This window comes from Marinitenerispora sediminis (assembly GCF_003336425.1).
Classification (GTDB): Bacteria; Actinomycetota; Actinomycetes; order Streptosporangiales; family Streptosporangiaceae; genus Marinitenerispora; species Marinitenerispora sediminis.
The window spans coordinates 1-54,327 of the sequence record NZ_QEIO01000015.1 but is presented as its reverse complement, the minus strand read 5'-3'; the positions used below and the strand labels follow the sequence as shown (position 1 = coordinate 54,327).

General features: G+C 74.6%; 41 protein-coding genes, 1 tRNA gene and 1 pseudogene. 25 read left to right on the top strand and 18 right to left on the bottom strand.

What is annotated here, in order from left to right:
- The first annotated feature begins 187 nt into the window (after nt 1-187).
- The 9 genes and pseudogenes from glmU (at nt 188) to DEF28_RS04560 (ending at nt 10,173) form a co-directional block, all read left to right on the top strand.
- Entirely contained in the window at nt 188-1,645 is a 1,458-nt protein-coding gene (gene glmU / locus DEF28_RS04600; RefSeq protein ID WP_114396631.1) for a bifunctional UDP-N-acetylglucosamine diphosphorylase/glucosamine-1-phosphate N-acetyltransferase GlmU, read from the top strand.
- Nucleotides 1,646-1,664: 19 nt separating this feature from the next.
- Complete coding sequence (locus DEF28_RS04595; protein WP_114396632.1) at nt 1,665-2,642, top strand: ribose-phosphate diphosphokinase; 978 nt, start codon at nt 1,665-1,667, stop codon at nt 2,640-2,642.
- A gap of 253 nt (nt 2,643-2,895) precedes the next feature.
- Nucleotides 2,896-3,513, top strand: a complete 618-nt coding sequence (locus tag DEF28_RS04590; protein WP_114396633.1) for a 50S ribosomal protein L25/general stress protein Ctc — start codon at nt 2,896-2,898, stop codon at nt 3,511-3,513.
- A gap of 40 nt (nt 3,514-3,553) precedes the next feature.
- Nucleotides 3,554-4,134, top strand: a pseudogene (gene pth / locus DEF28_RS04585) (aminoacyl-tRNA hydrolase).
- 330 nt (nt 4,135-4,464) lie between these two features.
- Nucleotides 4,465-5,943, top strand: a complete 1,479-nt coding sequence (locus tag DEF28_RS04580; RefSeq protein WP_114396635.1) for a sugar transferase — start codon at nt 4,465-4,467, stop codon at nt 5,941-5,943.
- Nucleotides 5,944-5,948: 5 nt separating this feature from the next.
- Nucleotides 5,949-6,740: a 3'(2'),5'-bisphosphate nucleotidase CysQ gene (locus tag DEF28_RS04575; RefSeq protein WP_114396636.1), complete on the top strand. Its 792-nt coding sequence runs from the start codon at nt 5,949-5,951 to the stop codon at nt 6,738-6,740.
- Nucleotides 6,741-6,882: 142 nt separating this feature from the next.
- Nucleotides 6,883-7,815 (top strand): sulfate adenylyltransferase subunit CysD, encoded by a 933-nt coding sequence (cysD, locus tag DEF28_RS04570; RefSeq protein WP_114396637.1) that lies wholly within the window; start codon nt 6,883-6,885, stop codon nt 7,813-7,815.
- A 61-nt stretch (nt 7,816-7,876) separates the two neighbouring features.
- Nucleotides 7,877-9,145, top strand: coding sequence for a sulfate adenylyltransferase subunit 1 (locus tag DEF28_RS04565; RefSeq protein WP_114396638.1), 1,269 nt, complete (start codon nt 7,877-7,879; stop codon nt 9,143-9,145).
- A gap of 104 nt (nt 9,146-9,249) precedes the next feature.
- Nucleotides 9,250-10,173, top strand: a complete 924-nt coding sequence (locus DEF28_RS04560; protein ID WP_233515085.1) for a sulfotransferase — start codon at nt 9,250-9,252, stop codon at nt 10,171-10,173.
- Between the two features lie 125 nt (nt 10,174-10,298).
- On the opposite strand, the gene DEF28_RS04555 is transcribed toward DEF28_RS04560, so the two are convergent.
- From DEF28_RS04555 to DEF28_RS04545, 3 genes are all read right to left on the bottom strand, one after another.
- On the bottom strand, nt 10,299-10,598 hold the full coding sequence (locus DEF28_RS04555; RefSeq protein ID WP_114396639.1) for a hypothetical protein: 300 nt from the start codon (nt 10,596-10,598) through the stop codon (nt 10,299-10,301).
- A gap of 58 nt (nt 10,599-10,656) precedes the next feature.
- A complete protein-coding gene (locus DEF28_RS04550) occupies nt 10,657-11,490 on the bottom strand; it encodes an SDR family oxidoreductase (protein WP_114396640.1) in 834 nt (277 codons plus the stop codon).
- Nucleotides 11,491-11,642: 152 nt separating this feature from the next.
- Complete coding sequence (locus tag DEF28_RS04545) at nt 11,643-12,371, bottom strand: hypothetical protein (RefSeq protein WP_114396641.1); 729 nt, start codon at nt 12,369-12,371, stop codon at nt 11,643-11,645.
- A gap of 827 nt (nt 12,372-13,198) precedes the next feature.
- Here DEF28_RS04545 and DEF28_RS04540 point away from each other — a divergent pair.
- Nucleotides 13,199-14,239 (top strand): glycoside hydrolase family 26 protein, encoded by a 1,041-nt coding sequence (locus DEF28_RS04540; RefSeq protein ID WP_309485801.1) that lies wholly within the window; start codon nt 13,199-13,201, stop codon nt 14,237-14,239.
- 151 nt (nt 14,240-14,390) lie between these two features.
- Here DEF28_RS04540 and DEF28_RS04535 read toward each other — a convergent pair whose 3' ends face one another.
- Entirely contained in the window at nt 14,391-15,884 is a 1,494-nt protein-coding gene (locus tag DEF28_RS04535) for a glycosyltransferase (protein WP_114396642.1), read from the bottom strand.
- Nucleotides 15,881-16,339 carry a glycosyltransferase family protein gene (locus DEF28_RS04530; RefSeq protein ID WP_114396643.1) on the bottom strand — a complete coding sequence of 153 codons (459 nt, stop codon included), beginning with the start codon at nt 16,337-16,339 and terminating at the stop codon, nt 15,881-15,883. The genes DEF28_RS04535 and DEF28_RS04530 overlap by 4 nt, the downstream gene beginning before the upstream one ends.
- Nucleotides 16,340-16,551: 212 nt before the next feature.
- Between DEF28_RS04530 and DEF28_RS04525 the strand changes: the two genes are divergently transcribed.
- The 3 genes from DEF28_RS04525 to DEF28_RS04515 all read left to right on the top strand — a co-directional run bounded on the left by DEF28_RS04525 (nt 16,552) and on the right by DEF28_RS04515 (nt 19,193).
- Nucleotides 16,552-17,190: a TetR/AcrR family transcriptional regulator gene (locus DEF28_RS04525; protein ID WP_114396644.1), complete on the top strand. Its 639-nt coding sequence runs from the start codon at nt 16,552-16,554 to the stop codon at nt 17,188-17,190.
- 93 nt (nt 17,191-17,283) lie between these two features.
- Complete coding sequence (locus tag DEF28_RS04520) at nt 17,284-18,045, top strand: DUF4097 family beta strand repeat-containing protein (protein ID WP_233515087.1); 762 nt, start codon at nt 17,284-17,286, stop codon at nt 18,043-18,045.
- A gap of 62 nt (nt 18,046-18,107) precedes the next feature.
- Nucleotides 18,108-19,193, top strand: a complete 1,086-nt coding sequence (locus tag DEF28_RS04515) for an acyltransferase family protein (protein ID WP_147280070.1) — start codon at nt 18,108-18,110, stop codon at nt 19,191-19,193.
- Between the two features lie 24 nt (nt 19,194-19,217).
- Here DEF28_RS04515 and DEF28_RS04510 read toward each other — a convergent pair whose 3' ends face one another.
- The 10 genes from DEF28_RS04510 to mfd form a co-directional block, all read right to left on the bottom strand.
- Entirely contained in the window at nt 19,218-19,871 is a 654-nt protein-coding gene (locus DEF28_RS04510; RefSeq protein ID WP_114396647.1) for a pentapeptide repeat-containing protein, read from the bottom strand.
- Between the two features lie 349 nt (nt 19,872-20,220).
- Entirely contained in the window at nt 20,221-21,795 is a 1,575-nt protein-coding gene (locus DEF28_RS04505) for a polysaccharide biosynthesis C-terminal domain-containing protein (RefSeq protein WP_233515084.1), read from the bottom strand.
- Entirely contained in the window at nt 21,783-22,661 is an 879-nt protein-coding gene (locus DEF28_RS04500; RefSeq protein WP_114396648.1) for a sulfotransferase domain-containing protein, read from the bottom strand. The genes DEF28_RS04505 and DEF28_RS04500 overlap by 13 nt, the downstream gene beginning before the upstream one ends.
- Nucleotides 22,662-22,746: 85 nt before the next feature.
- On the bottom strand, nt 22,747-23,985 hold the full coding sequence (locus DEF28_RS04495; RefSeq protein WP_114396649.1) for an aminoglycoside phosphotransferase: 1,239 nt from the start codon (nt 23,983-23,985) through the stop codon (nt 22,747-22,749).
- 4 nt (nt 23,986-23,989) lie between these two features.
- A complete protein-coding gene (locus DEF28_RS04490) occupies nt 23,990-25,351 on the bottom strand; it encodes an O-antigen ligase family protein (protein ID WP_114396650.1) in 1,362 nt (453 codons plus the stop codon).
- A gap of 601 nt (nt 25,352-25,952) precedes the next feature.
- Complete coding sequence (locus DEF28_RS04485; protein WP_114396651.1) at nt 25,953-27,890, bottom strand: Wzz/FepE/Etk N-terminal domain-containing protein; 1,938 nt, start codon at nt 27,888-27,890, stop codon at nt 25,953-25,955.
- Nucleotides 27,891-29,462: 1,572 nt separating this feature from the next.
- Complete coding sequence (locus DEF28_RS04480; RefSeq protein WP_114396663.1) at nt 29,463-30,206, bottom strand: SDR family NAD(P)-dependent oxidoreductase; 744 nt, start codon at nt 30,204-30,206, stop codon at nt 29,463-29,465.
- A gap of 260 nt (nt 30,207-30,466) precedes the next feature.
- Entirely contained in the window at nt 30,467-31,093 is a 627-nt protein-coding gene (locus tag DEF28_RS04475) for a hypothetical protein (RefSeq protein WP_114396652.1), read from the bottom strand.
- Between the two features lie 163 nt (nt 31,094-31,256).
- Nucleotides 31,257-31,697, bottom strand: coding sequence for an NUDIX domain-containing protein (locus tag DEF28_RS04470; RefSeq protein ID WP_114396653.1), 441 nt, complete (start codon nt 31,695-31,697; stop codon nt 31,257-31,259).
- Nucleotides 31,698-32,126: 429 nt separating this feature from the next.
- The gene (gene mfd, locus DEF28_RS04465; protein ID WP_114396654.1) at nt 32,127-35,711 is read right to left on the bottom strand and encodes a transcription-repair coupling factor; all 3,585 of its coding nucleotides are present in this window, start codon (nt 35,709-35,711) and stop codon (nt 32,127-32,129) included.
- A 293-nt stretch (nt 35,712-36,004) separates the two neighbouring features.
- Between mfd and cysC the strand changes: the two genes are divergently transcribed.
- The 3 genes from cysC to DEF28_RS04450 all read left to right on the top strand — a co-directional run bounded on the left by cysC (nt 36,005) and on the right by DEF28_RS04450 (nt 39,795).
- Nucleotides 36,005-37,525: an adenylyl-sulfate kinase gene (cysC, locus tag DEF28_RS04460; protein ID WP_114396655.1), complete on the top strand. Its 1,521-nt coding sequence runs from the start codon at nt 36,005-36,007 to the stop codon at nt 37,523-37,525.
- Nucleotides 37,526-37,529: 4 nt separating this feature from the next.
- Entirely contained in the window at nt 37,530-38,249 is a 720-nt protein-coding gene (gene mazG / locus DEF28_RS04455) for a nucleoside triphosphate pyrophosphohydrolase (RefSeq protein ID WP_114396656.1), read from the top strand.
- 487 nt (nt 38,250-38,736) lie between these two features.
- Nucleotides 38,737-39,795, top strand: coding sequence for an ABC transporter substrate-binding protein (locus DEF28_RS04450; protein ID WP_147280071.1), 1,059 nt, complete (start codon nt 38,737-38,739; stop codon nt 39,793-39,795).
- A gap of 53 nt (nt 39,796-39,848) precedes the next feature.
- Here the strand turns inward: DEF28_RS04450 and DEF28_RS04445 are convergent, their stop codons facing one another.
- Nucleotides 39,849-40,376 carry a DinB family protein gene (locus DEF28_RS04445; protein WP_114396658.1) on the bottom strand — a complete coding sequence of 176 codons (528 nt, stop codon included), beginning with the start codon at nt 40,374-40,376 and terminating at the stop codon, nt 39,849-39,851.
- Between the two features lie 155 nt (nt 40,377-40,531).
- On the opposite strand from DEF28_RS04445, the gene DEF28_RS04440 reads away from it, so the two are divergent.
- Nucleotides 40,532-41,173 (top strand): NUDIX domain-containing protein, encoded by a 642-nt coding sequence (locus DEF28_RS04440; RefSeq protein WP_114396659.1) that lies wholly within the window; start codon nt 40,532-40,534, stop codon nt 41,171-41,173.
- A 663-nt stretch (nt 41,174-41,836) separates the two neighbouring features.
- On the opposite strand, the gene DEF28_RS04430 is transcribed toward DEF28_RS04440, so the two are convergent.
- Nucleotides 41,837-42,784 carry a sulfite exporter TauE/SafE family protein gene (locus DEF28_RS04430; RefSeq protein ID WP_114396660.1) on the bottom strand — a complete coding sequence of 316 codons (948 nt, stop codon included), beginning with the start codon at nt 42,782-42,784 and terminating at the stop codon, nt 41,837-41,839.
- A 1,709-nt stretch (nt 42,785-44,493) separates the two neighbouring features.
- On the opposite strand from DEF28_RS04430, the gene eno reads away from it, so the two are divergent.
- The 7 genes from eno to DEF28_RS04395 all read left to right on the top strand — a co-directional run bounded on the left by eno (nt 44,494) and on the right by DEF28_RS04395 (nt 52,110).
- A complete protein-coding gene (gene eno, locus DEF28_RS04425; protein WP_114400022.1) occupies nt 44,494-45,777 on the top strand; it encodes a phosphopyruvate hydratase in 1,284 nt (427 codons plus the stop codon).
- Nucleotides 45,778-45,783: 6 nt separating this feature from the next.
- On the top strand, nt 45,784-46,527 hold the full coding sequence (locus tag DEF28_RS28290; protein WP_233515083.1) for an FtsB family cell division protein: 744 nt from the start codon (nt 45,784-45,786) through the stop codon (nt 46,525-46,527).
- Nucleotides 46,528-46,631: 104 nt separating this feature from the next.
- Entirely contained in the window at nt 46,632-47,213 is a 582-nt protein-coding gene (locus DEF28_RS04415) for a DUF501 domain-containing protein (RefSeq protein ID WP_114400021.1), read from the top strand.
- A complete protein-coding gene (locus DEF28_RS04410; protein ID WP_114400020.1) occupies nt 47,214-48,239 on the top strand; it encodes a Ppx/GppA phosphatase family protein in 1,026 nt (341 codons plus the stop codon). It abuts the gene before it with no gap.
- Nucleotides 48,240-48,651: 412 nt separating this feature from the next.
- Complete coding sequence (locus DEF28_RS04405; RefSeq protein ID WP_114400019.1) at nt 48,652-50,037, top strand: NAD(P)/FAD-dependent oxidoreductase; 1,386 nt, start codon at nt 48,652-48,654, stop codon at nt 50,035-50,037.
- 144 nt (nt 50,038-50,181) lie between these two features.
- Nucleotides 50,182-50,255 (top strand) — tRNA-Leu (locus tag DEF28_RS04400).
- Nucleotides 50,256-50,646: 391 nt separating this feature from the next.
- Nucleotides 50,647-52,110 (top strand): amino acid permease, encoded by a 1,464-nt coding sequence (locus tag DEF28_RS04395; RefSeq protein ID WP_114400018.1) that lies wholly within the window; start codon nt 50,647-50,649, stop codon nt 52,108-52,110.
- 93 nt (nt 52,111-52,203) lie between these two features.
- Here DEF28_RS04395 and DEF28_RS04390 read toward each other — a convergent pair whose 3' ends face one another.
- The gene (locus DEF28_RS04390; protein WP_181874415.1) at nt 52,204-53,880 is read right to left on the bottom strand and encodes a PucR family transcriptional regulator; all 1,677 of its coding nucleotides are present in this window, start codon (nt 53,878-53,880) and stop codon (nt 52,204-52,206) included.
- 125 nt (nt 53,881-54,005) lie between these two features.
- Here DEF28_RS04390 and DEF28_RS04385 point away from each other — a divergent pair.
- Nucleotides 54,006-54,327, top strand: a 322-nt coding sequence (locus DEF28_RS04385) for an aldehyde dehydrogenase family protein (RefSeq protein ID WP_114400016.1), incomplete at its 3' end; no start/stop codon positions are given.

Sequence of the window (54,327 nt, the reverse complement as noted above, 5' to 3'; positions counted from 1 at the left end):
CTCCGCGGGGACCCCTCACCGCCCCCGCCCGGCTCACAGGCCACATGTATGCTGCCCATGTCGGCCTCGGAAGTCGCGTCTGTTCGCGTGCCCGCGGGCAGCTCACGGCGGTGCCGGCACCCACGTCGGCGTCCGATCCCCGCGCGCCGATCCAGTCATCCGCCAGCGATTCGAGGAGTCTCCGCCAGTGAGCGTGAGCCGCCCGGCTGCCGTCATCGTCCTCGCGGCGGGCGAGGGCACCCGTATGAAGTCCAGGCTTCCCAAGGTCCTCCATGAGATCTGCGGACGCAGCATGCTCGGCCACGTCCTGGCCGCCGCGGCCGAACTCGGTCCGGAGCGCACGGTCGTGGTCGTCGGCCACGGCAGGGACCAGGTGACCGGGCACCTCAAGCGGGTGGCACCGGAGGTCGGTACCGCCGTGCAGGACCGGCAGAACGGGACCGGCCACGCCGTGCGCATGGCCGTCGAGGCGCTCCGCGAGGAGGGCGTCGCGCTCTCCGGCACCGTGGTGCTGGCCTACGGCGACACCCCGCTGCTGCGCGGCCGGACCCTGGCCGACCTGGTCGCCGCACACGAGGCGGCTGGCAACGCCGTCACCGTGCTGTCCGCCCGGGTGCCCGACCCCGCCGGCTACGGCCGGGTGGTGCGCGGCCCGTCGGGCGACTTCACCGGCATCGTCGAGCACGCCGACGCCACCGAGGAGGAGCGCGCGGTCGACGAGATCAACTCCGGGATGTACGCCTTCGACGGCGCCCTGCTCGCCGAGGTGGTCGGCCGCCTGTCCACGGACAACGCCAAGGGCGAGGAGTACATCACCGAGGCGGTCGCGATCCTGCGCGGCGACGGCCACCGGGTCGACGCCACCCCCGCCGCCGACTGGGTCGAGATCCAGGGCGTCAACGACCGCGTGCAGCTCGCCGAGGCGCGGCGGCTCCTCAACGACCGGCTGCTCACCGACCTCATGCGCGACGGCGTCACCATCGTCGACCCCGCCACCACGTGGGTCGACGCCGAGGTGGCGGTCGGCCGCGACTCCGTCATCGAACCGCAGACGCAGCTCCAGGGGCGCACCCGGATCGGGGAGGACGCGCACGTCGGCCCGGGGGTGCTGCTCCGCGACACCGAGGTCGGGGCGGGTGCCCGGATCTCGCACGCGGTCGCCCACGAGGCGGTCGTCGGCCCCGAGTGCTCCGTGGGCCCCTACGCCTACCTGCGGCCGGGGGCCGCGCTGGAGCGCGGCGCCAAGATCGGCACCTACGTCGAGGTGAAGAACTCCACGGTGGGCGAGGGGTCGAAGGTCCCGCACCTCACCTACGTCGGCGACGCCGACATCGGCCGCGGCGTCAACATCGGCGCGTCGTCGGTCTTCGTGAACTACGACGGTGTCAACAAGCACCGCAGCTCGATCGGCGACCACGCCCGCACCGGCAGCGACAACATGTTCGTCGCGCCGGTCCGGGTCGGCGACGGGGCCTACACCGGCGCCGGCACCGTGGTCCGTGAAGACGTCCCACCCGGCGCCCTGGCGGTCTCGGCCGGCGGGCAGCGCAACATCGAGGGGTGGGTGCTGCGCAAGCGGCCCGGAACGCCCGCGGCCGAGGCCGCGGAGCGTGCGAAGGGAGCCGAGGAAGCCAGTGACCGGTAGTTCTGGGGGAGATCGACAAGTGACCGGCAAGAAGGCCGCGGGTCAGAAGAAGCTCATGCTGTTCTCGGGGCGCAACCACCCCGAGTTGGCGGAGCAGGTGGCCGAGCACCTGGGTGTGGACGTGGCCCCGACGAGATTCCAGGATTTCGCCAACGGCGAGATCTTCGTGCGGTACCTGGAGTCGGTGCGCGGCTGCGACGCCTTCGTCCTCCAGTGCCACTCCGACCCGATCAACGAGTCCATCATGGAGCAGCTCATCATGGTGGACGCGCTCAAGCGGGCGTCCGCCAAGCGCATCACCGTGGTGACGCCGTTCCTCGGCTACGCGCGCCAGGACAAGAAGCACCGCGGGCGGGAGCCGATCTCGGCCCGCCTCATGACCGACCTGTTCCGCACCGCCGGCGCGCACCGGCTCATGGCGGTCGACCTGCACACCGACCAGATCCAGGGCTTCTTCGACGGGCCGGTCGACCACCTCTTCGCGCTGCCGATCCTGGCCGACTACGTCGGCTCGCAGGTGAACACGGCGGAGATCACGGTGGTCTCGCCCGACGCCGGCCGGGTCCGCACCGCCGACCGCTGGGCGGACCGCCTCGGCGCGCCGCTGGCCATCATCCACAAGCGCCGCGACCCCGACGTCGCCAACGAGGTCAAGGTGCACGAGGTCGTCGGTGAGGTCGAGGGCCGCACCTGCGTGCTGGTCGACGACATGATCGACACCGCCGGCACCATCGTGAAGGCCGCTGACGCGTTGTTCGACAACGGTGCCGACAAGGTCATCGCGGCGGCGACGCACGGCGTGCTCTCCGGCCCGGCGGCGGAGCGCCTGCAGAACTCGCGGATCTCCGAGGTCGTCATCACGAACTCGCTGCCCGTGCCCAAGGAGCGCCAGTTCGACAAGCTCACGCAGCTGACCATCGCCCCGCTGCTGGCGCGCGCCATCAGCGAGGTGTTCAGCGACGGCTCGGTGACCAGCCTGTTCGAGGGCGCCAGCTAGCGGCCCCGGCCCGGCCCGGCGGAGCGCGGCGCCGTCGGGCCTGTCGGCCGTGTTCGGACCTGTCCGAAGACCCACTAGACTGGAACGAGTGTCCCGCGTCTGTGTGGGGCTCGTCCCTCTTGGTCGCGTGCACTTTCAATGTGGCCCGGCGCGGTTGCGTTCCCCGTGAACTCGGGGTTCCCCGCCCATGCGGGAGTGGTTCCAGAGAAGTCGTGTTCCCCGTCGAGCGGGGATGATCCCGAGGAGTTTTGTCGTGTCCGAGGTACGCATCGCTGCCGAGCCGCGCACGGAGTTCGGTAAGGGCGCCGCACGTCGCGCTCGCCGCGCGGGTAAGGTGCCGGCCGTCCTCTACGGCCACGGCACCCAGCCGCGCCACATCAACCTTCCGGGTCACGACCTGATGCTCGCCCTGAAGACCCCGAACGTGCTGCTGCGCGTGGACGGCATCGAGGGTGGCGACAACCTCGCGCTTCCCAAGAGCGTGCAGCGGGACCCGATCAAGGGCTTCCTGGAGCACGTCGACCTGCTCGTCGTGAAGAAGGGCGAGAAGGTCGCGGTCGAGATCCCGGTGACCACGACCGGCGAGGTCGCCCCCGGCGGCGTGCTGAACCAGGAGCTCGTGCAGGTCGAGGTCCAGGCCGAGGCCACCCACATCCCCGAGGGCGTCGAGGTCGACGTCGAGGGCCTGGAGGCGGGCGCGCACGTGACCGCCGGCGACCTGAAGCTGCCCACCGGCACGGAGCTGGTGACCGACGCCGAGACGATCATCCTCACCGTCGCCGCCGAGCGCGTCTCGGAGGAGGCCCCGGCCGAGGCGGAGGCCGCCGAGCCGGCCGCCGAGACCGAGGCTCCGGCCGAGTCCGCGGAGTAGGCCGTTCCGCACCCGCGAACACGGAGAGCGAACCGAACCGATGCGTGGTCTCCTCAGCCGCCTGCTGGGAGGCCACGCGTCCGCGTCTCCGGAGGGGCGGCCCGACCGGGAGGGCGATGTGAGCGTCGAGTGGTGGCTCGTGGTGGGTCTGGGCAACCCGGGTCCGAAGTACGCCGGTAACCGGCACAACGCCGGATTCATGGTGGTCGACGCCCCCGCGCGGTCCTCGCGAAACAGCGCACCTTCATGAACCTCTCGGGCGGACCGGTCGCCGGTCTGCGGCAGTACTACCAGGTCCCCCCGGAGCGCATCGTGGTCATCCACGACGAGCTGGACATCCCCTACGGCGCGCTGAAGCTGAAGCGCGGCGGCGGATCGGGCGGGCACAACGGGCTGCGCTCGATCACCACCTCGCTGTCGGGCCCGGACTACATCAGGGTGAGGTTCGGAATCGGCCGCCCGCCCGGTCGGATGGACCCGGCCGCCTACGTGCTGAAGGACTTCGGCACCGCGGAGCGCAAGGAGCTGGACCTCAACATCGAGCGCGCCGCCGACGCCGTCGAGACGGTGCTCACCGAGGGCCTGGAGAAGGCGCAGCTCATCTACCACACCGCCGGCTGACGCGCGCCGGCGCGCGGTGCCGTGGCCCCGGAGCCGTCGGGCTGGCGGCTGGGGAGGTCCACCGTCGGGTGCCCGTTGCGGCCGAGCGGTCGCAGAAATCCGCTTTTCACCGTCCTTACGGGTTTTACTGATCACTCTGCGTCACGTTACGCGACTTGCGCGCTACCTTTAGTTACTATTCACGGCGTCAGGTCGCGTTGCGCCTTTTTCGTCATCAGTTCACCGCCGCGGAGGCTGGGTGCCTTCGGTGTGGCATGTCCGTTGTGGGCATGCCGGTGCGCCCCGCGCGCGAGGCGGGGAGAGGGCGTCGGGAGTCGAGGGTGGGAGAGTATGGCCGTCATCAGCGGCGTGCAGACCGGTGCCCGGGAAGCACGGTCCAGACCGATGGCCCCGCTCGCGTGGACCAGGGCCTACGTGCGCGGGATGGCGGCCGTCGACCTCGGTTCCGCCGCGGCCGCCGGACTGCTCGCGGTGCGGGTCCGGTTCGCCGAGGCGATCGGGACCCCCGCGGTGGCGCCGTACCTGCTGGCCACCTTCCTGCTGCCCCTGCTGTGGGTGGTCGCCGTGGCGGTGGCCGGGGGGTACGAGCGGCGGTTCATCGGCGTGGGCACCGAGGAGTTCCGCCGGGTCCTGAGCGCCGGTGTCGCGCTGACCGCCCTCGTGGCGATCGCGGCCTACGCGACCAAGATCGACGTCGCCCGGGGCTACGTCATCGTGGCGCTCCCGCTGCTGACGCTGCTCAGCCTGGCGCTGCGCTACGCGCTGCGCAAGCGGCTGCACCGCCGCCGGCGGTCCGGGGCGTGCATGCGGCAGGTCATCGTGGTGGGGTACCGCGACGGCGCCCGCGACCTCATCCGGCAGTTCCGGCGCGAGCCCTACCACGGGATGAACGTCGTCGGCGTCTGCCTGCCGGTCGACCAGTGCGACGAGGCGGACGGTGGTCTGGACGAGGTCGACGGCCGGCCCGTCTACGGCGACTTCGCGGCGGTGCCGGACGTGGTCGAGGTGACCGGCGCGGACACCGTGGCGATCCTGAGCTGCCCCGAGCTGGACGGGGTCGAGCTGCGCCGGCTGGCCTGGCAGCTGGAGAAGAGCGGAACGGACCTCACGGTGGCTCCGGCGCTGATGGAGGTCGCCGGTCCGCGCACGTCGATCCGCCCGGTGGCGGGGCTGCCGCTGCTGCACGTGGAGCACCCGGAGCTCGCCGGTGTGCGGCGGGTGGTGAAGGAGTTGTTCGACCGCGTCACGGCGGCGGCCGCCCTGGTGCTGCTCGCCCCGCTGTTCGCGGTGCTGGCGCTGCTGGTCCGCGCCAGTGGACCCGGGCCGGTGCTGTTCCGCCAGACCCGTGTGGGGCGGGACGGAGCCGAGTTCACCCTCTACAAGTTTCGTACCATGGTCGTCGGTGCGGAGGCGCTCAGAGCGGTGCTGCGCCCCCGGAACGAGCACGACGGTGTGCTGTTCAAGATGCGGCGGGACCCCCGGGTGACACCCGTGGGTGCGTGGCTGCGACGGTATTCACTGGACGAGCTTCCCCAGCTCGCCAACGTGCTGCTGGGGGACATGTCCCTCGTGGGCCCGCGGCCGCCGCTGCCCGAGGAGGTGGCCGAGTACGGGTACGACGTGCGGCGCCGGCTGGTGGTGAAACCCGGGATGACGGGGCTGTGGCAGGTGAGCGGGCGTGCGGATCTCTCGTGGGAGGAATCCGTCCGCCTGGATCTGCGGTACGTGGAAAACTGGTCGCTGACCCTCGACGTCCAGATCCTCTGGAAGACGTGGTCAGCGGTGGTCCGTGGGGCGGGAGCATACTGAGTCTGGTGAGCAGCATCCGAAACGATCATGAGGTGGCGCGGGATCTCGCGACGGAGGCGGGGCAGCAGCTGCTGCGGCTCCGCGACCGGCACGGCTTCGAGGAACCCGAGGTGCTGCGCACCCTGGGCGACCGGCTCTCGCACGAGTTCCTGTTCTCCGCGCTGGAGCGGCTGCGGCCCAGCGACGCCGTGCTCTCCGAAGAGGGCGTCGACGACCGCCGCCGGCTGAGCGCACGGCGCGTGTGGATCATCGACCCCCTCGACGGCACCCGCGAGTTCGCCGAGGCGGGCCGCGGGGACTGGGCCGTGCACGTGGCGCTGTGGGAGAACGGTGAACTCGTGGCCGGGGCGGTGTCGCTGCCCGCCCAGGGCAGCACCCTCTCCACGGTCGACCCGCCGTGGCTTCCCGAGGAGCGGCCCTCCGACCAGCGGCTGCGCATCACCACCAGCCGCACCCGGCCGCCGGAGTTCGTGCAGCGGCTCGCGACCCAGCTCGGCGCGGAGGTGCTGCCGATGGGGTCGGCCGGCGCGAAGATCTGCGCGGTGCTGCTCGGGATCGCCGACATCTACCTGCACGCCGGGGGCCAGTACGAGTGGGACAGCGCGGCGCCGGTGGCCGTCGCGCATGCCGCCGGCCTGCACGCCTCACGCATCGACGGCTCGAAGCTGACCTACAACGAGGTCGATCCGTCACTGCCAGATATCCTTGTCTGTCGACCGGAATTGTCGAGTATGTTGCTGGCCAGCGTCCGCGAGGTCGCGGACCTGAACAGCGCCGATCCACACGCGGGAGCCTGACCGGGTTCCCGCGAAAGCCTCCCGTGGCGTGAACGGGGAGTAGTGCTCCCGTGGCGTGAACGGGGAGCAGCGCTCCCGTGGCGAACGGGAGGGACAGCCTCCCGGTGGACCGGGAGGGCGTCGCGAGTGTGAGGCGGGATACATGAGTCAGGCGAGTCAGGCGGCCCCGGGGCGGTACCAGCTCTCGCAGCTGGACGTCCTGGAGGCCGAGGCGATCTTCATCATGCGCGAGGTGGCCGCGGAGTTCGAGCGGCCGGTGCTGCTCTTCTCGGGCGGCAAGGACTCCATCGTCATGCTCCGGCTCGCCGAGAAGGCGTTCTGGCCGGCGCGGATCCCGTTCCCGGTGATGCACGTCGACACCGGCCACAACTTCCCCGAGGTCATGGAGTTCCGGGACCGCCGGGTGGCCGAGGCCGGGGTGGAGCTGGTCGTGGCCTCCGTCCAGGAGCAGATCGACGCCGGCAAGGTCACCGAGCCGACCGGCCGCTGGGCCAGCCGCAACCGCCTGCAGACCGCCGCGCTGCTGGAGGCGCTGGAGGACCGCCGCCATGACGCCGCCTTCGGCGGTGCCCGCCGCGACGAGGAGAAGGCGCGCGCGAAGGAGCGCGTCTTCTCCTTCCGGGACGAGTTCGGCCAGTGGGACCCCAAGAGCCAGCGCCCGGAGCTGTGGAACGTCTTCAACACCCGCATCAACCAGGGCGAGCACATCCGGGTCTTCCCGCTGTCCAACTGGACCGAGCTGGACATCTGGGGCTACATCGCGCGCGAGCGGCTGGAGCTGCCCTCGATCTACTTCGCGCACCGCCGCCGGGTCTTCGAACGCGACGGCATCCTGCTCGCCGACACCCCCTTCGTCACGCGCGACGACGACGAGGAGGTCTTCGAGGCCAGCGTGCGCTACCGCACGGTGGGCGACATGACCTGCACGGGCGCGGTCCGCTCCACGGCCGTGGAGCTGGACGAGGTCATCGCGGAGATCGCGGCGACCCGGATCACCGAGCGCGGCCAGACCCGCGCCGACGACCGCACCAGCGAGGCCGCCATGGAGGACCGCAAGCGCGAGGGATACTTCTAGCCCGCTCCGACCAGCCGCCCGCCTCCGCGCCCGTTCCTCTCGACGTATGGGATACCCGCACATGAGCACTGACATCCTGCGCTTCGCCACGGCCGGTTCCGTCGACGACGGCAAGAGCACCCTGATCGGCCGGCTGCTCTACGACTCCAAGTCCATCCTCGAAGACCAGCTCGACGCGGTCGAGCGCACCAGCCGCTCGCGCGGTGAGGAGCAGACCAACCTGGCACTGCTCACCGACGGGCTGCGCGCCGAACGCGAGCAGGGCATCACCATCGACGTCGCCTACCGCTACTTCGCGACGCCGCGCCGGACCTTCATCATCGCCGACACCCCGGGCCACATCCAGTACACCCGCAACATGGTCACCGGAGCCTCCACGGCCGACCTCGCGATCATCCTGGTGGACGCCCGCAAGGGCCTGCAGGAGCAGAGCCGGCGGCACGCGTTCCTGGCCACCCTGCTGCAGGTGCCGCACCTGGTGCTGGCGGTGAACAAGATGGACCTCGTCGACTACGCCGAGGAGCGCTTCGAGGAGATCAAGCGGGAGTTCTCGGCGTTCGCCACCCGGCTGGACGTCGCCGACCTCGCGTTCATCCCGATCTCGGCGCTGCACGGCGACAACGTCGTGGAGCGGTCGCTGAACACCCCGTGGTACGACGGCCCCTCGCTGCTGCACCACCTGGAGAACGTGCACATCGCCTCCGACCGCAACCTGATCGACGTGCGTTTCCCGGTGCAGTACGTGGTCCGGCCGCAGCGCGCCGACGATTTGGAGCTGCACGACTACCGCGGCTACGCGGGCCAGGTGGCCGGCGGCGTGCTCAAGCCGGGTGACGAGGTGGTGCACCTTCCCTCGGGACTGAACACCCGGATCGCCGGCATCCGCACCGCCGATGGAGAGGTCGCCGAGGCCTACGCGCCGATGTCGGTGACGCTGCTGCTGGAGGACGACATCGACATCTCCCGCGGCGACATGATCTGCCGGCCGAACAACCGGCCGACCGTCACCCAGGACGTCGAGGCGATGGTCTGCTGGATGTCGGAGGCGCGCGACCTCACGCCGCGCTCCAAGCTCGTCATCAAGCACACCACCCGCACCGCGAAGGCGCTGGTGCGCGAGCTGCACTACCGGCTGGACGTCAACACCCTGCACCGCGACGAGGCGGCCGGACGGCTGGCCCTCAACGAGATCGGACGGGTCAACCTGCGGGTCACCCAGCCGCTGTTCGTGGACGAGTACAAGCGCAACCGGCTCACCGGCGGCTTCATCCTGATCGACGAGGGCACCAACGCCACCGTCGGCGCCGGCATGGTCGTCCGCGCGAGCTGAGCCGGTCCGCCAGCGCGCGGCGGTGCCCGGGCAGCACCACGGAGGCCGCCGCGCGCTCGCGTCATGTCACAGATCGATCACCGTGCGTACTAGTGTGGTGGTCCGTGGACGGATTTCAGCTGGTCTTCGTCGGTGGAATCGGCCGTTCCGGCTCCACGCTGATCGAGCGACTGCTCGGCGAACTCCCGGGGGTCTGCTCGGTCGGCGAGGTCGTGCACATGTGGCGGCGCAGCCTGGTCGACGACGAGCTCTGCGGCTGCGGCGCGCCGTTCGGCGACTGCGAGTTCTGGCGGCGGGTGGGCGCGGCGGCGTTCGGCGGCTGGGACCGGCTGGACCCGGGCGACGCGCTGGGCCTGCGGGCCTCGGTGGACCGCACCCGGTACGTCCCGGCCCTGCTCCGGCACGACCCCCCGCAGGCCCTCGCGGCCGCGCTGCGGCGCTACACCGCGCTGTACGACCAGCTGTACACCGCCATCGCGCAGGTCAGCGGCTGCCGGACCGTGGTGGATGCCAGCAAGCACGCCTCCCTCGCCGCCTGCCTCTGGCACCGCTACGGCCGGCGGATGCGGGTGCTGCACGTTGTCCGCGACCCGCGCGCGGTCGCGCACTCCTGGACCAAGCGGATGCGCCGGCCGGACGCCACCGCGACCAGCCCCGAGCAGGAGATGGCCCGCTACTCTCCCGGCCGCACCGCCGTGCAGTGGATGGCGCAGAACGCGGTGCTGGCGTCGCTCGCGCGGCGCGGGGTGCCGACCCGGCGGGTGCGCTACGAGGACTTCGCGGCGGCCCCCGCGCGGGAGTTCGCGGGGATCGCCGAGTTCGTCGGCCATGACGGCGTGCTGCCGATCGGGGCCGACGGCACCGCGTCGCTGTCGCGCACCCACACGGTCTCCGGCAACCCCATGCGCTTCACCACCGGTCCCGTGACGGTGCGCGAGGACGCCTCGTGGCGGGGTGGTCTGGCTCTCCGGCACCGGATGGTGGTGTCCGCGCTGACAGCTCCGGCCCGCCGGCGCTACGGCTACTGACGGCGCGCCTCCGGCGCTCCGACCCAGCAGCGGCGGACGCCGCCGCGCGCGCCGCACCGCGCCGTACCGGGGGCCGGGGGCGGTGACCGCTGCCGGAGGGCGGGCGCCGCGGAGCCCCGCGGCCCTCACCGCGGGCGTGCGCTCCGGCGGCCCGCGCGCTGGTGTGCGGCGCGCAGCGTGGGCGCGGCCCGCCCTCGGAGCCGGGTCGCGGGATGGCGTCCGGGTACGCGGTCGAAGTCCTCGGTCCGGTCCGATGCCAGTGCGGCGCTCCGGCGAATCTCCGTGAGCTCCGCGCTGTTGCGCTTCAGCAGTTCCCCGACCCTGGCGATGCGCCGGTCGCGGTCCGCTCCGGCGGTCATGGTGGAGGCGAACAGCGCCCACGAGGTCAGGTTCGCGGCCACGGCGAACGCGGTGGGAGTGTCCATGGTGGAGAACTCTAGGCGGGATCTGGGACGCGGTGTACAGGCATTCCCTCGCCTGCTGTCACCGGAAGGCCTCCGCGTTCTGCGCCGCCCACTCCCGGAAGGACCGCCCCGGGGTACCCGTCACCGAGGGCACCGTGTCGTGGACGGCCAGCAGGCCGTCGTTGACGTCCCCGCCCATCAGGTCGAGCACGGCGTCCGCGGTCTCCGGCCCGAGGAAGGCGGCCATGCTCCGCTGCGCCTCCTCCCGGCTGATACCGACGAAGGACACCGCCTCGCCGAGCGCCGCCGCGATGGCCGCCACCTGCTCCCGCGGCGTGACGCGCTCCGGGCCGGTCAGCGGGTAGGTGCGCCCCTCGTGTCCCGGCTCGGTGAGGGCCACCCGCGCCACGGCGGCGATGTCCGCCGGGTGGATGGCGGGCAGGCCGACGTCGCCGAAAGGCGCGTGCACCGTCCGGTACGCGCGGATCGACTCCGCCCACCACAGGGCGTTGGACGCGAACTGGGTCGGCCGCAGGACCGTCCAGCCCAGGCCGCTGTCCCGCAGTGCCCGCTCGGCGGCCAGGTTCGTCCGGGTGGCGGGCAGGTGCGGATGGGTCTGGACCGTGATGGACGACACCAGGACGACGTGCCGCACCTCCGCGTGCCGGGCGGCCTCGATGATCTCGGCTTCGGCTCCGGCACCCGGGATCAGGAACAGCGACCGCACCCCCTCCAGGGCGGGCTTCAGCGACGCGGCCGACGCGAGGTCGCCCTCGACCGCCTCGACCCCGTCGGGGAACGCGGCCCGCGCCGGGTCGCGGGTGAGGGCGCGCAGCGGCACGGCCGCCTCGGCGTGCAGCTGCCGTACAAGCTCGCGGCCGATGTTCCCGGTCGCGCCGGTCACCAGGATCACGTCGTTTCTCCCGTCGTCGGTGGAGGGTCACCGCAACGTTAGGACCTCAAGCGAACTGGAGGTCAATCGCGACGGTGGTGCCCCGGTGGGTGGTCTGGCGCACGGCCTGGCCGGGCGGCCGACCCCGGGGGCGGCGGCGCGGCGGAGGTCCGCTAGTCGCGGGGTGCGCGTGGCGGTGCCGCCGGGCCGGCGGCACCGCACAGCGCCACCACGTCGTCATGGGCGTCCGAGAGCTCCCGCGCGACCGCCGGGGAACCGGCGCGGAAGAACCCGGCCTCGACGTCCTCGCGGGTCCGCGGGTGGGTGATCCAGGCGAGGATCCGTCCGTCCAGGTGGGCGGGCGGGGTGCGCGCGACCGACCGGATCACGGCGGCGAGCTGGCGCAGAGCCGGTTCCGAGGCGTCCTGCCGCCAGGCGGCGAGGAAGGGGGTGACGTCATCGAACAGGTTGTGCAGCGCGCGGAGCAGCTCCTCCGCCGGCCGCTCGTCGGGGCTGACGGTGAGCACGTGGTGCCACAGGGCGTGGCAGTAGGCCGTCACCGCGCGCTGCTCGTCGGCCGGCCAGGTGTGCCAGCGCGCCCGGCGGAGTTTGCCGGTGGCCACGGCCAGGTCCCATCGGAACCACGCGTCGTCCAGAGCGCCGAGTTCCAGCATGCGCGGCAGGAAGTGCCGGAAGTCGTCGGCGTCGCCCCAGGTGGACAGTGCCTTGGTGGTGAAGGGGCGCAGCGCAGCCGCGGCGAGCCGCCGCGGGGGCGCCGCCCGCAGCGCCGCCTGCGCGGCCGGGCTGATGCAGTGCGGGCAGGCCGCGATGGTCGGGCGAGCCGGGTACCGGGCGAAGACCGCGTACAGATCGTCGACCGCCCGCGTCAGTGCCTCGTCCATGGGCTCAGTATGGCCCTGGGCGGCGGCTGCACGCGGCGGCCGCCGGTCCCCGGTGGCCGAGATCGGGAGGAAAGCGGGGTTGTTCCTGATCGGGGGCTTCCGTGCTGGTTGCGGCAACTGCCGTGGCTGCGGGCTTGTGGGGGCAACTCGCCTCTCTGCATACTTACCGTTACTGGTGCGACGCGTATGGTAATCACTTTGCTATGTGCGGACAGCCAGGTTCCGCGAATGCGGGAGGACGGGGCGGGGCGCGCCGCTCGCGGGAGCGCGGCAGCCGGAGCCCGGCCGAGCGGCTCGGCGTGCTGCTGGTGGCGGTGACCACGGCCGCGACCGCGTGCGCACCGGCCGGAGAGTGGCCGATCAGCCTGTACGACGCCTCCTCGGATTCGCCGTCGCAGCAGCCGAGCGCCCCGCCGTCCCCCGAGGGGAAGACCGCGGTTCCCGCGGCGCAGGCGCCCGCGCCGGCTGCGAGCGCCCCCGCCGCGCCGGCGCCGCCGGACGCGGCGCCGCCACCGGCGGAGGCTCCACCGTCCGCGCCGGCCGCGTCGCCAGAGGCCATCGCGGCACCGGAGGCGCAGCCGTCGCCGTCCCCCGACGCGGCACCGTCTCCGGAGGCGTCCGTGTCCCCGGAGGCGGTGCCGTCACCGGCTCCCGCGGCGGCGCCGTCCGCGGACGCGTCCCCGGCCCAGCAGGAGCCGGCGGGGCCGCAGCCGCCGCCCGTCCCGGTCCCGCCGCGCCCGGACGAGGCTCCGCAGCCGAGTGTGCAGCCCGAGCCGCCGGCCGAGCCCGCCCCGCCGACCGCCGTGTCGGAGGAGGAGCGGTGCCGGGTGAGCGAGATCCTGGAGCCGTCCTGCGGTGTCTGGTGGGGGGCCAGCCCGTGGCAGGGCGACGTCTACCCGCTGGAGCGCGCCGCCGGCCGCCGCATGGACATCGTCTACACGTGGCACGGGGTGGACCAGCACGACATCCCCGACGAGGAGGAGCGGGTCCTGCTCGACGAGGGCCGGTTCCTGCACGCCAACGTCGAGGCCCGGCGGTTCACGGAACCGGGGCACCCCGAGGTGTCCTACCGCCAGATCATCGACGGCGAGTTCGACGCGTCGCTGGCCGCCCAGGCGCGCGGCGTGGCCGCGACCGGCCGCCCCTACTTCATCACCTTCGACCACGAGGCGGACGCCGGCCGCCGGTACGAGAAGCGCGGCACGCCGGAGGAGTTCACGCAGGCGTGGCGGCACATCGTGGAGCTGTACCGCCGCAACGGCGCCGGCAACGCCATCTTCGTGTGGAACGTGACCGGGTGGCCGGCCAACCTGGACCGGCTGCCCGGGCTGTGGCCGGGCAACGACTACGTCGACTGGCTCAGCTGGGAGGCGTACAACATGACCGGCTGCGAGCTCCAGCCGGACTGGGAGGAGGTGCTGAGCTTCGAGGAGGCGCTCGCCCCGACCTACGAGTGGGTGCAGACGGAGGGGCCGAAGCACGGCATCGACCCCGACAAGCCGGTGATGATCGGCGAGATGGGGACCGTCCCGATCCCGGGGGACCCGCAGGCCACGGCCGCGTGGTACGCCGAGATCCCCGAGGTGCTGCGCGGGTACGAGCGGGTCCGGGCCGTCAAGGTCTGGGACGGGGTGACCGCGCCCACCTGCGACTTCCGCGTCCTTGAGGACCCCCACGCCATCCGCGGGTTCGCGCAGGCGGGACGGGATCCCTACGTCAACCTGCCGCCGCGGGCACGGGAGGCCGTCGAGGACGCGCTGTCACTGGTCGAGGAGGCGCAGGAGGAGGCCCGGCAGGAAGCGCGGGAGGAGGCCCGCCGGCGACGGGAGGACAGTGCGGAGGAGGACGGGGAGCGGTCCGGCGGGTGAGGACCGCTCCGGAGCCGGTGCCTCCGGTCCGGCGCAGGCCCGCGGCCCAGACCGGCCATGGCCCGATCCCGCCGCTCCCGCGGTGCGCGCGCCGTCCGCCCATGGCGCGCGAGGGCGGGTCCCCGGCCCCCCGCTCGTCCGGCGACGGCCGCTAGATGCCCTTGCCCCGCCGGTGCAGGGTGCGCAGCAGCGCGTCGGCCGGCAGGCCGCAGGCCACCGCGACGGCCAGCGGCGCCCGAGGCTCCAGTAGGCGGGCGCGCAGAGTGGTCAGGGCCCATTCCAGCGCGGCGCCCCGGCGGCCGGCCGCGGCCTCCGCGAAGGCGATCTGGCCGGCCACCCGGGCGTAGCCGCGCGGCACCAGCCGGAACTCCGGGTACTCGGCGAGCAGCCAGCGCAGCGCGGCGGAGACGGTCTGCCACCGGCCGGTGAAGTGCGAACGCGGATGCCACAGCACCCGCACCGCCGGATCCGGCAGGTTGCGGATCGGCGCGCGGCGGGCGAGGCGGAGCAGCAGCTCGTAGTCCTCGCCGTAGCTGCCGGGGATCTCCTCGCTGACCATGCCGCAGCCGTGCACGAGCGCGTCGCGGCGCAGCAGGAACGTCGAGGGGTGGAGTTCGGTGAGCCGGGACCGCAGCAGGTCGGCGAAGGTCACCGCGGTGCGCTCCAGGACCCGGGTGCGCTCGGTGGTGTCGTAGGCGACGCGGATGCCGCAGCACACGATCTCCGTTTCGGGCTCGGCGCGCATCACCTCGACCTGGGCGCGCAGCTTGTGCGGCAGCCAGGTGTCGTCGTCGTCGCAGAAGGCGACGAGGTCGGTCTCGGCGGCGAGCAGGCCCGTGTTGCGGGCGCCGGCCAGGCCGGGGCTCATGGTGTTGCCGAGCACCAGGACCGGGCGGTCGCCGCAGTCGTCGGACAGCGCGTGGTCCGGGTCGTCGTGGTCGTAGACGACCAGGGTGGTGACCACGCCCGGGTAGTCCTGCATGGTGATCGAGCGCAGGGTGCGGCGCAGCAGCTCGGGCCGGTCCCGGGTGGGAACGACCACGGTCACGTCCGGCCAGGGGCCGGCCGCCGCGGCCGGCCGGGGCCGGGGGAGCGGGCGCGGCGCCGGTTCCTCGCCCGCCGAGCAGAGCAGGTCGATCAGCTCGCCGGCGCGGTGGGCCGCCGCGGCCGGCCCGGTGCCGGCGTCGGGGTCCAGCCGGAAGTCGGTGGGCTGGCGGAGCGCCTTGTCGAGGGTCGCGGCCAGCTGCTGGGAACTGGCGCAGGACCGCACCATGCCGGCGATGTCCAGGCGCGAGACGAACCGCAGCTGGTGGTCGTCGACGTGCTCCCCGAGTTCCGGGTCGCGGGCGACGGTGATGGGAAGGTGGCCGCTGCGCCGCGCCTCGGTGACGGTCGCGGGACCGCCGTGCGTGACGACGGCGGCGGCCTCGGCCATCAGCGCGCCGAGGCGGTCGTGGTCGAGGAAGGCGACCCCCTCGGCGACCGACGGCGGGCGGGTGCCGCCGTGCTGGACGAGGCAGCGGACCGCGGGATGGTCGGCCGCGTAGGCGTCGACCCAGTCGACCAGCCGGTCGAAGGGGTGGTGGTCGGTACCGATGCTGACCAGCACGAGCGGCCGGTCGTCGCGGGCGTGGCTCTCGGTCATAGCAGCGGTCCTACGGTAATCGCGGTCGGCATGAAGTCGCGCTGCTCCTCCCACTGGGCGAGGAACAGCCGGGTGAAGGGCCGGCAGAGCCGGGCGGTGAGCGTCGGGGCGTCGATGCGGTCGTAGACCTCGATGTAGACGGTGGGCACCCGCAGCAGCCAGGCGACGGCGAAGAACGGCAGCGCCACCCCGGCCCCCGTGGAGACCACCACGGCCGGCCGGCGGCCGGCGAGTACACGGACGGCGAGGACCGTGTTGCGCAGCAGGTTGCCGAGGTGCCGCGTGGTCGGGTGGTGGGCCCACCGGACCCGCTCGCCGGCGAGCGTGGAGACGGCGTCGGGGGTGCGGAAGGTGACCCAGAGCCGGTCCCGCCCCTCCCACCAGGGACGCAGGGACCACAGCTGCGCGAGGTGACCCCCGCTCGAAGCGACGAACAGGACAGGGGCAGCAGGCATGCCGCCATGATGTCATGGCACTACGTGATTATTCGGTAACTCCATGTGAGGAGTGCTGCTCCTCGTGTCGCCCACCCCGGTCGCGGCGGTCGCGGTGCGGAGGTTCTGGCGGGCGGGCGTCCGGAGAGGGCCGGTCCGTGCGCGGCGGATCCGAAGGGATATTTCGATACCAATGAGTATTCGATACCCGTGGGTATGCTAACGTCCTCTCCATGAGCCAGTCCGACGAACCTCTCCCCGAGCCGACCCCGCGCACGCCCCGCGCGGAGGTGCGCCGGCGGTTGCTGGCCGCGGCGGCGAAGGTCTTCGCCGAGCGCGGCTACGCCGACAGCCGGCTTGAGGACATCGCCCGTGCCGCCGGCTTCACCAAGGGCGCCGTCTACTCCAACTTCGGCAGCAAACAGGAGCTGTTCGGCGCGCTGCTGCGCGAGCGCTCCGACACCGAGTCGACCGCCGTGCTGGCCGAGGTCCGCGGCGGCGGCGATCTCGGGGACGCCCTCCGCGGGGCCGCCCGGCTCGTCGCTCGGCGCATCGTCGACGACACCGAGCGCGGCCGGCTCGGACTGGAGTTCGCGGCCCGCGCGGCCCGGGAGGAACCGACCCGCGAGGTCGTCGCCGCGCTGCGCCGCGCGCAGCGCGAGGCGGCGTCCCGGGCCATCGCGGAGGCCGCGCGGCGCGGTGGCCGCGGTCCGGCCGTCGATCCCGAACTCGCGGCGCTGATCCTGCACTGCCTGACGAACGGCCTGTCCATGGAGCATCTCGCCGATCCGGCGGCCGTGAGCGCCGAGACCGCCGAACAGGCCCTCACCACCGTGCTGACCGCGCTGCTGGCCCCGCCCCCGCGCTCCTGACGAACCACCGCGCCGCCCGCGGCCGCCGACCGCGCCCGGGCGGGGCGGAGCCGACCACCCGCTGCTCCCGTCTCCTGGAGGCACCCCGTGACCATGCCCGCCCGCGCCCCGCGCGTCCGTCCCGCGGCCGGCGCGCTCCTCACGGTCGCCGTCCTGGCGTCCTGCGCGCCCGGCGGCGGATCCGAACGCGAGGAGCGCGGCTTCGGGCCGGTGGGAGACCGGCTCACCATCGCCGTCGACCGCGGTGACCTGGACGTCCGCCCCTCCGACGTCGCCGAGGTCGAGGTGACCCGGTGGCTCGGTGGATGGCCGTCCTTCGGCGCGGAGACCGAAGCGGCCTGGGAACTCGTCGGCGACAGGCTGGAAATGGGGACCGGGTGCGGTCCGCTCAGCCTGGGCCGCTGCGACGTCCGGTACGAGGTGCTCGTGCCCCGAGACGTGGCGCTGACGGTCGAGGGAGGCGGAGCCCAGGTCACGGCGGCCGGGTTCGACGCGGCGCTGGAGATCGACTCGGAGAACGGCGCGGTCCGGGTCGAGGACGTCTCCGGCCCCCTCACGCTGCGCAGCGACAACGGGGAGCTGCGCGGCTCCGGCGTCCGCTCGGCCCGCGTCGCGGTCGAATCCAGGAGCGGGGAGATCCACCTCTCCTTCGCCGCCGCCCCCGCGCGGGTGGTGGCGGCGGCGGAGAACGGGGCGGTGACGATCGAACTCCCCGACACCGCCTACGACGTCACGACCGCGACGGACAACGGCGCCGTGCGCTCCGACGTGGCGCAGGACCCGGGCAGCCCGCACGCCGTCACGGTGCGGACCGACAACGGTGCCATCGACGTGCGCACGGCGGCCGGCGCGTGAGCGCCCGCCGCGCCCACGCGCACCGCGTCCGGCGCGCCACCGACACAGGAACGGCGACCACCATGCGGAGCGACTACGTCGACTGGCTCCGCAGCCTCGGGATCCTCTACCTGTTCCCGTACCACACGGCCCGGGTGTTCAACGAGGGCACGCCCTTCTACGTCAAGGGCGAGGTGAACGCGTTCTCCTCGGTGCTGGTGGAGCTGTCGTACTGGTTCATGCCGCTGCTCTTCCTGCTCGCCGGCGCCGCCAGCCACCACGCGCTGCGGCGCAGATCGGCCGGGCGCTACCTCAGGGAGCGGGTCTTTCGGCTGCTCGTCCCGTTCCTCTTCGGTGCGCTGGTCATCGTTCCGCCGCAGTCCTATTACGCGATGCGGTTCCACCGCGACTACCAGGGCGGATACGGGGAGTTCCTGCGGAGCTACTTCACCGACTTCTCCGACTGGTCGGAGTACGCGGGCGGCATCTCGCCGGCCCACCTGTGGTTCATCCTGTTCCTCTTCGTCATCTCGGCCGCCCTGGTGCTCCCGATGCGCGCCGCCGTCCGGACCGGATACGCGCCGGGATGGCCGCGGCACCCGGTTCTGCTGGTCCTGCCGGCCGCGGTCCTGGCGGTGCTGTCCCTTCTCCCGGACCTGGCCGGAAAGAACATCCTCGTCTTCGCGGGGTACTTCCTGCTCGGCTTCCTCGTGGCGGCGGACGACGCCGTCGTCGGAGCGGTCGAGAGGCACCGCCGGTGGTACCTCGCGGCGGCGCTGCTGGGAGCGGCCGGCGTCCTCGCCGACATCCGCGTCCCCGGCGACCGGCCGGACGCCCTCTCCGCCGGCCTGGAGCAGCTCGCCTGCTGGGTGGCCCTGCTCGCCATGCTCGGCTACGGCAAACGGTACCTGAACAGGCGTTCCGCGGCGATGACCTACTTCGGTCCGGCGTCCTTCCCGGTGTACGTCCTGCACCAGACCTTCCTGGTCGCGGTCGGCTACTACGTCCTGCTCGTCGCCGACAGCGGGGTCGTCCCCTTCCTGGCCGTCATGGTGCTGTCGTTCGTACTGAGCCTGGCGTCCTATGAGGCGATCCGCCGCGTGGGGGCGGCCCGGGCCGTCTTCGGCCTGGGAGCGTCGCGGCACGGCGTCGGGCACGGGCGGACGTGACGGCCCCGGCCGGCGCGGCGCGGGTCAGGTGTCCCGGACCGTGATCCCCAGCGCCCGCGCCAGCGCGGGCGCGAGGTCCACCAGCTGCCGGGAGTCGATGGTGGCGCCGCGCAGTGCGTCGTGACCCGAGGCGAGGTCGACCGCGGTCGCACCGCGCAGGTCGACCTCGCTCAGGGCGGCCCCGGCGAGCAGGACGGACTCCAGCCGCGAGCCGGGGAAGCGCACGTCGGTCAGCCGCGCCTCCCCGAAGTCGACGTCCACGAGCACGCAGTCCTCGAAGACGACGTCGTGGAGTTCGGCGCCCCGGAAGTTGACGGCGTTGAGCCGGCATCCGGAGAAGACCACCCGCCGCAGCTCGGAGCCGAACGCCGCGACCCCGGCCAGGGAGGCGGAGACGACGCTGGCGTCCAGCCATTCGGTCTCGCCGAGGTCGGTCCCCGTCATCCGCGATCCGTGGATCCAGACGTCGTTGAACCGCGCCCGCCGGTACCGGCCGCGCTCGAAGGCGACGGACGTGAACGCGCACTCGATGAACCGCGCGCCGGACGCCCGGGCCTCCGCGAAGACGGCGTCCGCGGCGTGCAGCCCGTCGTAGTCGCCGCCCTCGGCGGGAGCACCCTCGAACGGCAGCAGCGCGTCGGCGTAGGGCAGGTCGGCGAGCTCTCGTGGCGGCCGCATTGGTCTCCTGTCCGGTGGGAACACTCCACCTCCGGACGGTAGCCGACACCGCGGACGGTTTCCGCGCATGGCCGGCGTGGGACGGTGGTTCCGGGGCAGCGGAGTCGGACGGTACCCCGGCCCAGATCCTGGCAGGCGAGGTGGCGTCCGGTCGGACTCGGTCAGCCGAGTGCGGGTGGCCCGGGCGGAAGGTGACCGCGGTCGCCGGCGCTGTCCCGCACCTGGGGATCCGCGGTGTCGGGCCACCCGCCGCGAGACCCGGGCCGAGGGCGCGCGGTGTGCGTGGTGCCGGCGGGGGGATTCGCATGGGCAGCGGCGTGCCGTCCGCCATGGCCATCGCGGTGCACCGCTACGCCGCGACCGCCGGACGGGGTCCGCGGCGGCGCGGCCGGCGGGGCAGCAGGCCGTCCAGCCGGAGCACCGCACGCAGCCGCCACAGCGTGAGCGCGTAGCCGGAGCAGCCCGCGGCCAGGGCGACCAGCAGGGACGCCCAGCCGCCGCCCAGCGCCCAGTGGCAGAGGGCCGGCACGGCGCCGAACCACGCCGTGCAGGCGGCCGCCGCCACCAGCCACACGCGGCTGAACGGAGACAGCCCGAGCGAGCGCGCGAGCTGGACGAGCGGCAGCACGTTGCGCACGCACACCGCCGCCGCCCACGCCAACGCGCCGCCGACCGCGCCGAGCAGCGGGATGAGCGCCGCGCACAGCAGGACGTTCGCGGCCAGCGCGGCCAGGTTGTTCACCAGGTTCCACCGGGTGCGGCCGGCCATCGTGAGCACCAGGTCGCCCATACCGCACGCCGACGACAGCAGCATCCCGGCCGCGACCACCACCAGCACGGCCGCGCCGGTGCTGTAGCCGGGCCCGAACACCTGCAGCAGCAGCGGCGCGTACAGCGCGACCGGCAGGTAGAGCGGCCAGGTGAGGCAGACCAACCAGGCGGTGCTGGTCCGGAACAGCGCGTTGGCGGCGGCGCGGTCGTCGACCGCGAGCAGTTCGCTCAGCCGGGGCTGCGCGGCGAACTGGATCGCCTGCGTCCCGAACTGGCCGACCACCATGAAGCGGGTGGCCGCGGTGAACAGCGCGGCGTCCGCCGCACCGCGCAGCACGGCCACCAGCACGATGCCGCCGCGCTGGATGCCGATCTGCGCGACGCTGGCCACCGACCGCGGCAGCGCGAACGCCCAGAACGTCCGGGCGTCCGCGCGCGGTGCGGCCGGAGCGCCGGCCCCCTCCGGCCCGGCCGCACCCGGCCCGGGCGGCGGGTCCGGTGCGGCCCCCATGACGCGGCGCAGCCAGAACCACGCGAGGACGGCCGCGGGCAGGTAGGGGCCGGCCCAGGCCACGGCGAGCAGCCCGGCCGCCCCGCTCGCCGCGACGCCGGCGAGCAGCCCCAGCTGGGCGAGCGGCCGGGCCACCTTGTCCAGCAGGACGGTGCCCCGCATGTCGTGGAAGCCCCGCGCCGCCGCCAGCACGGCGTCGGTGGCCACCGCGAACGGCAGGAACACCGCCAGCAGCCGCAGGTAGCGGCCCGCCTCCGGCCCGCCCAGCAGCTCCGCCAGCGGTTCGGCGAGGACGAGCAGCAGGCCCCCGAGCAGCACCGCGACCACCGCCACCGGCCCCAGCGCGAGCCGCAGCACGTGCGGCACCAGCCGCGCGGCACCGAGCGCCCGCAGCCGCGCCACGAAGTACACGAGGCCGTTGGACGTGCCGAGGTTGGCCACCGTCGCGCTGATGAGGAAGACCGACGTCGCGGAGAAGAACGCTCCCGCGGTCTGCTGGGAGAACGCCCGGGCGACCGCCACCGTCAGCGCCACGTTCAGGCCGGCGCCCAGCACGGCGCCCGCGAGGTTCACGGCGCCGCCGCGCGCCACCCGGCCCAGGCCGTCGGGGTCGGCGCGCGGCCCGCCGGTCACCTCCGCCACGACGGGGTCCGGCCCCACCACGCCGCGAGCCGTTCGTCATGGGGTGCGAAGTACTCCTCCAGCCGAGCCCGCAGCGCCGGGTCCATGTCGGCGCGGGGGCGCGCGTTGTGCCGCTCGAACCGGACGCCCGACCGGTGCGGCAGGCCGAGGAACGCCTCGATCTCGGCGAACACCGGCTCGGGGTCGGCGAAGAACTCGGCGCTGTCCACGACGAGCATCCGGTCCCGCCCGAGGTGCTTCTCCAGGCGCTCCAGCTGCTCGGCGTAGCGGCCGCGCGCCAGGTAGCCGTGGTGCCGGTGGCTGTGCGACAGCGCGGCCGGGTCGGTGCGCAGCCGCTCCTCCGTCCCGGCGAGCCGTTCCTCCTCCAGCCGCAGGGCGTGTTCGAACGGCTCGGTCTCGAAGCCGCGGGCGCGCTCGTGCTCGTGGGCGGAGTAGGCGCGCTGCACGGGATCGCGCAGCGCCACGATGATCCGCACCCCGGGCAGCTCGCGGGCGATGCGCTCGGCCGCGAGCGGGTGGAACAGGTAGTAGGGGCTGGACTCGCCGACCTGGACCCGCGGCCGGCCGCGCCGCGGCCGCGTCCGCGCCCGCAGCGGGAAGTGCCCGCGGTACCAGTCGAGCCCCCGGTGGTGGGCGACGTCGAAGTAGTGCACGCCCTTGCGCAGCACCGGGCCGAGCACCGCGGGGTGCTGCGTCAGGGCCTTGAAGAGCGAGGTCGTCCCGCACCGCTGCGCGCCCGCGATGAGGAAGGTGGGCAGGGCGCGCAGGCCCCGGGTGCGCTGGCTGAACGCGTCGGCCCCGCGGCGGGCCGCCTCCTGCGCGGCGGCGCGGACGCGTGCGGACGGGCGGGCGGAACGGTCGGACATGGTGGCTGGCCCCAATCATCGGTGCGGACGGGTGCACCGCGGTCCGCGGTGCGGCGGCGCGGCGCCGGAGGCGGGCGGCGCGGGCTCACGTGGCGTGCCTCGCCTCGTGGGCGGCGCGTTCCCGGAGCCCGGCAAGGGCGGGGAGCAGCCACTCGTGCACCGCGGCGAGCCGGGCGCCGGCCTCGGCCTGGCGGTCCTGGAGGTAGCGGGTGGCCAGGTCGACGAGGTAGAGCGCCATGACGGTGGAGACGGAGTCGGGCCGCAGGCCGGCGCCGAGCAGGAGGGGGTCGCGCAGCAGCCGCGAGCCGCTGTCCAGCCAGCGGTGCACACCCGGGTGCACGCCGGCCTGCACGCACTCGGTCAACTCGTAGTGCAGGGCGTCCAGCCCCACCGGGACGCCCGAGGCCAGCCGCTCCCAGTCCCACACGAACGCGCGGCGCGGCGTGCTCGCGATGTTCCAGCGCGTGAGGTCGCCGTGCCACGCCCCGAACGGCAGCAGGAGGTCGGGCAGCCCCTCCACGGCCGCGCGCAGCGCCGGTGCCTCCGGCCGCCCCGCGAGCGCGGTGATGCGGCGGTGCAGTTCGGCGCGGTAGGGGCTGGCGGAGAGGCGGTGCTCCTGGATCGGCTCCAGGCCCGCGATCTGGGCCACGCACCGCAGCAGCTGCCGCCGGGTCGGGCGGTCGGTCTGGTCGCCGACCGGCAGCGCCTCCTGCACCAGCAGCGGACGGCCGTTCCAGTCGCCGGCGTAGACCAGCCGCGGAACGGTGACGTCGCGCAGCCGCGCGTCGGCGAGCCGGCGCAGGGCGGCGGTCTCCGCGGTGACCAGCCGGGAGGTCAGCGGGTTGACGCCCACCTTGGCGTAGCCGATCTTGCGCCCGCCCGGCGTGAGCAGCAGCAGGACGGGTTTGCGGTTGGCCCGCGGCGGACCCACGTGGATGGCGATGACCACCTCGCGGTCCAGGGCCGCCGCGAGCGCGTGCTCGATGGTCGGGCCCGAGGCGACCCGGACGCGGTCGCGCAGCAGCAGCGGCGCCAGGCCGCTGGTGAACGCGGTGGTCAGCAGCGCGGTGCGCACCCGCTGCCGGAAGGAGTGGCGCTGCGCGAACGCCGAGATGCCGCGCGCGGCGGCGTAGCGGTCGGCCACCGGCAGGATGACCCGGGGGTTCTGCGCGGAGGGCACCGGCAGGTACTCCCGCACCCGGACGCCGTCCGGCAGCGGAAGCCGGGTGTCGCCGTGCCTGGTGCGGCCGCGGCCGCGCCCCAGCACGCCGCACGGCCACAGCACCTCGGCCACCACGGACAGGTAGCTGGCGTCGCCGCTCACCGCGTCACACCCCCACCGGCGCGGCGGCGGTGCCGGGGCGATCGGCCGCCCGGCGCCACAGCAGGGCGACGGCGGTCATCGTGATGGCGAGCGGCGCCGTGAGCGCGACGTAGAAGAACATGTACCAGAACAGCAGCAGCACCGTGAGCAGCGCCGCCGCGCCGACCGGCGTCCGGTCGCGGCGGTGGCGCCAGGCGGTCAGCGCGAAGAAGCCGACGAACAGCGCGGCGCCCACCCAGCCGTTGGCGACCAGCAGCAGCCACAGGTGGCCGTTGTTGCCGATGGTGCTGTTGCCGCACTGCGGGCACTCCGGGGTTCGGCCGACCGCGATCGAGTCGCCGCTGCCGAGCGCCTCCCGGGTGGCGCCCCAGCCGGCCACCGGCGACTCGTTGGCGGCACGCACGGCGGCGGCGCTGGAGGTGGCCCGGCCGTCGTCGCTGTGCGGGCTGGCGGCGCGCTGCTCGACGATGGCCATCAGCGGCGACAGCAGCAGCGCCGCCGCCGCGAGCAGCGCCGCGGCTCCGCAGAGCGCCGCCGCGGCCACCCGCCGGCGGCGCAGCAGCCAGTACAGCAGGAAGCCGAGCGACAGCGCGAGGCCGACCCACAGCCCCCGGTTGAGCGAGTAGACGATGGGCACGGCGGCCAGCCCGACGGCCAGGGCGGCCGCCCACCGCCGCCATCCGGAGCCGAACCGGACCCAGCCGACGACCAGCCACACCAGCAGCAGCGAAAGGTTGTTGCCCCAGGAGTTCGTGTACTCCCATGGGGCCTTGGGGCGCGGTGCCTCGTAGCCGAGCACGTCCATGACCTGCGCGGCCGCGGGGTGCAGCAGCGCCTGGACGTAGGGATCGGCGGCGAGCGCCCCGGGCAGCAGCCGCTCGGCGGGGGCGGTGAACTCGAAGTGCGGGGCGACGGTGCCGAGCAGCCCGCCGGCGATGGTGGCCAGGCAGAGCCAGCCGAGCGTCCGGGCCACCCGGAGGTCCGAGAGCTCGGTTCGCGAGAGGTTGCCGACGTAGAGCAGCAGGACGGTCAGGGCGAGGTAGCAGCCGATGCGCACGAGCGCGCCGAGCAGCCCGCCGCTGCCGGGCAGCGCGCCGGTGGGGGTGAGCCCGACGAACGCGAGTCCGGCCACCGACCACACCAGGAACAACGCCCACAGCCCGAACCCCGGCGGCACCCGCAGTCCGCCCGCGCGGTGCCGGCGGACGAGCTCCACCGCCATGGGAACGGCGAAGACCCAGAACGCGAACTGCCCGAGTCCGAGCGCCCACCACAGCGGGTACCCGGCGAACAGCGCGACGAAGGGCCAACCGGCCGGCAGCCGGATCGCGCGGGCCGGCTGCTCGGCGGCGTGCACGGCCGTCATCGGACACCTCCGGGGACGTCCCGAGCCGGGGGGCGGAGAGGGAAGGAGATCGTGCTGGGAAGGGCGGCGGACGTGCGGCCGCCGGAGTGCGGGGGCGCCGCGTCCCGAGGTGGGCGCGCGCCGGGTTCGGTGCCGCGGGGCCCGCGGAGTACCGGGACGGTGGCGGCGGGGCGCGCGGTCGGCGGGCCGCCGGGTGGAGCCTGCGGCGGCGATGCCGGTTCCGGGGGCCAGGCGGCGGCCGCGGCCGCCGCCGGACGACGGGCGGGCGCGGCCAGGGTGCGGGCCGCCGGCCGGCAGGGGAGCAGGCGGTGGTCCCGCACGCCGCGGTCGGCCGGCGCGGCCGCTCGGATCGGCCGCCCGCCGCGCGGCGGCCGGCCGGTGAACGGGTGCTCCGGCGCGGGTGCGGAGCAGCGGGGGCACGGCTGGCCGGGTGCCGGGGGACCGGCGGGCGGGACCGGCACGCCCCCGCCCGCCGGCCGTCGGGTGACGGCGTTCCGTCGCGTCGCGCCGGCCCGCGATGCCGTGGACGCTCCGAAGGTGGGGAGCGTCCACGGCACCGGCGAGAGCCCGGACGGGCGGATAGCGGATCGCATCGGGTCCGTCAACGCTGCGGCGCGAGGTCGGCGTCGTCGGCGGCGGTGCCGGCCTGCTGCGCCGGGACCGCCGACTTCTTGACCACCGGGCCGTCCGCCGCCGCAGGGGCGGCGGGCGCCTCCGGGCCGGGAGCGGCCGGCTCCGCCTCGGGGACGGCCTGCTCCGTGCGGTCCTCCTCCGCGGGCTCCGGCGGCGCCGCCGGAGCTGCCGGCTCTGACGTCCCGGTCCTGTCCGCCTTCTCCGCCTGCTCGGCTCCGGCGGGGCGGTCCTCCGTCGGCTGCGCGGCGGTGACGCCCGCCGGGGTGGCGGCCGCGGACGACGGCGGCAGCCCCCACCAGACGCGCAGCCGCTCGAACAGGTCACGGGCGGTGCGGATCGCGGCGCCCGCCGAACGCTGCCCGGCGTGCTCCGCCGGGGCCGCCTCGGGCACGGGGACCTCGGCCGGGCGCCGCTCGGGCAGCCCCACGGTGCCGAGCACCTCGACGCCGAGCCGCTCCAGCCGCTGGACCGCGTCCACGGCGTCGGACACCCGGGTGCGGCCCAGCTCGACGGTGACGATCGCGGCGTCGGCGTCGTCGGCCATGGCGTAGGCGTCGGCCCGCACCGAGGTGGGGGCGGTCGCGATGAGCACATAGCGCGCACTGCCGCGCAGCTCGTGCAGCAGCACGCTCATCACGTCGCGCTGCAGCAGCTCGGCGGTGTGCTCGCCGGGGCGGCCCGGCGGCAGCACCCGCAGCCCCGGCACGCCGGCCGGCCGCCGCTCCACCTCGGTGTGTTCGGCGGCGCCCTCCAGGACCTCCGCGAGTCCGGGGCCGTCGGTGACGTCCAGCAGCTCGGCGGCGGTCCGGTCCTCCAGGTCGGCGCAGACCAGCAGGACGTCGGCGTCGGTGCGGGCCAACGCGGCGGCGAGGTTCACCGCCGCGATCCCTCCGGAGCGGCCCGGGGGCACGGCGGGCACCAGCAGCAGCCGGCCCGTGACACCGAGCCGGTTGCGGAGGGTGTGCGCCAGCGCGTGGAAGCCCTGGGCGGCTCGTCCGGCGGAGGGCAGCGGACCGCCGGCGGCGCTGACGGCCTCCGCCTCGTCGGTGAGGTCCAGCAGCAGCGGAGCGCCCACGCTGCCGCGCAGCTCCCGGACCCGGTGCAGCCGGGGCGCTGAGCGGTCCACGACATAGCCGGCGGTGAGGCCGCCCAGCAGGCCGAGGAGGGCGCCGCCGGTCAGCCACAGCAGCGCGACGGGCGAGCTCGGGGAGTCCGGGGCGGTGGCCGCGGTGATGATGCGGCCGGGCACCACCGACTCCCGGAGCGCGCTCAGCGGGTTGATCTGGTTGTTCAGCTCCGTGAGCTCGCCCTGGACCGCCGCGAGGTGGCTCTCCGCGCGGACCCGCGCACCGCCGGACGAGGTGGCCGCGCGCTCGGCCAGCGCGTCCAACTCCGCGCGCCGCCCCTCGCGCTCGTCCCGCAGCGCGGCGATGCGCCCGTCGAGCTGGTCGGTCACCTGGGCCCTGCGGTAGTCGAGGTAGGCGGCGGCGAAGGCTGCCGACCCGCGGCGCGCCAGTTCGGGAGTGGCGTCGGAGAAGGCGATCTCCAGCACGCTGCTGTTCGGCGGAACGGTGACCGACACGCGCTCGCGCGCCTCGGTGACCTCCTCGGCGGAGTCCATGAGCGACACGGCGGCGTAGGCGACCTGGGTCGAGGCCACGACCTGCGCCTCGGTGTCGAGGTTCACCTCGCCGTTGGTCCGGCCGGACCGCTCGCCGGTGAGGTCGGGGACGCCGGTGGGACGCACCTGCACCGCCGTCTTGGCGGTGTAGGTGGCGGGGACGACGAGCAGCGCGAGCGCCGCCAGGGTGACCCCGACGGCGGCGCCGACGGCCACGATCCACCAGCGCCGGCGCAGGAAGGCCGTGTAGTCGCCGAGTTCCGGTCCGGAGGCAGCGGTGTCCATCTGGATTTCGGTCCTTCCATGTGCGGGTACCACGCAATGGATGTATATGGATACGCAGCGTAGTGCTTCGCGCGCGGAGAGTGGTCGATATCCACAGTCCAACCGCGCCGGGTCGCGCCGCACGTCCAGCGGCCGCCCGACCGCAGCGGCCCGCCTGCCACCCCGCTCTCGGACCCGCCGACCACGCTGCCGCGCTCGGGACACGCCGACCCGGAGGCGGCCGGGAGCGAGGTCACCGGAATGGCGGACGGACACCTTGCCGGGATGACCAGGGGAAGGCACCTACGGCGGCGGGGCCGGCCCGGACGCCTCCGGGCTGCTGCTGGCCGAACCCGCCCGCGCTGTGCGCGACCGGGTCTTACGGATTTCCGCCGATCAGGCGCGGACGGGGAACGTGATGGCGCTCGCCGTCGTGGAGGTGCGGTGGCGCATGCGGCGGCTTGGACGCGCCAGGGCGTGTCTGGTAATTCGCGGAGCCATAGGAGGAGGCTGGCCAGGAGCGCCCCGGGTCGGTAACGGCTGGCCAGCTTGTCGAACCGGGTCGCGATCGCGCGGAACCGCCTGAGCCGAGCGAAGCACCGCTCGACCAGGGTGCGGGGCGTGGCTTGTACGGTTCAGCGTCGAAGCGCGGTGGCCGACCGCCCCGGCCCTTGCGGGCACGGTAGGCGCCCTGGTCCCGAGGTCCGGGGATGACCGTGGTGATGCGGCGCTGCCGCAGGTATTCGCGGATCCGCCGGGCCGAGTAGCCCTTGTCGCCCAGCAGAGCCTCCGGCCTGGGACGCGGGTGCCCGCCGCCGGGGCGGGCGCCCGCACCCGGCCCATGACCTGCTAGGCGGGACGCTCGCGCTCTGCCCCCAGGGGGCCGCTTCCCCGCCCCGGCGGCCGTCCGGCCCGCGGAACGCCTGCGAGGGCCGGCCCCGGGCGGGCCGGGGCCTTCGGCATGCCGTGCCCGGGGAATCGCCCATTCCCGTGGAGCTTTCGCCCTGTCCCGAGGTGCGGACAACCGGATGGCGTGGCAGGGAGGTGGACCCACGGCGTGTGAGCGCGGGCCGGACTCTCGCGGGCCGCCGTCTGCGACTGCGCCTTCCGGATATCGCCGCCCGGTGCGGGTCGGCGGCCCGATGGCGCTCGGCTTCCCGGAGGTGTGGCCCCTCCGACGGCGAGGACCGGCGGGAGGGGCACTCGCACGGCTGCTTCCCTCGGGGCTGTCTCTGCCCGGTAGCTGTCCGGTCCGGGGAACCCGCGTGGGCGTGCGGGCCTGAGCCGCGGCTCAGGCTGGCTCGCGGTCTCGCGGTCTCGCGGGCGGACAGCCGAGCTGGGTGGGACCCGCGGGCCCCGCGCAGCGGCGCCGGCGACGGGCGCCCGGGCGCTCGCGGTGCGGTGGCCGCACCGGCCGCCCGGACGCCGTCGAGCCGTTCGGGACCCCGCCGCCGCGTTCCCGCCCGCCGTTCGCGTCGGCGCCGCCGCACCGGTCCCGTCCCTCGCGCACCGCCGCCCGCCGGCGCGGCCCGGCGCAGACGGGACCGGAGCGGTGGCCGGCGCCCCGCCCGGGCGGCCACGCGCAGTGCGGCCTCAGACCGCGAAGCCGCCGTCCACGGCGATCCCGGCGCCGGTCACGTAGCGTGCCCCGTCGCCCGCCAGGTGGGCCACGGTCGCGGCGACGTCCGCGGGGCTGCCGTAGCGGCCCAGGGCGGTGAACCCGCGCTGCATGTCCGCGCCCGGTCCGTCCTCGGGGTTCATGTCGGTCGCGGTCGGTCCGGGGTGCACCAGGTTGACGGTGATGCCCCGCGGGCCGAGTTCGCGGGCCAGCGCCTTGGTCAGGCCGGTCAGCGCCGTCTTGCTCGTCGCGTACAGGGAGCCGCCGGGGAACGCGACCCGCTCAGCCATGCAGCTGCCGATGTTGATGATCCGGCCGCCGTCGGCCATGTGGCGCAGGACCGCCTGCGCCGCGACGAACGGGGCCCGCACGTTGACGTTCAGCACCGTGTCGACGTCAGCGAGCGAGATCGTCTCGACCGGGCCGAGCACCCCGACCCCCGCGTTGTTGACCAGGATGTCCAGCCGCCCGAACCGGGCGGCCACGCCGTCCACGGCCTCGCGCACCGCCGCCGGGTCCGCGCTGTCGGCGTGCACCGCCCAGGCCCGCCGGCCCAGCGAGGTGATCCGGTCCACCACCTCCGCCGCGCGATCGGCGCTGTGCTGGTAGGTCAGCGCGACGTCCGCGCCCTCCTCGGCCAACCGGACCGCCACCGCCTCGCCGATGCCCCGGCTGCCGCCGGTCACGAAGGCCACCTTGCCGTCCAGTACCGCAGTCATGTCGTCCGCTTCCATGTCGGTGTCGGGAACACGTCGATGCTCCTGCACCGGCACGGCGAAGTCTGGCGGTGATCGGACATCGAGCTGCGACGATGCCGGGGCGCCGTCGCCCGGGCGGGGCTCCGATACCGGTTCTCCCTCAACGCGCCAGAGCGCCGCGACGGACTCTGGACGGCGAGGTGGCGCGGCGGGCGCCGGAGTAGGGCGCGCCCGCACCGGTCCCCGGGGGCCCATCGGGCCCCGGCGCCGGCCGCACGGGCTCAGGCCGCGGCCACCGCCGGGGCCGGACCGCCCCCGGTGCGCCGCCGCCAGTAGGCGAGCGCGACCGCGCCCAGCAGCGGGCCCCACAGCAGCAGCGGCGCATAGGTCGCGGCGAACACGGCGGCCTGCCAGTCGAACGCCGCCAGGGGCATGCCCGCCGGGAGCGGGTCGCCCTGCAGGGTGCGGCCGACCGCCGAAAGGACGGCCATGGATGTCCACAGGGTCGTCAGGGCCGCCGCGCCGAGCAGCGCGGGGACGACGGCGGCCGCCACCGGCACCCGCCGTCCGCGCAGCACCGGGACCCAGCGCGGGACGACCTCGCCCCAGGCCGCGACCAGCCCGATCGCGGTGAAGGCCAGGAGTTCGGAGCCGACCGACAGCAGGACCACGTACACCTCGATGGGCAGCCAGGACGGCAGGTCGCCGGTGCCCTGCGGGCCGTCGGTGAGGGGAGTGTGGAGGACGACGGCCGCGATCCGCCACAGGCCGGACGGCAGCACCGCGAACGGGATGGCGTACGCGGCGATCCGCGCCCAGCGGGGCACCCCGGCCACGGGGGCGTGGGCCGCCCGCCAGGCGGCGCGTAACCGACCAGGGGCGGGCGGTGCTCCGGTGAGAGTGTTCATGGGGGCCTCCTGTTCCCGCGGGCGGGGTCCGCCCGGTCCGCCTCCGAGCATCGCGCGCGGGCCGCCTGGGCGCATCGCCTGCCGGACGCGGTCGGGCTCCGCCGCGCGGAGGAGGACGGGGACGGCCGCCCGGCGGACCCGCCATGGGCCGGGCGGGCAGCCGCTACAGCCCGATGGCGGCCTTGGGGCCCATGTATCCGCCCGCGCCGGGGAAGCCCTCACGTGCCAGTCGCACGAACACCGCGCCGAACCCCAGCCCGGGCAGCTCACCGAGGTCCACGTACCGTACGCCGCGGATCGGCCGGGAGTCCGCCCCCGGCCGGGGGCGGCCGAGGGCGCCGCCGGTGCGGCGCGCCTCGAACGTGACGTGCAGGACGTGCGGCCCGGCGCCGCCGGGCGGTATGTGGTCGCACAGGTACAGCAGCCGGCCCACCGCCACCTCCAGGCCGGTCTCCTCCCGGACCTCCCGGACCAGGGCGGCGGCTAGCGGCTCGCCCTCCTCCACCGTGCCGCCGGGCAGGCTCCAGGACCTGCCGGAGCCGGTGTCCTGGTCGAGGAGCAGCAGCTGGCCGTCCTCGATGACGACGGCGGTGACTCGGACCATCACACCGGCACCGTACCGGTCCGAAGCCGCGGGCGCTCGGACGGCGGCGGCCCCGCGCCTCCGCGAGCGCCCGCCGCGGCGCGCCTCGGCCGCCCCGGGGACCGGTCACCGCCTGGCCGGAGGATCGGCCGCGCCGCCTGCCGGTCGGCGTGCGCCGTCCCGAGCGGCGCGGGTCGGCGTGCCGGGGACCCGCCGACCCTCCCCGGCCCCGGCGACGGGTGTCCGGCGCGCGGGGCGCGGGCAGGCCGCGTCCGGCAGGCGGGTGGAGCCGGACGCCTCCGCCGTGTCAGTCGCGTCCGGCGTCCTCCGGGCGGCCGATCGGCAGGGCGACGGGGTGGGAAACGGGACGCGCCCGGGGCGAGGAGGGGATCTCCTCGTCCCGGGCGCGTCCCGGTGCCGGCCTCGGAGGCGGCCCCGCGCCGCCGCACCTCACCCCCGGCCCGCTGCCGTGCGTCCGGCCGGCTCGAACACCGCGGTCACGAGGTCCGCGCACCAGGCCAGCAGCTCGCGGTCGCGCAGCGGTTTGCCGCCCAGCCCGCCCGACTTCGGCACCGGAACCAGCAGGGTCTGGGTCGCCTGCTTGAGGATGGACTTGGGGTGCAGCCGGCGCAGCCGGAGCTGCTGCGACTCGCGCAGGTCCACCGGCGCGAACCGGATCTGGCTGCCCTGCAGCACGACGTCGGTCAGCCCGGCGCTCTTGGCGAGTACCCGGAACCGGGCCACCGCGAGCAGGTTGTCCACCGGCTGCGGCGGCTCGCCGTACCGGTCGGCCAGCTCCTCGCGGACCGCGGTGATGTCGGCCTCGTCGGCCACGCTCGCGATGCGCTTGTAGGCCTCCAGCCGCAGCCGCTCGCCCGGTACGTAGCCGTGCGGGATGTGGGCGTCGATGGGCAGCTCGACCCGCGTCTCGATCTCCTCCAGCGCGTTCGGGTCGCCCTTGAGCTCCCGCACGGCCTCACCGACCATGCGCACGTAGAGGTCGAACCCCACTCCCGCGATGCTGCCGGACTGCTCGGCGCCCAGGATGTTGCCGGCGCCGCGGATCTCCAGGTCCTTCATCGCCACGTACATGCCCGCGCCGGTCTCGGTGTGCTGGGCGACCGTGGACAGCCGCTCGTGCGCGGTCTCCGTGAGCGGCTTCTCCGCCGGATACAGGAAGTAGGCGTAGGCGCGCTCCCGGCCGCGGCCCACCCGGCCGCGCAGCTGGTGCAGCTGGGAGAGGCCGTAGGTGTCGGCGCGGTCCACGATGAGCGTGTTGGCGTTGGGCACGTCCAGCCCGGACTCCACGATCGTGGTGGAGACCAGCACGTCGAAGTTCTTCTCCCAGAAGTCGACCATGACCTTCTCGAGCTGCTGCTCGTTCATCTGGCCGTGCGCGTAGGCCACCCGCGCCTCGGGCACGAGCTGGCTCAGCGTCGAGGCGACCCGGTCGATGGACGCCACCCGGTTGTGCACGAAGAACACCTGGCCCTCGCGCATGAGCTCGCGGCGGATGGCGGCCGCGATCTGCTTCTCGTCGTAGGGGCCGACGAAGGTCAGCACCGGGTGCCGCTCCTCGGGCGGGGTGAGGATCGTGGTCATCTCGCGGATGCCGGTGAGCCCCATCTCCAGCGTGCGCGGGATGGGGGTAGCCGACATCGCCAGCACGTCCACCTGGGTGCGCAGCCGCTTCAGCGCCTCCTTGTGCTCGACGCCGAAACGCTGCTCCTCGTCGATGATGACCAGGCCCAGGTTGCGGAACTTGGTCTCCGAGGACAGCAGCCGGTGGGTGCCGATGACGACGTCCACCGCGCCCGTGCGCAGTCCCTCGCGGGTCGCCTCCACCTCGGCGTCGCTCTGGAAGCGGGACAGCGGCTTCACACTCACCGGGAACGACGCGTAGCGCTCCGCGAACGTGGACAGGTGCTGCTGCACCAGCAGCGTGGTCGGCACCAGGACCGCCACCTGCTTGCCGTCCTGCACCGCCTTGAACGCGGCCCGCACCGCGACCTCGGTCTTGCCGTAGCCGACGTCGCCGCAGATGAGCCGGTCCATCGGGACCGGCTTCTCCATGTCGCCCTTGACCTCGTCGATGGCGGCCAGCTGGTCCGGCGTCTCCACGTAGGGGAACGCGTCCTCCAGCTCCCGCTGCCACGGGGTGTCCGGCGCGAACGCGTGGCCGGGCGAGGCCTGGCGGGCCGAGTACAGCCGGATCAGGTCGCCGGCGATCTCGCGCACCACCTTGCGGGCGCGGCTCTTGGCCTTGGCCCAGTCGGTGCCGCCCATCCTGCTGAGGGCGGGGGCGTCGCCACCGACGTAGCGGGTCACCTCGTGCAGCTGGTCCGTGGGCACGAACAGCCGGTCGCCGGGCTGGCCGCGCTTGGAGGGCGCGTACTCGATGAGCAGGTACTCGCGGGTGGCGCCCTGCACGTTGCGGCTGACCATCTCGATGTAGCGGCCGACGCCGTGCTGCTCGTGCACGACGTAGTCGCCGGACTTCAGCTGCAGCGGGTCGACGGCGCCGCGGCGCCGGCTCGGCATCCGGCGCATGTCCTTGGTGGAGGACTTCTGGCCGGCGAGGTCGGCCTCCGTCAGCACGACGGTGCGGGTCGCCCGCCACAGGAAGCCGTGCTCGATGCGCCCGGTGGCGACGGTGGCCACCGCGGGCTCGGGCGCCTCGGTCAGGTCCACGCGCAACTGGGCGCCGAGCCCGGCCCCGCGCAGCATCGCGACCAGCCGTTCGGCCGGGCCGTGGCCCTGGGTGACCATGACCACCCGCCACTCGTCGTGCAGCCACGACTTGGCGTCGGCCAGCGCGCGCTCGGTGTCGCCGCGGTACTCATCCGCCGCGACGGCCCCGACGACGACGGAGTCCTCCTCCTCGTCCGCGCCGGCGCCCGGGTCGAACGGGGTCACCGTCCACCAGGGCAGGCCGAGCGCCTCGGCGTCGGAGCGGATCTCGGCGATGGACTTGTAGGACGAGGCCCCCAGGTCGATCGGGGCCTCGCCGCCGGACGCGGCATTGATCCAGGACGCGTCGAGGAACTCGCGGCTGGTGGCCGCGAGTTCGACCGCGCGGGTGCGGATGCGCTCGGGGTCGCACCCCACGATGTGCGCGCCGTCCGGCAGGTAGTCCAGCAGCAGCTCCATGCGGTCGGCGAGCACCGGCGCGAACGCCTCCATGCCCTCCACCGCGGTGCCGTCCGCGAGCTTGTCCAGGATCTCGGCGAGCGACGGGTGCTCCGCGGCGAGCGCGCGCGCCCGCTCGCGGACCTCGGGGGTGAGCAGCAGCTCCCGGCACGGCGGCGCGAACAGGCCCGACGGCGCGGCGCCGCCCTCGCCCTTCTCGTCGATGGAGCGCTGGTCGGCGACCCGGAAGTAGCGGATCTCGTCCACCGTGTCGCCCCAGAACTCCAGCCGCAGCGGGTGCTCCTCGGTGGGCGGGAAGACGTCGAGGATGCCGCCGCGCACCGCCACGTCGCCGCGCTTCTCCACCAGGTCCACCCGGGCGTAGCCGGCGTCCACGAGCGAGCGGACGACGTCCTCCAGCGCCACCTCGTCACCGGCGCGCACCCGCACCGGCCGGAGGTCGCCGAGGCCGGCCACCAGCGGCTGGAGCACGCTGCGGACCGGCGCCACGACCACGCGCAGCGGCGTGGTGAGCGGGTCGCCGGGGTCGGGGTGCGCGAGCCGGCGCAGCACGGCGAGCCGCTGGCCGACCGTGTCGGAGCGCGGCGACAGCCGCTCGTGCGGCAGCGTCTCCCACGCCGGGAACAGCGCCACGGACTCGGGGGGCAGCAGCGACCCGAGCGCGTCGGTCAGGTCGGCGGCCTCGCGCTCGGTCGCGGTGATGGCCAGAACCGGACGCCCGGCGCCCACAGGGGGGTCGACAGCCAGCGCCGCGACGAGAAAGGGGCGCAGCGCCGGAGGAGCGACGAGGTCGAGACGGGGATCGTGGCCGCCACGGGCGGTTTCGATCGCTTTCGTGAGCGCCGGGTCGTCGGCGACGACGGCGAGAAGTCCAGAAAGGCTCATATCACCAGGTGGGGCGTGTGACGGTGGTACCGATGGTGCGTGCGTTGGTTACGGAGAACAGGACACGCTGGGCTGAATCGGTTGGCTCCCCGCTCCTAGCCTACGCCGCGCACCCTACCGCGAGCATCAGCATCGCCGGGCGCCGACCGCCGTGACCGGCGCGAGCGCCGCACACATGCGCAACGCCGCCGCGGCCTCCGCTGTTCCCGCTCCCGGCCTCGGGCGGGCCCGGGCCGGCGGGAGGCGAGGCCATACGCTGATGTGGATCCGCCCGCGTAGGAGAGGGAGCGCGCATGACCGGTGCCGCCGCAGACCGGCCGACGTTCACCCCGGGACCGGACGCCATGGCCCATCTGGAGCTCATCCTCAACGGCGCCTGCCCGCTGACCGGGTTCATGACCGCGAGCGAGACGGCGTCGGTCGCCAAACGCGGCCGGCTGCCGGACGGCACCCCCTGGCCGGTGCCGGTCACCCTGCCGGTGCCCGACGAGCTGGTCGCCGCCGAGCGCGTGCTGCTCACCGACGCCGAGGGCGCGCCGCTGGCCGAGCTGGCGGTGTCCGAGCGCTGGTGGGCCGACGGCGGGCACCGGCTCGCCGGCGAGGTGCACTTCGCCCGGCCGCCCGTGCACGGGGTGTACCGCAGCCTGCGGCGCGCTCCGGTCGAGGTACGCGGCAGCCGCGAGATCGGCGCCCTCGCGCACCGGCCGATGCTGGCGGTGCTCACCGACCGCCCGCTGCACCACCGCGCACTGCACCAGGTCCGCGCCGCCGTCAAGGAGATCGGCGGGGGCGGACCGGTGGAGGTGCTGGTGCTGGTCGACGCCCCCTTCGACGACGAGGGGGCGGTGCCCGCGGTGCTCGCCGCCGAGCCGCTGCTGCCGCCCCGGACCAGGTTCTCGGTGCTGACGCTGCCCCGCGCCGGGACCACCGACGGCACGGCGCTGCCGGCGGGGCGCGCCGAACAGCTGGCCGCGCACGTCGCCGCGCGCTACGGGGCGAGCCACCTCCTCGTCAACCGGGACCCCGACCAGCCGCCGGCCGTGATCACCGACGACTCCCCGATCCCGCTGGTCGCCGCCGGGGAGTGGGCCTACGACGCGCGGACCGGCGCGTGGCGCCCGGCCGAGCGGATCAGCGCCGGCGAGGCCCGCCGCGAGCTCACCCCGACCGAGGTGGAGGACATGCTCGGCCGGGGGGAGGCGCTGCCGGCGTGGTTCACGTCGGCGCGGGTCTCCGCCGAACTCGCCCGCCGGCGCCCGGCCCGGGTGCGGCGCGGGCTCACGCTCTTCTTCACGGGGCTGTCCGGCTCCGGTAAGTCGACCGTCGCCCGCGGGGTGGCCGACGCGGTCCGGCGGGCCGGCCGCACGGTCACCCTGCTGGACGGCGACGTGGTGCGCCGGATGCTCTCCTCCGGCCTGACGTTCTCGCGGGCCGACCGCGACCTCAACATCCGCCGGATCGGCTACGTCGCCGCCGAGATCAGCCGGCACGGCGGCGTCGCCGTCTGCGCGCCGATCGCGCCGTACGCGGCCACCCGCGCCGAGGTCCGCGCCATGGCGGAGGAGACCGGCGACTTCTTCCTGGTGCACGTCGCGACCCCGCTGGAGGTCTGCGAGGCGCGCGACCGCAAGGGCCTGTACGCGAAGGCGCGGATGGGCGAGATCCCGGAGTTCACCGGCATCTCCGACCCCTACGAGGCGCCGGACGACGCCGACCTGGTCATCGACACCAGCGACGCCACGGAGGCGGAGTCGGTGGCGGCCGTGCTGCGGGAGCTGCGCGCCGGCGGGTGGCTGCCCAGGATGGCAGGCTGAGGGTATGAACGACGAGCAGCCGCACCCCCCGGCCGGGCACCGCGTCCTCGCGCTGGTCGAGGTCATGGACACCCTGCGCCGCCAGTGCCCGTGGGACGCCGGCCAGACCCACGCCTCCCTGGCCAAGTACCTCATCGAGGAGGCGTACGAGACGCTGGAGACCATCGAGCACGGCGACCTCGGCACGCTCCGCGAGGAGCTGGGCGACGTGCTGCTCCAGGTGGTCTTCCACGCGCGGATCGCCCAGGAGCGCGGGCCGGAGGGCTTCACGATCGACGACGTCGCCGACGCCATCATCGACAAGCTCACCCGCCGCCATCCGCACGTCTTCGGTGGCGCGGACGTGGCCGGGGTCGACGACGTCCGCGCCAACTGGGAGACCATCAAGGCGGCCGAGCGCGTCGAGAAGGGCCAGCGCGACGCGTCCATCCTGGAGGGGGTCCCGTTCGGCCAGCCGGCCGCGCTGCTCGGTTACGAGCTCCAGAAGCGCGCCGTGCGCAACGGCCTCCCCGAGGACCTCATCGCCGACGACGGCGGCCCGGGCGGCGAGCTGTTCGCCGCCGTGGACGCCGAGCGCCGCCGCGCGGCCGACCCCGAGATGGACCTGCGCGCCGCCGCCCGCCGCTTCGACGGCCGGGTCCGCGCCGCCGAGGCCAAGGCGCGTGCCGACGGCCGCGACCCGCGCGAGCTGACGCCGGAGCAGTGGCGGGCGTACTGGGACTGAGCCGGATCCGGTCGGCGGGCCCGCGCTCGGGCCCGCGCCGGGTCCCGCGCGCACCGGGACGGTCATCCGGACGGCGTTCCCGCTCACACGCGCGGTGAAGCGGACCGGGCCGGTGGGACAGGCGTCGCCGCCGCGCCCAGGGGCGCCCGGGCCCGGTGATCGAGGCGAGCCGACGGGATCGCCCCCCGGGCGGCCTCCCGGTGGCGGGAGGCACCTGGAGGCCGCCGACCACGGGCGCTCCCGCCTGCCCGCCTGGGCCGCCCGATGCGTGACTCGCCGTCCGACGCGTCCACCCCCCGCTCGGTCCCTGGTTCCCGTGCGGGCCCGCCCGCCGGATGCCGCGGAGCCGAGGACCGCGCCGCGGCCCGGCGGCCGGGTCCGCCAGGGGCGGTGGGGCCGTGTCCGGAACGTCCTTACCCAAGAGGCGGTGCCGCTGTCCTGTTTAGGTAAGGCTATCCTCCCAATGGTCACCGTGGAGGGGGAGCACATGCCGGCAGGACCGAGACGGCTGGGGGCGGCCGCGGCCGCCATCGCGCTGCTGAGCGGGTGCGGGGCCGCCGAGGGGCTCTCCGCGGCCGCGCCGGACGCCTCCCCGGCGCCGGACGCCGGCACCTGCGCGGCGGTGCCCGCCGCCCAGGCCCCCGCGCCGACCTCCGTGCCCGCCGGCATGGGGACCACCGCCGAGGACGGCGAGTTCCCGCGCGAGGTCGCGCACTTCGGCGGGACCAGCACCATCGACCACCGCCCGGAGCGGATCGTCGTGGTGGCGACCGGCCAACTCGACGGCGTCCTCTCGCTCGGAACCGTCCCGGTGGGGGCCGCCGGCGTGCCCGGGGCCGGTCTCGTGCCCGGATACGTCACCCACGCCTTCCCCGACGACGCCGACGCGCTCGCCGGAATCGCGTCCGTGGGCACCCGGGAGGACCTCAACATCGAGCGGATCGCCGACCTGGACCCGGACCTGGTCCTGGCCAACGAGGCCGGTGCGGGCGGCGGGCTCTACGGCCAGCTCGCCGAGATCGCGCCGACGGTGCTCACCGAGGGCAACGGGGTCAACTGGCAGCAGGACTTCCGGCTGGTCGCCGCAGCCTTGGGTGAGACGGACCGGGCGGAGGAGGTGCTCGCCGGCTACCGGGCGCACGCCGCCCGGATCGCCGGGGCCGTCGCCGACGCGCCGCCGTCCGTCTCCATGGTGCGGTTCAGCGCCGGGCGCACCCGGGTGTGGGGGCTGGCGTCCTTCACCGGCAGCGTCGCCAACGACGCCGGGCTGGCCCGGCCGCGGCCGCAGTGCGTCGAGGACACCTCGGTAGACGTCAGCGCCGAGGACGTCGACCGGATGGACGGCGACTGGATCTTCTACTCCGTCCAGGGGGGCGGTGCGGAGACGGACGCCGGCACGGTGCTCGACGGGTCGCTGTGGGACGGGCTCGCGGCGGTGCGCGCCGGCCGCGCGGTCGCCGTCGAGGACGACCCGTGGTTCCTCAACGCCGGTCCGGCGGCGGCCGAGCTCGTCCTGACCGACCTGGAGCGGGTCGCGGAGGAGTAGCGGCGTGTCCGGCCGCCCGGGGCCGCCGGACACGCGGGGCGGCGGTCAGCGCGTCACGCGGCGGACGCGGCGCGCACCATCCGGAGCTGGCCGACCTCGGTAACGTTCTTCATCAGCTCGGCGTTGAGCCAGGCCACCATGTGGGCGACGGTCATCCCGGGATCGCCCTGCCAGGGGAACAGCGCCGGCGCGTCCAGGTCGGCGTCGGTGAGCCGGTCCAGCACCGTCACCCACTCCGCGTGCAGCTTCCGCAGCCACGCGACCGCCGCCGGCCCGTCGCCGGGCCACGTGACCTCGACCCGGTCGCGCGACGTCCGCCCCTGCGCGTGGTCGAGGGCGGTGGACCACCACCAGCCGATGTGCCAGGTGACCCAGGCGATGGTGGGAACGGGGACGGGATCGGGCTCGGACTCCTCCCAGTCGGGCCGCCAGACGCCGTCGGCGCCGGGCCGCACCGTCCAGCAGAGGGGAGCGGGCTCCCACAGGAAGTCGGACGGCTCCAGCCGCTCCAGGTGGAACTCGAACAGAGACCAGGTCAGGTCGAACTGCCAGCGCAGCAGCGCGGTACGGGAATCAGACACGGGAGGACCCTGGCACACCGGCCGCCGGGAACGGAAACCCTTTTCCGCTCCTGAACCACCGCCCGGACGGTCCGCGGTCCGACGGGGGCGGCAGCGGCGGCCGGCGGCGCGGCCCTACGATCCTTCGCATCCGCATTCCGCTGGGAAGGGCGCGTATGAGCGTGTGCGATCTGCAGCGCGTCGGTGTTCTCGTGCGGAACGCCGACGACGAGTACCTCATGTTCGAGCGGGCGGCGCCGCCCGCAGGTGTGGCACCGGCCGCCGGACACCTCAACGGCCACGGCTCCTTCACGGCGGCCGCCCGGGCCAAGGTCTTCGAGGTACTCGGGCTGACGGCGGTCGGGCTGGAGCGGCTCGCGTCCGGCTTCCAGCCCGACCGGTGCCGCCGCGACGTGCCGCCGGGGCGGCTTCCCGGCCACGAGTGGCACGTCTACCGTGCGCGTATCGCGGGGGAGCTCGCGTGGTCGAAGCGCGAGGTGCACCGGCCGCGCTGGATGGGCAGGGCACAACTGCAGTCGCTGGCGGAGCGGACGGGCAGCCACGCGCGCGACCGGCTGCGGGAGCACACCGTCGGCGCCGACCGCGTCTTACGCGCGGACGCCGAGCGCGAGCCGGGGCTGGCACCCGTGTGGGTGCACTGGCTGGCGGAGGCCGGCGTCATCCGCCCCGTGGCCGACATGGCGGCGGTCCGGGCGCTCTCGGCCGTTCCGCCGAACCGGCCCCGGCCGCGCACCGCGCCCGCCGTGTTCCGCCCACGGGCGGCCGGCCAGGTCCGGCCCGGACCGCGCCGGGCGTGACCGGCGTCCACCGCTCCGCGGGGCGGCGAGGGGGCCGTCGCCCCCAGCCGGTGACCGCGACCACGTCGCGCGCGATGTCCGGCACCCTCCGCCCGCCCGTGGCAGCACGTGCCACCCACTCCGGGGCCGCCGCGTCGAGGTGACGCGCCATCGGGCCGCTGTGCGCGATGTGCGGAGCCAGCTGGCGGCCGATCTCGCGGGCGGCGAGCCGGGCGTTCGCCGTCGTGTCGTCCGCCGTGAGCAGCACGCCCGTCACCCGGGTCCCGCCGCCCATCGCACGGGTGACGAGCTCGGCCTCCAGCACGCTCACGGTGTTGGTGTACACCAGCCGGCGGTAGCCGAGGCCGGCGTAGGCCCCGCCCCAGGGCGGCGAGGTTGCGCTCGGTGAGCCGGGTGCGGTGCGGGTCGTCCGGCGGCGCGGGGTGCGCCTGGTCCAGCAGGTCGCCCTCGACCACGCAGTGCGCCACCCCGGCCCTCCGGAGCAGGACAGACACCTCCCACATCACCGTGGACGTGCCGACGCCGGACCGGCCGCCGATGAGGAGGACCTCCTGAGCGGCGGCTCCGGCGGGCCCGGCGGGTGCGGGAGCCGGGGATCCGTGGTCCGACACGCGGCGGAGGCTACCGCGCTGCCGGGGTCCGGCTCCGGGTGTTTTCCGGACGTCAGTCCCGCGCCTCGGCGGGGGCCGGCGGCGCGTCCGGCGCGTCCGCCGCGTCGGCTGCGGCCGGCGTCTCGGCGGCGAGCCGGCGCTCGGCGAAGTGCGCGCGCAGCGACCAGGCGACGCAGCCCGCCCACACCAGCGCGATGACGGTGTAGGCGGCGGTCTGCGCGGCCGAGGGGACCACGACGAGTTCGCTGCGGATCAGCGTTCGCACGTTGGTCAGCACGATCAGGCCGCCCACGGCGGAGCCGAGCACCCGCGGCGGGAAGTGCCGGACGATCCAGGCGGCGATCGGTGCGGCGATCACGCCGCCGATCAGCAGCACGGCCGCCCACGCGAGGTTGACACCCGCGCTGCCGAGGCCGATGAGGAACCCCACGCTGGCCGACACCGCGATGATGAACTCGCTGGTGTCGATGGAGCCGACGACCTTGCGCGGCTCGATCCGGCCGCTGGCCAGCAGCGCGGGCGTGCCCACCGGGCCCCATCCGCCGCCGCCCGTGGAGTCGACGAAGCCGGCCACCAGGCCGAGCGGGGTGAGGAACCGGCGGCGCAGCGGCTGGCCGAGCCGGCCGCGCGGGGTGCCCCACGCGGTGAACCGCACCAGGACGTAGACGCCGAGCGCGAGCAGGATGCCGGACATGATGGGCTGCGCCGCCTCGGTGGACAGCGAACTGAGGAAGGTGGCACCGGCGAACGCGCCGATGGCGCCGGGCAGCGCGATCCGCCGGACCACCTTCCAGTCGACGTTGCCCAGGCGCCAATGCGAGACCCCCGACGCCAGGGTGGTCCCGATCTCGGCCAGGTGCACGGTGGCGGAGGCCGCCGCGGGGTTGGTGCCGATCAGCAGGAGCAGCGTGGTCGACGTGACCCCGTAGGCCATGCCGAGGCTGCCGTCGACGAGTTGGGCGAGGAACCCGACCAAGCCGAGCAGGAGGAGGGTCTGCATAGCACGGGGGCCTTTCCGTACGGGGCTGGTCTCGCGGTGACCGACGGATCGCCGCAACTGTCAGTTGTCTACCGGTTTGATAGGAATACTAGGGGACGGATGGCCGACCCGTAAACGGGGCCGCGCCGATCCCTGCCGAATGGTTCCGGCGGCGGCCGCCGGTCGCCCGGAGCCCGCCCGCCGCCCGTCAACCGGCGGCCGTCCCGGGCATCGCCGCGGGGCGGGACTCCGGCGGAGCAGCCCGCTCGCCGCGGCCTGGTCAGAGGGGTCTCCCCGCCCAGCGCCCGAGCGGCCCGTGCACCTGGAGGGGACCGGGGGACCGGGGCGGCGGTCCCCCGGCGGACGGACCCGGACCCCGCCCCACCGCGCCCGTGGCCAGTGGCGGCCACGGCGCCCGCGTCCCCGCCGGAGGGCCGCCGCAGGCGCCTCCCGAACCGCCGGCGTCCCGCCACGCGCCGCCGGGAGGCGGGCGCCCTCTCCGCGACGCCGCCCTGGTACCGAGTGCCCTCCCCCGCGTCCGGTCGGCGTGGACCGCGCGGGAGGAGGGCGCCGTTCGCCCGACCGGGATGCCCCGCCCGCACCGAGGGACATCGGCTCCCCCCGTAGCGCTGGGTGGCGGGTGCGGGGCAGCGGCCGTCAGCGATCGACGAGCGTCTGACCGGCCCTCTGATCAGCCGCCGGCGCCGGACCTCGGCGGTGAGCGCGCGGACGCGCCCGGGCCCGCACGCTCTCGGGGCCTTGCCACACGGCCTTCTGGGGCCGGGACCGGACGTGGAACCGCCCGGCCCCGGAAGCGTGGTGCTGGTCCCCGTGGTGGCGGCGCGGTGATGCGCACCGGCCCCGGCGGGACGGCCGGCCACGCCCGGACGGGCGCCCCCGCCCCAGCGCGCGGGGCCGCCCCTCAGCCGCGGTCCGCCGTGTCGGGTGGGCCGTGCGGACGCGGGCCGCGGCGCGGCGGCGATCACCCGCGGGCCGCGCGCGTACGTAGCGGCCGCTGCCGGAGTGGCCGGGCAGGCGAGGGACGGGTGGCCGGCCCCGGCTGGGGCCGTGCGCGGTCACCAACGCTCGGCATGCCGGGCGGATCGGCTGGTTCCCGGCAGCGTCCGAGCGGCCCGGCCCCGGCGGCGGCACCGCCCGTTCGGTGGGAGGTGCGGGCGCTGCCCGCCGCAGGCCGACGCCGCCACGCGGCAGGCCGGGCCGTCGGCGGCCGCCCGTGTGGGCCGGGCCGGGCGCGCCCGGTACCGCCGCCCGGTGCGGCCGTGCGGCACTCCTTGGGCGCGAGGGCGCCTGGGGCCCCGGGACCCCGGGTCTCCTGGCGGCACCGCCCCCCGCGTACCGGCCGCGGCCGCCGGCCGCGCGGCGCCCGCCGCGGCGCGCGGGTCCGTGGCCGTGCGGGCGGCGGGCGGCACTCCCGGGTCGCGACACGCCGCGGGCCGTAACGCGCCGCGCGGGCGGCGATCCGGCATCGTGGAGGGGCGGCGCGACGGCTCCATCAGGCGGGCCGGCCATGTGGACTACACCAATTCCGACCGCGGGGAGACCGCATGCGGGCCGGGTCGATAGGCTCGGCCCTGGTTCGCGTAACGGCCGTGGCGGTGCCGGTCTGGATGGCCGCGGCCTTCGTGCGACGCGGTGTCACCCGCACCGAACGTGTCCCCGCGCCGGGAGGTGCGGAGGTCACGACCGACGCGAGGAAATGGAGTACTACGTTGTCGTCGATCGAGGCAGTGCAGGCGCGGGAGATCCTTGACTCCCGGGGCAACCCGACGGTCGAGGTGGAGGTCCTGCTCGACGACGGGACGACCGCCCGCGCGGCCGTCCCCAGCGGCGCGTCCACCGGCCAGTTCGAGGCGGTGGAGCTGCGCGACGGCGGTGAGCGCTACGGCGGCAAGGGCGTCGAGAAGGCGGTGACCGCCGTCAACGACCAGATCGCCGACGAGCTCCGCGGCTACGGCCCCGAGGAGCAGCGGCTGATCGACCAGGCGCTGATCGACCTGGACGGCACCCCGGACAAGTCCCGGATCGGAGCCAACGCCATCCTCGGCGCCTCGCTGGCCGTCGCCAAGGCCGCCGCCGACAGCGCCGACCTCCCGCTGTTCCGCTACATCGGCGGACCGAACGCCCACGTGCTGCCGGTGCCGATGATGAACATCCTCAACGGCGGCGCGCACGCCGACACCAACGTCGACATCCAGGAGTTCATGATCGCCCCCATCGGGGCGGACAGCTTCCGCGAGGCGGTGCGCTGGGGCACGGAGGTCTACCACGCGCTGAAGTCGGTGCTGAAGTCGCACGGGCTCGCCACCGGGGTCGGTGACGAGGGCGGATTCGCCCCCAACCTCGACAGCAACCGCGCCGCGCTCGACCTCATCGTCGAGGCGATCGAGAAGGCCGGCTACACCCCGGGCCGCGACATCGCGCTCGCCCTGGACGTCGCGGCCAGCGAGTTCTACAAGGACGGCGGCTACGAGTTCGAGGGCCGGCGCCGGACCGCCGAGGAGATGGCCGCCTACTACGGCGAGCTGCTCGACGCCTACCCCCTCGTCTCCATCGAGGACCCCCTCAACGAGGAGGACTGGGACGGCTGGCGGGCGCTGACCGAGGCGGTCGGCGCGCGGGTCCAGCTCGTGGGCGACGACCTGTTCGTCACCAACCCCGAGCGGCTGCGCCGCGGCATCGAGTCGGGCACCGCCAACTCGCTGCTGGTCAAGGTCAACCAGATCGGCACGCTGACCGAGACCCTGGACGCCGTCTCGCTCGCGCAGCGCAGCGGCTACACCGCGATGATCAGCCACCGCTCCGGCGAGACCGAGGACACCACGATCGCCGACATCGCGGTGGCCACCAACGCCGGCCAGATCAAGACCGGCGCGCCGGCCCGCAGCGAGCGGGTGGCGAAGTACAACCAGCTGCTCCGCATCGAGGAGGAGCTGGACGACGCCGCCGTCTACGCGGGCGCGTCCGCCTTCCCGCGCTTCGGCCGAGAGGGCTAGCAGGCCGTGCCGAAGGTGCCGGAGCAGCCGAAGGGGCCCCGCACGCCCGGAAGGGCGGGGCCCCCGGCCTCCGGCGCCGCGGGACGGGCCGCGGGCAGGGCCGGCGGGGACCAGCGGGCGGACCGGCGCCGCCGCAAGGACGCCGCCGGGCCGGGCGAGCGGGACGGGCGCGCCCCGAAGGGCGCGGCGCCGGAGCGCCCGCAGCCGAAGGACCGCCGTGCGGCGGGCGCCCGCGCGGGCGGCGGACCCGAGCGGCCCCGGCGGGCCTCCGCCGGGAGCGCGCCGGGAGCCGCGAAGGGCGGGAGCGCCGAGCCGGCCGCGGCCGACCGCGCCACCCGGCCCCGGCCCGCGCTGACCAGCCGCGCCGCCATCCTCGGTGTGGTCATGTGCGTCATCGCGCTCAGCCTCGCCTATCCGCTGCGCGAGTACATCGCGCAGCGGTCGGAGATCGCCCAGCTGCAGGAGCAGCGCGCCCGCACCCAGGAGAACGTCGCCGAACTGCGCGAGCGTGCCGAGGAGCTCCAGGACCCCACCTACATCGAGCGGGAGGCCCGCACCCGGCTGCACTACCAGTACCCGGGCGAGCGCGCCTACGTGGTCCTCGACGGCGCGGACGAGCAGGCCGAGGAGCCGGAGGCCGCCGGCTCCGCCGACCCCTGGTTCACCAAGCTGTGGAAGTCCGTCCTGGAGGCCGACCAGGCCGGGGCCGACGACGAGGAGATCCCCGAGGCGCAGCCGCCGCGGCACTAGCAGCGCGCCGCCCGGGCCGGCCGTCCGCCCGGGCCGCTCCCGCGACGGGGGGCGCCGCCGCCCTGCCTCCGGTGCTCCGGCCAGCCACTACCCTGAAGACCGAGATGACTTCCGCCGACCACACCACCCCCGACGAGCCGGTCTCCGGCGCCGACACCGCCGCCGTCGAGCTCCAGCTCGGCCGTCCCCCGCGCGGGGTGCGGGGGGTGGCGCACCGCTGCCCGTGCGGGCTCCCCGACGTCGTCCGCACCGCGCCGCGACTGGAGGACGGGACCCCGTTCCCCACGCTGTACTACCTCACCTGCCCCCGCGCCGCCTCCGCCATCGGAACGCTGGAGTCGAGCGGGATGATGCGGGAGATGACCGAGCGGCTCGCCGCCGACCCCGAGCTGCGGGCGGCCTACCAGGCGGCCCACGACTCCTACGTCGCCGACCGCGACGCGCTCGCCCGGGCCGACGGCGTCCCGCCGCTGCCCGAGGGCATGCAGAGCGCGGGCGGCATGCCGACGCGGGTGAAGTGCCTGCACGCGCTCGTCGGCCACGAGCTGGCGGTCCCCGGGAGCAACCCGTTCGGGCGCGAGGCGCTGGACGCCCTCCCGGAGTGGTGGGAGAAGGGGCCGTGCGTGCACGTCGAGGACCCCGGCGCGGCTGGCGGCCGCGCCCGTGAGGACAGCGAGGAGCAGTAAGTGAACACCGTCGCCGCGATCGACTGCGGCACCAACTCCCTCCGGCTGCTCGTCTCCGGCGTCATCGACGCGGGGGACGACGAGGTGCAGCTGCTCGACCTGGAGCGCCGGATGGAGGTGGTCCGGCTCGGCGAGGGCGTGGACCGCACCGGCGCCTTCGCGCCCGAGGCGCTGCGCCGCACCTTCGACGTGCTCGGCGACTACGCCGACCTGATCCGCGCGCACGGCGTCGAGCTGGGGCCCGACTCCGTGCGCATGGTGGCCACCAGCGCTACCCGGGACGTCAGCAACCGCGCCGAGTTCATCGAGGGCGTGCGCGCCATCCTCGGTGTCGAGCCCGAGGTGGTCAGCGGCGACGAGGAGGCGGAGCTGTCCTTCGTGGGGGCGACCGCCGAGCTGGCGGCGGCCGCCGATGAGCCCGCGGGCGGCCGGGAGCGCACGAGCGGTCCCGGGTTCGCGCGCCCGCACCTCGTGGTGGACATCGGCGGCGGCTCCACCGAGTTCGTGCTCGGCCACGCGCGGCCGGAGAACCACGGCGCCGTGCGCGCCGCCCGCTCGGTCGACATCGGGTGCGTCCGGATGACCGAGCGGCACCTGCACGACGATCCGCCGACGGCCGAGCAGATCGCGGCGGCCACCGCCGACATCGACGCCGCCCTGGACCAGGCGGCGGCCGCCGTGCCGCTGGAGGAGGCCGGCACGGTGGTGTGCGTGGCGGGGACGGCCACGACGGTCGCCGGTATCGCGCTGGGGCTTGCCGCCTACGACCCCGACCGCATCCACCACAGCCGGATCCCGGCCGAGCGGGTGCACGCCATCGCGCTGGAGCTGCTGGCCATGCCCCGGGAGCGGCGGGCCGCGCTGCCGGTCATGCATCCCGGCCGGGTGGACGTCATCGGCGCGGGGGCGCTCATCCTGGACCGCGTGCTGGCCCGCACCGGGGCGGCCGAGTTCGTCACGAGCGAGCATGACATCCTGGACGGCATCGCGTGGAGCCTGAGCTTCGGAGGACCGGAGCAGGGGTGATCGCAAGAGGCCTGCGGGGTCCGTTTTCGGGAGGCTCGCGGAGCGCGTTCCGGCAGGTCAGCGGCGGTGGCAAGAGACCAAGGCCACAATGCGGGGAATCGGGGAAGTGAGACCGGTCACGTCGCGACCTGGGCGTTAAGGCGTTCACACGTGCTCTGACCTGGTCAAACGTTGCCCGCGCCCGATGTATCGTGGTCTAAACCTTTCCTGGCCGTCCCTTCCTTGACGGGGGTAGCTTGTGAAAGGATGCACAAGCGTGCATGAGGTCGAGTGAGGCCGCAGTCAGCGAAAAGAAGAACCTTCTTTCCGCGAAAAACGACGGTAGAGATGTCGAATCTAGAAGAATTACCGGTCTTCGTCGCTCCAGATGTCTGGAGGGCGATGTGATGTGGGAACCAAGGGCGGATATGCGATGACCGAGAGCAGGAACTACCGGCTGGTGCACGGTGGTGACGACGCGGAGATTCCGCACGTGCTCATCGTCGGCGGTGGATACCTGGGCATGTACACCGCGATGCGACTGCAGAAGAAGCTGGGTGCCGGCGAGGCCCGGATCACTGTCGTCGACCCCAACTCCTACATGACCTACCAGCCGTTCCTGCCGGAGACGGCTGCGGGCAGTATCTCCCCTCGCAACGTCGTCGTGCCGCTGCGCAAGGTGCTCGACCGGGTGAAGGTGCTCAACGGGCGCGTCGTCCGCATCGAGCACGCCCGGCGCCGGGTCGAGTTCGAGCCGAACGAGGGCGAGCCGCGCGAGATCCGGTACGACTACCTCGTCATGGCGGCCGGCGCGGTTTCGCGCACCCTCCCGATCCCCGGGCTCGCCGAGTGGGGCATCGGCATCAAGACGGTGGAGGAGGCCGCCTACCTCCGCAACCACGTGCTGGAGCAGCTGAACATCGCCGACTCCACCGACGACCCGGAGGTCCGCCGCAAGGCGCTGAACTTCGTCTTCGTCGGCGGCGGGTTCGCGGGCGCCGAGGCGATCGCCGAGCTGGAGGACCTCGCGCGCGACGCCACGCGGATCTACCCCTCCATCGGCATCGACGACCTGCGCTTCTACCTCATCGAGGCGGCCGACAAGATCCTGCCGGAGGTCGGCCCGGAGGTCGGCCAGAAGGCGCTGAACCAGCTGCGGCTGCGCGGCATCGACGTCCGGCTGTCCACCTTCCTGGAGTCGGCGGTCGACCAGCACATCAAGCTCAGCGACGGCACCGAGTTCGACGCCGGCACCCTGGTGTGGACCGCGGGTGTGAAGCCCAGCCCGGTCGTGCAGGCCAGCGACCTGCCGCTGGGGCCGAAGGGGCACGTCGACACCAACGAGTTCCTCCAGGTCAACGGGGTCGACAACGCCTTCGCGGGCGGCGACAACGCCCAGGTCCCCGACCTGAACAACCCCGGCCGGTACTACCCGCCCAACGCGCAGAACGCGGTGCGGCAGGCCCCGGTGCTCGCCGACAACGTCATCGCCACGCTGCGCGGATCGGCGAAGCTCACCGCCTACCGCCACAAGAACCTCGGCGCGGTGGCCGGACTCGGCCTCCACAAGGGCGCCGCTCAGCTGTTCGGCAAGGTCAAGCTGACCGGGCGGTTCGCCTGGTGGGCGCACCGCGGCTACCACCTGTTCGCGGTTCCGACCTTCAACCGCAAGCTGCGGGTCCTCGCGGACTGGACGCTGGCCTTCTTCCTGCGGCGCGACTTCGCGGCGCTGCCGGAGATGGGCGAACCGCGCCAGGCGTTCCAGGAGGCCAGCAGGCCGCAGGTCGAGAACGGCCAGCTGCTGAGCCGCGCGAGCTGACTCCGGCGGGAAGCTCCGACCCGACGACCGTCAGCACCGGGAGCAGTGTCCACGGCCGACCCCGCGACGGGGTCGGCCGTTTCGGGTACAGAGTCCCAACCCCGGCGAATCCGGAGTTTTGTCTGTCACGGGTATGATGGTCGCGCCCTCGTAGCCCAATGGTAGAGGCAGGCCCCCTAAAAGGGTCACAAGTGTCGGTTCGAGTCCGACCGGGGGCACCGCGCACACTTCTCCTAAGCCTCCAACGAACGGCCCCGCACTCCCGTTCCGGGCGCGCGGATTTTCCGTCCCCGCGCCGGGAAACCGCTGGCCGCGCCCCCTGTCGCCGGTGCCGCCCCCTCTGACGCGGTGGCGCCGCCGTCCGTTCCCGGTGGCCGCCCACCCGCCGGGTGCGCGGGTGTCGCCTCCCGGGTCTTCGCCCCGCTTCATGTCATCCTGGCCGTTGTCAGCCGGAACGCCGGTTCGTGCGATCGGACAACGGCGTGTGCCGACTTCCGTCGCCCCGGACAGAACGGGCGGGACGCGATGGGCGTACGGTGCCTCAAACGCCGCGTACCCCCGTGCTCGGCGCAAAAGCACCTCTCCGCTCACAATGGGACGGGAACCGACATGGCATCCGCACAGCAGAGACCCGGGATCGCTTCCAGTGTCTTCCGCCGCAAACCCATCGAGAACATCGAGGAGGAGCAGGGCTCCGGCGGTCTCGCGCGCTCACTCGGACTGTGGCAGCTCACCGCGATCGGCGTGGGCGCCATCATCGGTGCCGGGGTCTTCTCACTGGCCGGCGAGGTCGCCCAGGGGACCGCGGGTCCGGCCGTGCTGATCTCCTTCCTGATCGCCGGGGTGGCGAGTGCCGCCGCGGCCTTCTCCTACGCCGAGTTCGCCGGCCTCATCCCGCGCGCCGGGTCCGCCTACACCTACGGCTACGCGGTGCTCGGCGAGATCGTCGGCTGGTTCATCGGCTGGGACCTGCTGCTGGAGTACACCGCGATCGTCGCCGTGGTGGCGATCGGCATCTCCGGCTACTTCGGCTTCCTGCTGCAGAACCTCGGCATCGACCTGCCGCTGTGGATGCTCGGCGCCCCCGGGACCGAACCCGCGGGAGTGCCCGCGGGCAGCTACAAGGTCGACCTGTTCGGGATGGTGCTCTGCCTGTTCATCGCGTTCCTGCTGACGCGGGGCATGCGCAGTGCGGCCCGGTTCGAGACGATCGTGGTCGGCATCAAGGTGCTGATCGTGCTCGTCATCATCGGCGCCGGGGTGTTCTTCATCAACACCGACAACTACACACCGTTCTTCCCGTTCGGGGTCGGCGGGACGTTCGCCGGCGCCGCCGTGGTGTTCTTCGCGGTGTTCGGCTACGACGCCATGAGCACGGCGGCCGAGGAGTCCAAGGACGCCCAGCGCCACATGCCCAAGGCCATCCTGCTGTCGCTGGCCATCTCCATGGTGCTCTACGTGCTCGCCTGCCTCGTGCTCACCGGGATGCAGCACTACACCGAGATCGACCCCCGCAGCGGCTTCGCCACCGCCTTCGCCTCCGTCGGGCTGGGCGGGCTCGCCAACCTCATCGCGCTCGGTGCGATCGTCGGCATCCTCACCGTCATGTTCACGTTCATGCTCGGCGTGACCCGGGTCTGGTACGCGATGAGCCGGGACGGGCTGCTGCCCAAGTGGTTCGCCAAGACCGACCCCAAGCGGCACGTCCCGACCCGCGTCACCTGGATCGCCGGGGCGATCTCCGCCGTCATCGCCGGGTTCCTGCCGATCGGCGAGGCCGCCGCGCTCACCAACATCGGCATCCTCTCGGCGTTCGTGGTCGTGTGTATCGCGGTGATCGTGCTGCGCTACCGCCGCCCGGACCTGCCGCGCACGTTCCGCACCCCCGGCATGCCCGTGGTGCCCGCCATCGGCGTGGTGTTCTCGCTCTGGCTGATCAGCTTCCTGGACTGGCACACCTGGGCGCGGTTCGGTGTGTGGCTGCTGATCGGACTGGTCATCTACTTCGCCTACTCCTACCGGCGGTCCAACCTGAACCGGCCGGAGTCCGCCGGGTCGCCGCCGGCGTCCTGAGCCGCCGGCGCCCGCTGCCCCCGCGACCCGCGTGCGGGGCGGCGGGCGCCCGCGCCGTCCGGGACATCCGGCCCGGGCCGCGCCAGCGCCCGGTCACAGCCGGCGCGCCAGGAGCAGCTGCAGGTGGGTGAAGAGCCGTTCGTTCGGGTCGCGGAGGTCCAGCCCGCTGACCGCCTCGGCCCGCCGCACCCGGTAGCGCAGCGTGTTGGGGTGGATGTGCAACCGCGCGGCCGCGGCGCGGACGTCGCCGAACGCCTCCAGGTAGGCGACCAGCGACACGACCAGGGCCGAACCGTGCGCCGCGTCGTGTGCGACCAGCAGGTCGACCCGGGGGTCGCGCAGCCGGGGGTTGGACCGCAGCTCCGCCAGCGTCTCGCTGACCAGCACCCGGGACCGGACGTCGGAGATCGTGGCCACGTCCATGGCGAGGTCGCGGCCCATCGCGTCGAGCACCCGGTCGGCCTCGGTGCGGGACCGCGCGACCTCGCCCAGTGTGTCCACGAGCGAGCCCACCGCGCCCTGGACCGTGCCGCCCAGCAGGGCGCGCGCCGCGCCGACGATCCGGCGGGTCAGCGCGAGCACGGAGGCCTCCGCGGCCGGGCGCGCCAGGTCGGGGAGCAGCGCGTACACCCGGCCGCCCAGCGTCGTCACCAGGGCCCGCCGCCGGAAGGCCGCGGCGTGCACCGAGATGAGGTTCGTGAGCTGCGCGCGCTGCAGCTCCGCCTCCGAGCGCCCGCCAGCCGTGCGCGACTCCCCGGCCGCCATCGCGAACACCACGACCATCACCGGCCGGTCGCGGTCGGCGCGGACGCTGTCGGCGAGCGCGGCGGCCTCGATGCGCCCCTCCAGCAGGCTCGCCAGCAGGTCCTCGCGCAGCCGCAGCCCAGCGGTCGCCTCCGTGCGCTGCCGCAGTAGGTGCAGGGTCGCGATGCGGGCGGCGCCGAGCAGGGCTTCCTCGGCGTGCGGCTCCAGGGGGGTGCCGCCCTCCTGGACCCAGATCGCCCCCAGCGGCTGGGCGCCGGCGTGGATGCCCACCGCGATCCGGCGGCGGATGCCGAGTTCGGGATGCTCCTCGACCCGCACCACCTCCTCGCCGGAGCGCAGCCGCTGGAACACCCCCCACTCGCGCAGCAGCGCGAGGTACTGCTCCGGGCCGCGTCGGCCGAGGACCGAGAGCCGGCGCAGCTCGTCGGCGTCCTCGCCTCCGGAGTAGGCGAGCACCCGGCTCGCCGCGTCCTCGATGCTGACCAGCCCGCCGGTGAGGGTGGCGACCGTCTGCGCCAGGGCGGACAGGTCGCCCGGTGCCTCGCCGGGGTCACCCCCGACCGCCAGCCGGGCGTCGTCGACCATGCTGCGGAACAGCCACTGCAGCTGCTCCCACCGGGCCTCGGGGTGGACGGCCAGCAGCGCCACCCCGGCGTCGCCGGCCACGCCGCGCAGCACGTCGGCCTCCGCCGGGCCGCCCACCTTCACCGCGACCGCCGAGGCTCCCCGGCGGCCCGCCGCCCGCACCAGCCGGCCGGCGGCGCGGCCCCGGGCGCCGACGAGCAGCACGAGGTCGCCGGCGTGCGGGCCGCCCTCGTCCTCGGGATCGAGGATGACGACGTCGTCCACCCGCACGTCCAGCCCGCCCGGTGCGGCGAGCACGTCCAGGAGCGGGTCGCCCACCGCGAGCAGCAGCCGCCGCAGCGGCACGCCGGGAGCGGAGCCGACCGCATCCGCGGCCGGGCTCGGCGGAACGGGCGGGGCAGGCGGGTCTAGTGCGGCCATGGCACCTCGGCTTGTTCGATCGGCTAATCCAGCGTGTCAAAGAGTGGGCGGACAGCCAATGTCGTCCCGGATTCGCGGACATAACTTTTGTGCAGTTCAACGACGACCCTCTCGGGAGGCACCCCATGGACGCCGTCACGAACGTTCCCGTCCCGGTGAACGAGCCCGTCCTCACCTACGCGCCGGGCAGCCCCGAGCGGGCCGAGTTGGCCGATCGGCTGGACGCCCTCGCCAAGGAGCCGGCCGAGCTGGCCATGACCATCGGCGGCGAGCGGCGGATGGCGGGCGGTGACCGGATCGACGTGGTCCAGCCGCACCGGCACACCGCGGTCCTCGGCCACACCGCCAACGCCACGCATGAGGACGCGCGTGCGGCGGTGGCGGCGGCGAAGGCGGCGGCGCCGGGGTGGCGGGAGATGGCGTTCGATGATCGGGCGGCGGTCTTCC

Coding starts and splice junctions, on each gene's coding strand:
- DEF28_RS04545 (WP_114396641.1), bottom strand. CDS start 12,371: ATGGACGAGGCACTGACGCGGGCGGTCGACGATCTGTACGCGGTCTTC.
- DEF28_RS04470 (WP_114396653.1), bottom strand. CDS start 31,697: ATGGTCCGAGTCACCGCCGTCGTCATCGAGGACGGCCAGCTGCTGCTC.
- DEF28_RS04475 (WP_114396652.1), bottom strand. CDS start 31,093: ATGAACACTCTCACCGGAGCACCGCCCGCCCCTGGTCGGTTACGCGCC.
- DEF28_RS04390 (WP_181874415.1), bottom strand. CDS start 53,880: ATGGCCGCACTAGACCCGCCTGCCCCGCCCGTTCCGCCGAGCCCGGCC.
- DEF28_RS04525 (WP_114396644.1), top strand. CDS start 16,552: ATGAGCCAGTCCGACGAACCTCTCCCCGAGCCGACCCCGCGCACGCCC.
- DEF28_RS04565 (WP_114396638.1), top strand. CDS start 7,877: ATGAGCACTGACATCCTGCGCTTCGCCACGGCCGGTTCCGTCGACGAC.
- DEF28_RS04520 (WP_233515087.1), top strand. CDS start 17,284: ATGCCCGCCCGCGCCCCGCGCGTCCGTCCCGCGGCCGGCGCGCTCCTC.
- DEF28_RS04430 (WP_114396660.1), bottom strand. CDS start 42,784: ATGCAGACCCTCCTCCTGCTCGGCTTGGTCGGGTTCCTCGCCCAACTC.
- DEF28_RS04500 (WP_114396648.1), bottom strand. CDS start 22,661: ATGTCCGACCGTTCCGCCCGCCCGTCCGCACGCGTCCGCGCCGCCGCG.
- DEF28_RS04510 (WP_114396647.1), bottom strand. CDS start 19,871: ATGCGGCCGCCACGAGAGCTCGCCGACCTGCCCTACGCCGACGCGCTG.
- DEF28_RS04485 (WP_114396651.1), bottom strand. CDS start 27,890: ATGGACACCGCTGCCTCCGGACCGGAACTCGGCGACTACACGGCCTTC.
- DEF28_RS04490 (WP_114396650.1), bottom strand. CDS start 25,351: ATGACGGCCGTGCACGCCGCCGAGCAGCCGGCCCGCGCGATCCGGCTG.
- mfd (WP_114396654.1), bottom strand. CDS start 35,711: ATGAGCCTTTCTGGACTTCTCGCCGTCGTCGCCGACGACCCGGCGCTC.
- DEF28_RS04535 (WP_114396642.1), bottom strand. CDS start 15,884: ATGACCGAGAGCCACGCCCGCGACGACCGGCCGCTCGTGCTGGTCAGC.
- DEF28_RS04555 (WP_114396639.1), bottom strand. CDS start 10,598: ATGGACACTCCCACCGCGTTCGCCGTGGCCGCGAACCTGACCTCGTGG.
- DEF28_RS04450 (WP_147280071.1), top strand. CDS start 38,737: ATGCCGGCAGGACCGAGACGGCTGGGGGCGGCCGCGGCCGCCATCGCG.
- DEF28_RS04580 (WP_114396635.1), top strand. CDS start 4,465: ATGGCCGTCATCAGCGGCGTGCAGACCGGTGCCCGGGAAGCACGGTCC.
- mazG (WP_114396656.1), top strand. CDS start 37,530: ATGAACGACGAGCAGCCGCACCCCCCGGCCGGGCACCGCGTCCTCGCG.
- DEF28_RS04480 (WP_114396663.1), bottom strand. CDS start 30,206: ATGACTGCGGTACTGGACGGCAAGGTGGCCTTCGTGACCGGCGGCAGC.
- DEF28_RS04405 (WP_114400019.1), top strand. CDS start 48,652: ATGACCGAGAGCAGGAACTACCGGCTGGTGCACGGTGGTGACGACGCG.
- DEF28_RS04395 (WP_114400018.1), top strand. CDS start 50,647: ATGGCATCCGCACAGCAGAGACCCGGGATCGCTTCCAGTGTCTTCCGC.
- DEF28_RS04515 (WP_147280070.1), top strand. CDS start 18,108: ATGCGGAGCGACTACGTCGACTGGCTCCGCAGCCTCGGGATCCTCTAC.
- DEF28_RS04415 (WP_114400021.1), top strand. CDS start 46,632: ATGACTTCCGCCGACCACACCACCCCCGACGAGCCGGTCTCCGGCGCC.
- cysC (WP_114396655.1), top strand. CDS start 36,005: ATGACCGGTGCCGCCGCAGACCGGCCGACGTTCACCCCGGGACCGGAC.
- DEF28_RS04530 (WP_114396643.1), bottom strand. CDS start 16,339: ATGCCTGCTGCCCCTGTCCTGTTCGTCGCTTCGAGCGGGGGTCACCTC.
- DEF28_RS04440 (WP_114396659.1), top strand. CDS start 40,532: ATGAGCGTGTGCGATCTGCAGCGCGTCGGTGTTCTCGTGCGGAACGCC.
- cysD (WP_114396637.1), top strand. CDS start 6,883: ATGAGTCAGGCGAGTCAGGCGGCCCCGGGGCGGTACCAGCTCTCGCAG.